Origin of the sequence: Westiellopsis prolifica IICB1, assembly GCF_004323185.1 — a bacterium.
GTDB classification, from domain to species: Bacteria; Cyanobacteriota; Cyanobacteriia; order Cyanobacteriales; family Nostocaceae; genus Pelatocladus; species Pelatocladus prolificus_A.
Genome location: NZ_NAPS01000002.1, coordinates 1,017,234 through 1,074,904 on the forward strand (window position 1 = coordinate 1,017,234; position 57,671 = coordinate 1,074,904).

General features: G+C 40.7%; 42 protein-coding genes and 1 pseudogene (1 of these 43 only partly in view). 23 read left to right on the forward strand and 20 right to left on the reverse strand.

Features of this window, described 5'->3' with window-relative positions:
• Positions 1-358: 358 nt before the first annotated feature.
• The 6 genes from pdxR to B4U84_RS18750 all read left to right on the forward strand — a co-directional run bounded on the left by pdxR (position 359) and on the right by B4U84_RS18750 (position 7,495).
• Positions 359-1,819, forward strand: a complete 1,461-nt coding sequence (gene pdxR / locus B4U84_RS18725) for a MocR-like pyridoxine biosynthesis transcription factor PdxR (RefSeq protein WP_131119992.1) — start codon at positions 359-361, stop codon at positions 1,817-1,819.
• 619 nt (positions 1,820-2,438) lie between these two features.
• Positions 2,439-3,452 carry a tryptophan--tRNA ligase gene (gene trpS / locus B4U84_RS18730; protein ID WP_044448184.1) on the forward strand — a complete coding sequence of 338 codons (1,014 nt, stop codon included), beginning with the start codon at positions 2,439-2,441 and terminating at the stop codon, positions 3,450-3,452.
• Between the two features lie 49 nt (positions 3,453-3,501).
• The gene (locus B4U84_RS18735) at positions 3,502-4,443 is read left to right on the forward strand and encodes a methylenetetrahydrofolate reductase (RefSeq protein ID WP_131119994.1); all 942 of its coding nucleotides are present in this window, start codon (positions 3,502-3,504) and stop codon (positions 4,441-4,443) included.
• A gap of 228 nt (positions 4,444-4,671) precedes the next feature.
• On the forward strand, positions 4,672-5,913 hold the full coding sequence (locus B4U84_RS18740; RefSeq protein WP_131119996.1) for a DUF3696 domain-containing protein: 1,242 nt from the start codon (positions 4,672-4,674) through the stop codon (positions 5,911-5,913).
• A 9-nt stretch (positions 5,914-5,922) separates the two neighbouring features.
• Positions 5,923-6,675, forward strand: coding sequence for a hypothetical protein (locus tag B4U84_RS18745; RefSeq protein WP_207390966.1), 753 nt, complete (start codon positions 5,923-5,925; stop codon positions 6,673-6,675).
• 61 nt (positions 6,676-6,736) lie between these two features.
• A complete protein-coding gene (locus B4U84_RS18750) occupies positions 6,737-7,495 on the forward strand; it encodes a DUF429 domain-containing protein (protein ID WP_131120000.1) in 759 nt (252 codons plus the stop codon).
• A gap of 258 nt (positions 7,496-7,753) precedes the next feature.
• Here B4U84_RS18750 and glgP read toward each other — a convergent pair whose 3' ends face one another.
• The gene (glgP, locus tag B4U84_RS18760) at positions 7,754-10,351 is read right to left on the reverse strand and encodes an alpha-glucan family phosphorylase (RefSeq protein ID WP_131120002.1); all 2,598 of its coding nucleotides are present in this window, start codon (positions 10,349-10,351) and stop codon (positions 7,754-7,756) included.
• 272 nt (positions 10,352-10,623) lie between these two features.
• On the opposite strand from glgP, the gene B4U84_RS18765 reads away from it, so the two are divergent.
• Positions 10,624-10,866: a hypothetical protein gene (locus B4U84_RS18765; protein ID WP_017310646.1), complete on the forward strand. Its 243-nt coding sequence runs from the start codon at positions 10,624-10,626 to the stop codon at positions 10,864-10,866.
• Positions 10,867-10,902: 36 nt separating this feature from the next.
• Positions 10,903-11,250: a Dethiobiotin synthetase gene (locus tag B4U84_RS18770; RefSeq protein WP_131120005.1), complete on the forward strand. Its 348-nt coding sequence runs from the start codon at positions 10,903-10,905 to the stop codon at positions 11,248-11,250.
• A 110-nt stretch (positions 11,251-11,360) separates the two neighbouring features.
• On the opposite strand, the gene B4U84_RS18775 is transcribed toward B4U84_RS18770, so the two are convergent.
• The 5 genes from B4U84_RS18775 to B4U84_RS18800 all read right to left on the reverse strand — a co-directional run bounded on the left by B4U84_RS18775 (position 11,361) and on the right by B4U84_RS18800 (position 15,929).
• Positions 11,361-11,972, reverse strand: coding sequence for a hypothetical protein (locus B4U84_RS18775; RefSeq protein WP_131120007.1), 612 nt, complete (start codon positions 11,970-11,972; stop codon positions 11,361-11,363).
• A gap of 77 nt (positions 11,973-12,049) precedes the next feature.
• Positions 12,050-13,078, reverse strand: a complete 1,029-nt coding sequence (locus B4U84_RS18780) for a zinc-dependent alcohol dehydrogenase (protein ID WP_017310649.1) — start codon at positions 13,076-13,078, stop codon at positions 12,050-12,052.
• Positions 13,079-13,358: 280 nt separating this feature from the next.
• Complete coding sequence (locus B4U84_RS18790; RefSeq protein WP_026081901.1) at positions 13,359-13,724, reverse strand: DUF1823 family protein; 366 nt, start codon at positions 13,722-13,724, stop codon at positions 13,359-13,361.
• Positions 13,725-13,908: 184 nt separating this feature from the next.
• A complete protein-coding gene (locus B4U84_RS18795) occupies positions 13,909-14,661 on the reverse strand; it encodes a DUF1995 family protein (protein ID WP_131120008.1) in 753 nt (250 codons plus the stop codon).
• An 89-nt stretch (positions 14,662-14,750) separates the two neighbouring features.
• Positions 14,751-15,929 carry a cysteine desulfurase family protein gene (locus tag B4U84_RS18800; RefSeq protein ID WP_131120010.1) on the reverse strand — a complete coding sequence of 393 codons (1,179 nt, stop codon included), beginning with the start codon at positions 15,927-15,929 and terminating at the stop codon, positions 14,751-14,753.
• Between the two features lie 391 nt (positions 15,930-16,320).
• Between B4U84_RS18800 and B4U84_RS18805 the strand changes: the two genes are divergently transcribed.
• The 5 genes from B4U84_RS18805 (at position 16,321) to B4U84_RS18825 (ending at position 22,797) form a co-directional block, all read left to right on the forward strand.
• A complete protein-coding gene (locus tag B4U84_RS18805; protein ID WP_131120012.1) occupies positions 16,321-17,730 on the forward strand; it encodes a phospholipase D-like domain-containing protein in 1,410 nt (469 codons plus the stop codon).
• Between the two features lie 1,504 nt (positions 17,731-19,234).
• Positions 19,235-19,924 carry a LabA-like NYN domain-containing protein gene (locus B4U84_RS18810; RefSeq protein ID WP_131120014.1) on the forward strand — a complete coding sequence of 230 codons (690 nt, stop codon included), beginning with the start codon at positions 19,235-19,237 and terminating at the stop codon, positions 19,922-19,924.
• A 119-nt stretch (positions 19,925-20,043) separates the two neighbouring features.
• Positions 20,044-20,754: a response regulator gene (locus B4U84_RS18815; protein ID WP_131120016.1), complete on the forward strand. Its 711-nt coding sequence runs from the start codon at positions 20,044-20,046 to the stop codon at positions 20,752-20,754.
• Positions 20,755-20,763: 9 nt separating this feature from the next.
• Entirely contained in the window at positions 20,764-21,891 is a 1,128-nt protein-coding gene (locus B4U84_RS18820) for a sensor histidine kinase (RefSeq protein ID WP_131120018.1), read from the forward strand.
• A gap of 384 nt (positions 21,892-22,275) precedes the next feature.
• On the forward strand, positions 22,276-22,797 hold the full coding sequence (locus B4U84_RS18825) for a sterol desaturase family protein (RefSeq protein WP_131120020.1): 522 nt from the start codon (positions 22,276-22,278) through the stop codon (positions 22,795-22,797).
• A gap of 60 nt (positions 22,798-22,857) precedes the next feature.
• Here the strand turns inward: B4U84_RS18825 and B4U84_RS18830 are convergent, their stop codons facing one another.
• The 12 genes from B4U84_RS18830 to B4U84_RS18885 all read right to left on the reverse strand — a co-directional run bounded on the left by B4U84_RS18830 (position 22,858) and on the right by B4U84_RS18885 (position 41,062).
• Positions 22,858-23,337: a BON domain-containing protein gene (locus B4U84_RS18830; protein ID WP_131120022.1), complete on the reverse strand. Its 480-nt coding sequence runs from the start codon at positions 23,335-23,337 to the stop codon at positions 22,858-22,860.
• A gap of 143 nt (positions 23,338-23,480) precedes the next feature.
• The gene (locus B4U84_RS18835; protein WP_017310662.1) at positions 23,481-24,161 is read right to left on the reverse strand and encodes a general stress protein; all 681 of its coding nucleotides are present in this window, start codon (positions 24,159-24,161) and stop codon (positions 23,481-23,483) included.
• A 300-nt stretch (positions 24,162-24,461) separates the two neighbouring features.
• Positions 24,462-32,726 carry an RHS repeat domain-containing protein gene (locus tag B4U84_RS18845; RefSeq protein WP_131120024.1) on the reverse strand — a complete coding sequence of 2,755 codons (8,265 nt, stop codon included), beginning with the start codon at positions 32,724-32,726 and terminating at the stop codon, positions 24,462-24,464.
• A 276-nt stretch (positions 32,727-33,002) separates the two neighbouring features.
• Positions 33,003-35,036 (reverse strand): cholesterol oxidase substrate-binding domain-containing protein, encoded by a 2,034-nt coding sequence (locus tag B4U84_RS18850; RefSeq protein ID WP_131120026.1) that lies wholly within the window; start codon positions 35,034-35,036, stop codon positions 33,003-33,005.
• A 52-nt stretch (positions 35,037-35,088) separates the two neighbouring features.
• Complete coding sequence (locus tag B4U84_RS18855; protein WP_165490316.1) at positions 35,089-36,123, reverse strand: prenyltransferase/squalene oxidase repeat-containing protein; 1,035 nt, start codon at positions 36,121-36,123, stop codon at positions 35,089-35,091.
• Between the two features lie 113 nt (positions 36,124-36,236).
• Positions 36,237-37,103 carry a phytanoyl-CoA dioxygenase family protein gene (locus tag B4U84_RS18860; RefSeq protein ID WP_017310667.1) on the reverse strand — a complete coding sequence of 289 codons (867 nt, stop codon included), beginning with the start codon at positions 37,101-37,103 and terminating at the stop codon, positions 36,237-36,239.
• Between the two features lie 2 nt (positions 37,104-37,105).
• Entirely contained in the window at positions 37,106-37,933 is an 828-nt protein-coding gene (locus B4U84_RS18865) for a phytanoyl-CoA dioxygenase family protein (RefSeq protein WP_131120029.1), read from the reverse strand.
• A gap of 41 nt (positions 37,934-37,974) precedes the next feature.
• The gene (locus B4U84_RS18870; protein ID WP_131120031.1) at positions 37,975-38,316 is read right to left on the reverse strand and encodes a hypothetical protein; all 342 of its coding nucleotides are present in this window, start codon (positions 38,314-38,316) and stop codon (positions 37,975-37,977) included.
• 26 nt (positions 38,317-38,342) lie between these two features.
• A complete protein-coding gene (locus tag B4U84_RS18875; protein WP_077166385.1) occupies positions 38,343-39,326 on the reverse strand; it encodes a hypothetical protein in 984 nt (327 codons plus the stop codon).
• Positions 39,327-39,365: 39 nt separating this feature from the next.
• The gene (locus B4U84_RS18880; protein WP_017310671.1) at positions 39,366-40,034 is read right to left on the reverse strand and encodes a hypothetical protein; all 669 of its coding nucleotides are present in this window, start codon (positions 40,032-40,034) and stop codon (positions 39,366-39,368) included.
• 166 nt (positions 40,035-40,200) lie between these two features.
• On the reverse strand, positions 40,201-40,353 hold the full coding sequence (locus B4U84_RS30685) for a hypothetical protein (RefSeq protein WP_017310672.1): 153 nt from the start codon (positions 40,351-40,353) through the stop codon (positions 40,201-40,203).
• A 46-nt stretch (positions 40,354-40,399) separates the two neighbouring features.
• Entirely contained in the window at positions 40,400-41,062 is a 663-nt protein-coding gene (locus tag B4U84_RS18885; RefSeq protein WP_017310673.1) for a hypothetical protein, read from the reverse strand.
• A gap of 457 nt (positions 41,063-41,519) precedes the next feature.
• Between B4U84_RS18885 and B4U84_RS18890 the strand changes: the two genes are divergently transcribed.
• The 6 genes from B4U84_RS18890 (at position 41,520) to B4U84_RS18915 (ending at position 53,362) form a co-directional block, all read left to right on the forward strand.
• Complete coding sequence (locus B4U84_RS18890; RefSeq protein WP_044448147.1) at positions 41,520-42,875, forward strand: AAA-like domain-containing protein; 1,356 nt, start codon at positions 41,520-41,522, stop codon at positions 42,873-42,875.
• A 140-nt stretch (positions 42,876-43,015) separates the two neighbouring features.
• Positions 43,016-44,179, forward strand: coding sequence for an S-methyl thiohydantoin desulfurase family protein (locus tag B4U84_RS18895; RefSeq protein ID WP_131120033.1), 1,164 nt, complete (start codon positions 43,016-43,018; stop codon positions 44,177-44,179).
• Positions 44,180-44,308: 129 nt separating this feature from the next.
• Positions 44,309-45,040, forward strand: a complete 732-nt coding sequence (locus tag B4U84_RS18900; protein WP_017310676.1) for an aspartate/glutamate racemase family protein — start codon at positions 44,309-44,311, stop codon at positions 45,038-45,040.
• Between the two features lie 38 nt (positions 45,041-45,078).
• Positions 45,079-51,318, forward strand: coding sequence for an AAA family ATPase (locus tag B4U84_RS18905; protein ID WP_131120035.1), 6,240 nt, complete (start codon positions 45,079-45,081; stop codon positions 51,316-51,318).
• A gap of 193 nt (positions 51,319-51,511) precedes the next feature.
• Positions 51,512-53,005: a sensor histidine kinase gene (locus B4U84_RS18910; protein WP_131120037.1), complete on the forward strand. Its 1,494-nt coding sequence runs from the start codon at positions 51,512-51,514 to the stop codon at positions 53,003-53,005.
• Between the two features lie 144 nt (positions 53,006-53,149).
• Complete coding sequence (locus tag B4U84_RS18915; protein ID WP_131120039.1) at positions 53,150-53,362, forward strand: hypothetical protein; 213 nt, start codon at positions 53,150-53,152, stop codon at positions 53,360-53,362.
• On the opposite strand, the pseudogene B4U84_RS18920 reads toward B4U84_RS18915, so the two are convergent.
• Positions 53,357-54,185 (reverse strand): annotated as a pseudogene (locus B4U84_RS18920) (IS982 family transposase). The gene B4U84_RS18915 and the pseudogene B4U84_RS18920 sit on opposite strands and share 6 nt — an antisense overlap.
• A gap of 135 nt (positions 54,186-54,320) precedes the next feature.
• On the opposite strand from B4U84_RS18920, the gene B4U84_RS30690 reads away from it, so the two are divergent.
• Genes B4U84_RS30690 through modB form a run of 3 tightly spaced genes read left to right on the forward strand, consistent with a single transcriptional unit; the run spans position 54,321 to position 57,148 of the window.
• Complete coding sequence (locus tag B4U84_RS30690; protein WP_017310679.1) at positions 54,321-54,491, forward strand: hypothetical protein; 171 nt, start codon at positions 54,321-54,323, stop codon at positions 54,489-54,491.
• 15 nt (positions 54,492-54,506) lie between these two features.
• Positions 54,507-55,298: a molybdate ABC transporter substrate-binding protein gene (gene modA, locus B4U84_RS18925; protein WP_131120041.1), complete on the forward strand. Its 792-nt coding sequence runs from the start codon at positions 54,507-54,509 to the stop codon at positions 55,296-55,298.
• Between the two features lie 32 nt (positions 55,299-55,330).
• Positions 55,331-57,148 carry a molybdate ABC transporter permease subunit gene (modB, locus tag B4U84_RS18930; RefSeq protein ID WP_131120043.1) on the forward strand — a complete coding sequence of 606 codons (1,818 nt, stop codon included), beginning with the start codon at positions 55,331-55,333 and terminating at the stop codon, positions 57,146-57,148.
• A 44-nt stretch (positions 57,149-57,192) separates the two neighbouring features.
• Here modB and B4U84_RS18935 read toward each other — a convergent pair whose 3' ends face one another.
• Positions 57,193-57,456, reverse strand: coding sequence for a hypothetical protein (locus B4U84_RS18935; protein WP_207390967.1), 264 nt, complete (start codon positions 57,454-57,456; stop codon positions 57,193-57,195).
• A gap of 204 nt (positions 57,457-57,660) precedes the next feature.
• Between B4U84_RS18935 and B4U84_RS18940 the strand changes: the two genes are divergently transcribed.
• A protein-coding gene (locus tag B4U84_RS18940) for an MFS transporter (protein WP_131120045.1) crosses the window boundary here: on the forward strand, positions 57,661-57,671 show its start. Its footprint extends 1,180 nt past the window's final position; only the first 11 of its 1,191 coding nucleotides appear in the window; it begins with the start codon at positions 57,661-57,663; the stop codon falls past the right edge of the window.

The window sequence follows — 57,671 nt, forward strand, 5'->3', positions numbered from 1 at the left end:
GGACAGCGAGGAGATGAAGGTGGCTGGCTAGCATCAAGCGGCTTTGAAAGTCCGAAAGTCGTTGGTGCTGATGCCAATTACTACAATCATGCCCTATGGAAGATTACAACAATATAGTGCAAAACTGCTATACAGTTTCATAATTGATTGAAAGCTCTTACCTAAAGGTGAGAGCTTTTGCCACTTAAAGGATAATGTGGTTCTTGGCAACTTTTGGTGATCTCGCTTGGGGGAAGGCAGAGGGCAGAGGGTATTTACACCTACAACCCCAATTATCAATATCGCGTCTCTACACTAGATTCATACCACGATTCAGCAACGCCCCAATTTAGTATTATATGTTACACAAAACTAGAATATGGATTTAGCGATCGCACTCGACAGTAATATAGATGTGCCATTACATCAACAATTATACGAGGAAATGCGGAAAGCAATTCTCAACGGACGCCTGCTACCCAATCAACGCATTCCATCGACGCGAAAGCTCTCCAAATCCTTGGGTATTTCTCGTACTACCGTTACTACTAGCTATGAGCAACTCTTCAGTGAAGGCTATATCAAAACGATTGTTGGTTCTGGCACATATGTCTGCGCCCAACTCCCGGACGATTTATTGCATTCCATCCCGATTGAGTCAGTTCAAAATTCTGCTTCTGGTCAAAGCTCGCTGTCTAAGTATGCCACCAGTTTGATTGAAAATGATGTGTTGATAAATACAGAACCTCAAGCCCCGATTAACTTCCGCTATGGGCAACCTGCTTTTGAACTATTTCCAATGCAGTTGTGGCGAAAATTACTGTCTCGTCACTGTCGCTATGATTGTCATTGGTTAGATTATGCAACAGACGCCTTGGGATATGAACGGTTAAGGGAAGCGATCGCTCGTTATTTGTCCCAATCCCGTGCAGTCCAATGCGAACCTGAGCAGGTCATGATCACTAATGGCACTCAGCAAGCTTTATATTTGGTGATGCGCTTGTTAATCAATCCTGGGGATGCTGTTGCTTTGGAAGATCCTGGTTATCTGAGCGCACGTCGCATCTTTTTAACACAAGGTGCAAAGCTTATACCAGTACCTGTGGATGAGTCAGGTTTGATAGTTAATAAGTTAAACGATACGGGTGAATACATTAAGCTTGTTTACGTGACTCCTTCTCACCAGTTTCCCACAGGAGCAATATTGTCTCTGTCTCGGCGACTAGAGTTACTAGCTTGGGCGCATTCTCATCGAGCAATGATTATTGAGGATGATTATGACAGTGAATATCGCTATGGTGACAGACCGATTCCAGCTCTGCAAGGTTTGGATAAAAGCGATTGTGTGCTGTACATGGGTACTTTCTCCAAGGTATTGTTCCCTTCACTGCGAATTGGTTACTTAGTCTTACCCAAAAGTTTAGTACCAATATTTCGCCGTGCTAAGTGGTTGAGTGATAAACATTTACCATTGTTAGAGCAGTATGTTTTAACTGATTTTATTGAAGAAGGACATTTAGAAAGACATATTAGAAAAATGCGTCAGCACTATGATCAGTGTCGCCAAGTTTTAGTACAAGCTTTGAGCGATCGCTTTGGGGAACGAGTTACAATTTTAGGCGAGAAGGCTGGGCTGCATTTAATGGTGAAACTACAGACGCAACTTACAGATGAAGAGATTATTGAGGGTGCTGCGTCCTTGGGTGTGGGAATTATATCTGCTCAATCCCAGTATCTCACAGAGAATGTGACGGGCGAATTTATTTTTGGTTACTCGGAACTGACACAGGAACAAATTCGAGAAGGAATCAGCAGATTGGCTAAAGTTCTTGTTGCATAGTTAATTTATTTAATCGTGAGAATGATTGTTAGGAAAAAGGTAGGCGATCGCAGCCCAACCAGAAAAAGTTAGTAAACTCACAAGAAATACAGCTAGAAAAATAATATACATATTTCATCAATTTGACTTGAATTTTCAAATAGAAAATTTGATAAAATCTACATTCTTAAAGCACTTTTAAACCAATTAGTTATAGTGAAAAATAATTACAAATAAGGCTTCGTTGTAGCTCAATCCAATCTACATAGTCTTCCCTTTTATAATGAAATGATCTGTAATTATTTATAAACTATCAATGTTATATGAACTAGTTATGACTGTTTTGTGTCATCTTTATCTCACAAGCTTTTCAGGGTACTTTGTCCCCTCGTCATGATCAAAATCAGATGTTTCGTCTTTGGTACATACGTCACTTGATTCCAAACACCCTAACTCTGCTAAAGTAGCGATCGCGCAAAAGATGGGGCATGGGGCATGGGGCATGGGGAAGAGACTTGTTAAATAATTCTCCCCACACTTCCCACACTTCCCACACTTCCCACACTCCGGTGTCCCCCTTTCCCTTTTTTGCTCATTTTTAAGTATCGTTAAATAAAGTTAAAACTATATATCCTACCTTATGTCCGTTAGGCAACGTGTTCTTTCTGGAGTTCAACCAACTGGTAACTTACACTTGGGTAACTACTTAGGTGCAATTCGCAACTGGGTAGAAGGACAAAGCCAGTACGATAATTTCCTTTTTATAGCTGATTTACACGCTGTGACTCTGCCACATAACCCAGCAGAACTAGCCACAAATACTTATACCTTAGCTGCTCTATATCTGGCTTGTGGTCTTGATTTAACCTATTCCACCATCTTTGTACAATCTCACGTCCCTGCACATACTGAACTGACTTGGTTACTCAACTGCATTACACCGCTCAACTGGCTGACAGATATGATTCAGTTTAAGGAAAAAGCTGTCAAGCAGGGTGAAAATGTGGGTGTTGGTTTGTTAGACTATCCTGTGCTGATGGCATCTGATATTTTGCTCTACGAACCTGAAAAAGTACCAGTCGGGGAAGACCAAAAACAGCATTTAGAATTAACACGAGATATTGTCAATCGGTTTAATCACTTATTTGCCAAACCAGATCAACCAGTATTAAAGTTACCGGAGCCTCTGATTCGTAAAGAAGGGGCTAGGGTAATGAGTTTGACAGATGGAACAAAAAAAATGTCTAAGTCTGATCCTTCAGAATTAAGTCGGATCAATTTGTTAGATTCACCAGATGAAATTGCCAAAAAAATTAAGAAATGTAAAACTGACCCGACTCGCGGTTTAGAATTTAATCATCCAGAACGACCAGAGAGTAATAATTTGTTAACTCTGTATATGCTGCTGTCTGGTAAAACCAAAGAAGAAGTCGCTGCTGAGTGTCAAGATATGGGCTGGGGACAATTTAAGCCTTTACTGACGGAAACAGTCATAAACGCCCTCAAACCCATTCAAGAGAAATATCAGGCGGTAATGAACGACAAAGGCTATTTAGAGTCTGTTTTACGCCATGGAAAACATAAAGCAGAGGCTATTGCTAACCAAACTTTAGCAAAAGTTAAAACTGCGATGGGATACTCCACACCATTATGAGGTTTTCTGTGTAGGGTGAGTTGTGTTATAGCTGTACCCAAAGACAGAAATGCTCATTTTTATGCTGGATACTCAAAATCCAAGTTGTTTAACTTCTTTTCAGACAGCTGCAAAAGCTGGTAAATTCCTGATTACCGCCGAGGTAGCACCACCAAAAGGCGGTAATCCAGAACAAATGCTCAAAATGGCAGCGACTCTTAAGGGAAGGGTTCATGCTGTCAATATTACCGATGGTAGCCGAGCAGTTTTACGGATGTCGCCAGTGATTGCATCGGCAATTTTAATACAACATGGCATTGAACCAATTTGTCAGATTGCTTGTCGCGATCGCAACCGGATTGGTTTACAAGCTGATTTAATGGGCGCTCATGCGATCGGTATCAGAAATATCTTAGCTTTGACGGGTGATCCTGTAAAAGCAGGCGATCATCCTGATTGCAAAGGTGTATTTGACTTAGAATCTGTGCGGTTGCTGCAAGTCATAGAAAAGCTGAATCATGGCTTTGATTGCAACGACAAACCCCTAACTGATGGAGCGCTAGATTTATTTCCTGGTGCAGCAGTCGATCCGCAATGTCCGAGTTGGTCGGGTTTACAAAAACGATTTGAACGCAAATTAGCAGCAGGAGCGCAATTTTTTCAAAGTCAATTAATTACCGACTTTGAAATACTAGAAAAGTTCATGGATAAAATTGCTGCTGATTGTGGTAAACCAATTTTAGCCGGAATTTTCTTGTTGAAATCGGCAAAAAATGCCCAATTTATTAATAGGTGTGTTCCGGGTGTAAATATTCCCGAACACATTATTGATAGATTAGCAAAAGCCAAAGATCCTCTAGAAGAAGGGATGAAAATTGCTGCGGAACAAGTACAAACTGCACAGCAATTGTGTCAGGGTGTACATATGATGGCAGTTAAGCGCGAAGATTTGATTCCGCAAATTTTAGAGATGGCTGGAGTTGCGCCAGTTAATCAAATGGTATTGAGGTAAACACAGTAAACATTTCTTGCTTAGGCAGCTGGTAAACCCAGCTGCTTTATTATTTGTTCAGTATGGGCAGTTCGATTGGTCTAGGTTTATTATCAAAGCCAACGCTGGAAGATATACGATCAAGCTAAGTCATCTCAGCAGACCACTCTTTCATAATAAGCTAGGGTAGCATCACCAAGAATTATGTGAAAGAAAGTAAATAGCCATTAATGCCAAGGAGTAACTATAATGACGAATCTAAGTAACCGCTCTTTAGAGTTACTAGAAGAAGAAAATGAAATAGAGCAAAATGATATTGAACCAGAAGAAGAGTTTATTAATGAACCATTTGACCCTAATCTTATTCGGGTTGATACTCGACCAATGACTATTGATTTAGTGTTGAAAAGAATTAAATTTGATGAAATTGACTTAGCTCCTGAGTTTCAACGTCATGCTGACATTTGGACATCAACTGCTAAAAGCAGACTTATTGAATCAATCTTGATTCGTATTCCACTACCTGCATTTTACATGGATGCTACTAACGAAGATAAATGGTTAGTTATAGATGGGCTACAAAGGCTAAGTGCGTTAAAAAAGTTTGCTATTGACAAAGAACTCAGATTATGCAATTTAGAATTTCTTCGACATCTTGAAGGTAAAATTTATGATGAATTACCTTGGCTTTTTGACTATAACAGAGAAGCAGATGTTCTAACTCTTGCGTCACCACCAACATCTTCTGATATATATCAATTAAGTCTTTTTAACGATAAATTTCACTACTTGCAAGCAGAACGTGTTGGTCCCAGAACATACTTCGAGATATCTGATTTTCAAGTAAGACAGCATCAACAACTGGGGACTCAAGGAGAATACACTGCTCATTTCCTCTCTGTTTATAGAGATAAAAATATTCCCAATACTAAACTTAATCATCCCAACGCTACCTCCTTAAATCTTAAAGATCAAGTAGAAGCATGGATGGGAGAAGTCAGCCCAGGAACCCGACTGGAAATCAAATCCAATCCAGACATGGATTTAGTAAGCTTTCAATATTCCTACGGACTCAGTAACCCTTACCGTGCTACTAATGTGGGTTTTGGTATTACCTATACTTTGCCTATTATTGTGGCAGTACTCGCTTCAGAACCTGATACAGTAATTCTAGTTGAAAACCCGGAGGCTCATCTTCATCCCAGAGGACAGGCTAAAATGGGCGAATTGTTAGCACTTGCGGCTAGTTGCGGTGTTCAAGTGGTGATAGAAACTCATAGCGACCATGTTTTAAACGGAATTCGTCTTGCCGTTCATCGTCGCCATCTTGACCATAAAGAGGTGCAATTACACTATTTTCAGCGTCAAGAAATAGAAGGTCAAGTTTTTACAGAAGTTTTGTCCCCACGTATTAATCGTCATGGAAGAATTGATCAATGGCCTGATGGTTTCTTTGATCAAATGGAAAAAGATTTAATGGAGTTGATGTAAATGCACTTTTTGATTAACGAACAATCTTTTATTGGGCAAGCAAAACATAATGATGATGCTGATAAGCTAATGATAGTATTGTTCGAGATAATCAAAGAATTAGAACTTATAAAATCTTCAAAGCCAATACTTACTCATAGTAGTTTTTTTAATTGCCACATAACAATTCAAATGAAAGTAAGCGATTGGTTGCATCAGAAGTCAAAATCTTCTAGTGGAGAAGAACAAGAAACCAGTCGGATATTATTGATTAAATTAATGAATAAAGGCCCTTTTATAGATGATATTTTAGATGAAGAGTTAGATTTTCATGAATGCCATTTTAATAATCAGGATGTTTGTGGAAGCTCATTAGCAGGAGCAGCCTATCTTCAGGGAACTTTAACTAGTTTACAGGGCGCACCTGATTTTGTCTCGCAGTCTATTCAACTAAGATACAGTCAAGATGGTATAGATTATAAAGAAATAGAAATTATAAACTTAACTCATGTAAGTCACGCGAAAAAACTACGCCCGCGTTACGTACCTAGCCCTAAACACGCTCTAGGTGGTTGGGGAACTTTTATGGATTTGAGTGATGAAGTTGCTCAAGTAGTTTTAGATCAAGGTATTGTGAGTGGTAGACAAATTTATGGATACTATGATGGAAAATTTTATGAATTTCAGTTTGATAATTTTTTTGGTTTTCATGGCTACCCTGTAGATGAAAACAAAGTTCCTTACAAAGTAATTGAACATCTCAAAAACTTGCCAAATGAGTAATACAGTTAATATAAGCTTTGCGATCGCTACTTTATTCTCTCCATTGCTAAACTAAATAAAAATGAAATTTATCGGCATCGATTTAGGCTGGAAATCACAACCAAGCGGACTGTGCTGCTTAGAATGGTCAGAAAATCAACTACAAATACTCGACTTAGATCGCCAAGAAGCAATTGCAGACATCCTCAACTGGGTTGATACTTGTGTTCCACCAGGTGAAAGTGCTGTAATTGGTGTAGACGCCCCGACTCTTATCCCTAACGCCACAGGTAGTCGTCTCCCCGACAAACTTACTCATAAATACTTTGGTAAATATCATGCTGGTTGCTACCCAGCCAATCTTAATCTTCCCTTCGCCGAACGCACCGTTAACTTTGGCTTAGAACTAGAATCTCGTGGTTTCGACCACGCACCCACCATCGAACCACAAAAACCCGGTAGATATCAAATCGAAGTCTTTCCCCACCCCGCAATAGTACATTTGTTCAGCTTAGAACGTATTCTGAAATATAAAAAAGGACGCCTGAGCGATCGCCGCCTAGAACTCATCAAACTCTATAATTACATCACACAAATCTTACCCTCCTTAGAACCTTCTGCGTATACTTTGCGCCTTTTCAATTCATTTGTCCCGGAAATTCCCACCACGGGCACACAACTCAAAGCAGCCGAAGACAAACTCGATAGCCTCATCTGTGCTTACATAGCAGCATACTGGTGGTATTGGGGAGAACAACGTAACCTGGTATTAGGCGATCGCACCACAGGTTACATAGTTGTTCCTCAAAAGATAGGGGATCAGGGATCGGGGAAAGGGTAAAGGGACAAGGAGGACAAGGGGGACAAGGANGTGGGGTTGTAAAGCAGCGTGGGTGGCGACGATTGCGAACTTGGGAGAGGAAGACAGGGGGGACAGGGGGAACAAGGAGGACAAGGGGGACAAGGAGGACAAGGGGGACAAGGGAGATAAGGGGGACAAGGGGGACAAGGGGGACAAGGAGGACAAGGGGGACAAGGAAGAATTTATTCCAATGCCCCATGCCCCATGCCCCATGCCCCATGCCCGAACCCTAAATATTTACTCCGCCCACAAAATCAATCTTGGTTCATAAGGAGTAGAAAGATACTTATGTTTAGGTAATACACGTAAAGATAATCCTTGTAAACCAGAAGTAGTATACAGAATATTAGCCGTGTAAATACTTAAGCCTTGACTATCTTCTCCTTGGTATTCCATTACTAGTGGCACACCATTGACAATCTCGCCATTGGCATCTACTGTACCTTGATACAGTTCTATCTGTACGTCATCATTTGTGAGAGTTGCTAAGTCAATTTTGGCTTTAACAGCAACGGTTTGGTTAACTTCAATATCAGGGCCTACAGAGATATCAATATCTTTAATTGTGATGTTGTACCAGTGTTCACCGAGATTTAATTTCCAAGCTGCTAGTTCTTTGGCTGGGGCATAATTATCACTAGTCAGGATAGTATAGCGATCGCTCGCGGGGAAATATGCTCTTTGGGCATACTCTCCCACCATGCGCGCGGTGTTAAAGAACGGACAGTTTAACCGGATGGCGTCTTTCATTTTGGCAACCCAGTGTCTAGGCAAACCATCGGCATCGCGATTATAAAACAACGGTACAACTTCTTTTTCTAAGATGTCATACAGAGCATTTGCTTCTATTTCATCCTGATAAGTGGGATCGTCATAAATTTCCCCATGTCCAATTGCCCAACCAGTGCGGACATAATCAGCTTCATCCCACCAACCATCTAGTACACTTAAATTTGGCAATCCGTTCATTGCTGCTTTCATGCCACTAGTACCAGAAGCTTCACGGGGACGACGGGGTGTATTTAACCACACATCACAACCCGCCACCATCAATCGGGAAATATGAATATCGTAATTTGGAACAAACACCACCTGTTTTTCCAAATTATTTTCGCGGATGAAATGATTAATTTCGCGGATGAGTTCTTTGCCAGGGATATCTTTAGGATGTGCCTTACCAGCAATCACAAATTGTAACTTGCGGTCTTTATTGCCAAATAAAATCCGCTTGACGCGTTCTAAATCACGCATCCAGAGAGTAGCACGTTTGTAGGTGGCAAAGCGACGGGCAAAGCCTATCGTTAAAATATGAGGATCGAGGACTTCTTGGGCTTGGGCAATTTCAATCGCAGATGCACCGCGATCGCGTAAATGTTTGACTAAATGTTCCCGCACATACAAAATCATATCTAAGCGGCAGCGTTCGTGGTTCCGCCATAGCTCCTCATCGGGAATTGCATTCATCCGATCCCATAGAGGATGATCCACTGGTGCTGATGACCAATTCGGGCCTAAATAGCGATCGTACAACTCCTGAGTTGATTTCGCCACACAACTACGGGCATGAACGCCATTCGTAATCGCAGAAATTGGTACTTCTTCGGTTGGTACATCAGTCCACAAACCGTGAAACATCTGCCGTGAGACTGAACCGTGCAACTGCGCCACACCGTTAGAAAATGTTGCCATCTTCAACGCTAGGACTGCCATACTAAAAGGTGAGGATAAATCACCCGTACTCTCCCGTCCCAAGGCTAAAAATTGGTCTTTCCCTAAACCAAAAATTTCTGCATAGTGTCCCAGATAGTACAAAATTTTATCTGGTGGGAACAAGTCGATGCCGGCTGGCACTGGTGTATGGGTGGTAAATATATTTGTAGAAGCTACCACTTGCCTAGCTTCGATGTAACTCAGCCCTTGCTCTTGAATTAAAATGCGGATACGTTCTAGAGCAGAAAATGCTGCATGTCCCTCATTCATATGGTAGGCAGTGACGTTATACCCCAATGCTTTTAACATCCTCACGCCACCAATACCCAACATGATTTCCTGGTGGATACGCATGTCAATATCACCACCATACAGTTGATCTGTAATGTCGTGATCGTAAGGATTGTTGGGTTCAATATTGGTGTCAAGCATGTACAATGGCACCCTTCCCACTTGCACCCGCCAAACCCTAGCATAAACAGTACGTCCCGGATAATCTACTGTAATTCGCAGTTCTGAGCCATCCGGATTACGTTCTAGGTGCAAAGGCATGTTATAGAAGTCGTTAATTGGATAACGCTCTTGTTGCCAGCCATCAGCATTTAAATACTGGGCAAAATAGCCTTGCTGGTACAACAAACCCACACCGACGAGGGGAAGCCCTAAATCACTAGCAGATTTCAGATGATCCCCAGCTAGTACACCCAAGCCTCCTGAATAGATGGGTAAACAGTCCACAAGCCCAAATTCAGCAGAAAAATAGGCGTAGCATTCTCGTCCTTTGTCCTTTGTCATTTGTCCTTTGTCATCGGACGAATGACTAGAGCGTTGTTTCTCATACCAAGTGCGTTCTTTGAGATAATCTTCTATCTGCAAAGCGGCACGATCCATTTGTGCTAAAAAGCCTTCATCTTCTACTACTTCCATCAACCGCGCTTGGCTTATATTTCCTAGCATCAAAACAGGGTTATGATGGCTAGATTCCCATAAATCAGGATCTAAACGGCGAAATACATCTTTGGTTTCTACGTTCCAATCCCAAACCAAGTTGTAAGCCAGCTTGCGTAAGGGTTCGAGTCGCGCAGGCAAAGAAGGTGAGACGTTGAATGTACGAATTGGCTGCATAGGTTTAGCAGAACTCCAGGTCTAGCTATCGCTATTGTTGTCTTTATTTTCTTAATGTTGCCAATTTTTTATACTGTGTTCGCAAATGCCTCAATTTTTGTTAACTTTTGCAAAGATTTTGGTCAACAAAGAACCAAATCTGGGTGGTAGTAAATCCCAATGAATAATCTATTCAGGGTTCTATCAAACTTGATGTGTGGCGATCGCCTCACCGTTGATTAGATGCAGTCAATGCAAATACCCGCCCTAAATTATAGCCATCGTGTTGATCTATGCCGTTATTTCCAGACCAAATTGACAAGACAATAGAAGAAATTGATCGCCTCACCAACCCTTCAAGTCAGCGATATGGACGATTACTCAACTGGCAAAATCCACCCGACCCGTTTTGGCATTATGGAATCGGTTTGTCAGATATGCATATCTTCGATACAGGTCGTGGTTTATTGACCTCCCACGTAAAGACGCGCCGATGGGCTTTCTTCTTCTATCACTGTAAAAAAATGTTTAAATAGCCCTAGTGAAGACTGATGTGGTGATTCGGAAATGGTATGAACTACGAAACTGCTTGCAAATTCCTCATAGATCAAACAATCACTTCTGAAGAAAACCCGGATGCGCTACTCAACCGCTTGCAACAGGGAAAACCACCAGTTCCCGGTCAGATTACCTCTACTTTGCTGGCGTTGAAAGTGGTATTTGAAGGTCTTAAAGAAGCTACTACTATTGAACGAGAACTGGCCTACGCTTTATATGAACTAACTATCAAAACTCAAATACTGTTTGCAGCGGGACGCAAAGCAGGAGTTGACTGGCCTCCTCTGCTGAAAGAAGACTTATTGAGAATTGCGATCGCCACTGAAAGTATCTTTTCCGGTAACTGGCAAAATTTACATTAGTTGGGAATTGGGGATCGGGGATCGGGGCGGGGATCGGGGACAAGGGAATATGGCGAGTGTGGGGAGTGTGGGGAGTGTGGGGAGAATAACCAATGCCCAATGCCCAAAAACTATCTTTTTTGCAATTGCGCTTTTAACTTATTCAAGTCAGATTTGAGCAAAACAGTCATTTGACCAGTGAAAGCTTTTCCGTTCTTGGGTTGGGCAATTTCTATCCAATATGCGTAGCTCTGACCTAGACGTAATTCTCCCCGTAAGGCTTCCCGGATGGGAGTTTTGGCAAAACGAGCCGAATTAACTGTACTTTGAGTTGGATATTCATACACTACCTGAGCGCGTTTAAAATCTTGGTAAATATCTATGCCATATACGACTCGTAAAGATTCTTGCAAGCGCTCAAAACTCATGCCATTAATGGCATCATACATACTTAGCCTTTCGCTACGAATGCGACTACGGTCTTGAATAAACTCTATTTTCCCAGGAGCAAACACTGATGCTTGAAAAGTAAATCGCTGGGCTGCTGTATCACTTTTCTGTATAAAAAATCGCTCGTTAATATTGGGACGCAGAGTCGGATGTGCTTGTATCCAAGCGCCAACTTCTTCTGTCGATTGTCCTGGTAAAGCTTTGGCTTGATCAGCTAAAAATGTTCCCCCGCAGATATAGGGAACTAGAGAAAAAGGCAATATCAAAACTTTCAGCAGGGGGTTTTTTAGCATTTTTTTATACCAACCTACTTGATTAAAAAGGGTAGTTTTAGTTTTCCCCTACTGCCTTTATTTATTTCTAAGTACAACTACGGTATCATAGCAACTTTGATCACTTTGCGCGATCGCATATCACAAAATACCGTTTCTAAATCCTCTAAAGGACGCTGTTCACTAATTAATAACTCGAAGGGAATTCTGCGACTAGCGATCAGTGATAAGGCTGCTCTGACAAACTCAGGGGTATTATGAAATACTCCTTTGAGCGTAAGTTCACTGTAGTGGAGTTGTTCAGTGTTGACGGTAATTGTGGTATCTCGTGGACAACCGCCGAATAAATTCACCGTTGCACCAGGACGGGCGCAGGCGATCGCTGTCTCCCAAACACTAGGTAAACCAGTCGCTTCAATAACTACATCTGCACCCCAGCTATCCGTAAATTCTTTGACCACAGTGGGTATGTCTGGTAATTGCCGATAATTAAACGTCTGGGCTGCACCGAGTTTTTTACCAATTTCTAGCCTATCGTCATTACCACCGAATAGCAGTACTTCCACTTCCAAATCATGAGCCAATTTGGCTACAAACATCAAACCAATCGCTCCATCTCCCAAGACTACTACTCTATCTCCACTCTTAACGTTGGAACGAGCGGTTCCATGCAGTACGCAAGCCAAAGGTTCTGTCATGGCTGCCAATTCATAAGGTAAATCTTCAGGAATTGACAATAAATTATGCTGTACAATCGGGGCAGGAATTTTCAGATATTCAGCAAAAGTACCATTATTCCATGTCAAATTTGGACACAAAGAATATTCTTGACGTTGACAAAAAAAGCAATTCATGCAGGGAGCCGAATTATTAGCAACTACGCGATCGCCTATTTGCCAATCTGTAACACCTTCACCGATAGCCACGATTTGTCCAGCAGCCTCATGACCAAAAAGAGTAGGAGGTTTGAGCATCTTTGCATGACCGCCACGACGCCACACTTTTAAATCTGTACCACAAGTCGTTGCCGCTCCCACTTGGATCACCACCTCTCCTTTTCGAGGAGTAGGATCGGGAACTGTTTCTAAACGCAAATTTTCTTTACCGTACAGTAAGGCTGCTAGCACCGATTTTATCCAATAAGCTCCAGTTAATTTTATCAGTCCTAGAGGTGAACTACCTACACTTCCCTTGCGGGTAAGTGTAGGCTTCCCAATTCATTGGGGATTGCCTCAGACTTCGTAGATTTTTTACGTCCAGAAGACTTTGGTCTTACATCCCCTCGGTGGGCAGAAGCGCTAGTTCCTAACGCCCATAGTCGCAAACCCACCCTTCGGGAACGCTTCGCGAACATTTTTTATATTGATTGCAGCGTTGATGTCTCTATCGTGCGATCGCCTTCTTGTACTAGCGTTTTTGCTCCATATAACTCAATAACCAATTAGCAGCAGTCGCCCTGCGAGTTTGTCGAGGGCCAAATTCGCCAATTTTATAACCCTTAAAACCCAGCTTTTCTTTAACTATTTGTTTGTACTGTGTTGGGATAGAACGAGTTAACTTGACTGTTGCTGGACGACTCTCAATAAAATCGGGAGGTTGTGGATATTCATCTCGCCATTCGGGAGATACTTGTTGATTATCCCACTTTGCAGTCACTGGGTCGTAGCGATAACCCAAGCAGTCCCATACTAATTGATTAACCGCGGCGTCATCTATTTCTTCATTGAGAATTGCCCAAATAGTATCTGTATTGAGTGGTGGCAAATTAGACATAAGCAATTCAAAATCCAAGCAGGATAAAGTTTTGGACTGTTGTAATAAGTCCATTCTGTAGAGCATTATGTCTAACTTGTCAATGCATAAATCCCAATTTAATCTTTGTGTCTTTGCGCCTTGGTGGTGAAAAAAGAATATTTGAAACACCAAGACACTAAGACACTAAGAAATTTCCATTATCCTAATTTCTCAGTGCTTTGATAAACCTTTGCAAACCTCTGAACACGCTTGGTTTTTTTCCTGGTACTGCTGCGACAGTATCTCCTTGTGTTGTTACTGTCGAGGCTTGTCCTTTAGCAAGAATTATATCTAAGTCGTCGCCGGAGGGTTTTTGTGGTAACTCGGCGATTTTTTGGTATTGTCCGTTATTTTCTACTAAAATTTCCCATAATCCTGGATAGCAACGGAACAATGCTACATCTTCGTATACAGGGCGTAAGTAGTAACAAGATTCTATTGTGCTGAGAAAACGAATCCGGGTTTGCCTAGCAGCATAACCAATTCCTATCTTACCGGGATCTTCCAAAAAAGGATTTAACATTACTAAGGGGCGATCGCCTATAACCGCACAAATTTTTTCTAATTGCGGGACTTCTGGAGAACCAGGGGCGATAAACAGGAAAATTTCATCTTCTGGTTGAACTTTTGATTCAATAGAGGCAGCTCTACCAGTGCCAATGTCAGTAATTTGGAATGATACATCTGTCCAATCGCGACGGGCAAGACCAACACTACCCGCATCAGCAAAGAAAACTTTTAGTTTGTCGTTGTATTGGGTAAAAGTGGGTAGAAATTGCTGTGCTACCTCCATCAGTTTCAATTCGGGAAACAATAACTCAACCTGTAGTCGAGTATAGCCATCTGCGATTGCTGCTTGGGTAGCTGTACGCGCTTGAGCGATCGCATCTTCTAAAGAGTTTGGTAGTTCAGCCATTTTAAAAAATTTTAGATTTTAGATTTTAGATTTTGCCATTAATGATTTCATTACAAATGACAAATCAAATGACCATTGTACAGACGCGATTAATCTCTTGTACAGACGCGATTAATCGCGTCTCTAGCAAAAAATCGCTGCAAAACCTGCTTAAATACCATCACCACCCAATCTACATCCGCTGCGGTGGTGTCTCGTCCGAGCGTCATTCGTACACTGGCGAAAGCTGCTTGTTCTGGATAACCCATTGCTAACAAAATTGGGCTAGGGCTGAGTTTACCACTATTACAAGCAGCTCCTGCACTGACTCCAATTCCGGCGCGGTTTAATTCTCGTACTAAACTTCTACCACTAACTTTTTCACCATCGGCGTGTTCTAAACAAAAGCTGACGTGGTGGGGGAGACGATCAACTAAATCACCTGTGGGTATTAAACCGGGGACATCTGTTAATTGGGAAAATAAGCGATCGCGTAACTGCATCAATCTGGGTGTTTCTGTTGCCATTTCTTGAGTTGCTAATTCAGCAGCGACACCAAACCCAGCGATTACGGGTACTGCTTGTGTACCGGAACGCGATCGCTGTTCTTGTCCTCCACCACCCAATATGGGAACCAATTCTACACCCGGACGTACATACAACGCCCCTGCACCTTGGGGACCATAAATTTTATGACTAGAAATACTCAGTAAATCCACAGGCAAATTCTGCACATTCACAGGTAAGCGGCCTGCTAGTTGAACTGCGTCTGTGTGGAATAACACACCAGCACTACGAGCAATATTTCCCAATTCAGCGATTGGTTGGATTGTACCGACTTCACTTTGTCCGTAAATTATTGATACTAAGACAGTGTTGTCTTGCAATGCTGCTTTTAAGTCTAGAGGGTTAACTTTACCTTGATGATTTACGCAGAGGCGAGTTACTTCCCAACCCAATTGTTCTAATAACCGAGCAGGTTCAGAAATCGCGGAATGTTCAACACTAGAGATAATTATATGCTGGGGTTGGCGATACAAACGGGCAACACCCATAATTGCGAGATTATCTGCTTCTGTACCACCAGAAGTAAAAATAATTGATTCCGCAGATGCATTTATAAGTCCAGCTACCTGCATTCTAGCCTGTTCTAATACAGTTGCTGCCCGTTGTCCCCACTCATGTAAGCTAGAGGGATTACCCCACTGTTGAGTGAGGACTGTTTGCATTGTTGCGATCGCTTCTTGGCGAGTAGGTGTAGTAGCACTATAATCCAAATAAATTTGCATAAACTCTCTAGTCAATACACTGGGAAACGGGCTATTTATATTGTCAGCTAATACAGTAGGCTGATTGCAAAAGTCAACCTCTAACAGGATTTTAGATTTTGGGATTGACCCACAGATAAATCTGGGGGTAATTGGTCAACAGTAGAAGATGAAAGTTTGGTTGATAAGCTGATGTGCGCTTAGATTAAATATTCTTGCGTTAGGACTGTCCAGGGTCAACAGTCCAAAGTCCAAGCTAGTCTTTGACTCTGGACTGTTGACTTTTGACGACCGGATCGCAAAATATACAATTTAAATGCATAACAGCTTAACTTCCAAACTCTACGTTTAATAACCCTACAGTTGGGGAATTATAAATTTGTTCAGCTAAGTAAACTTTTATCAAACCACTGTGTCTTTTTTCTCTATCCAATGGCGTTTGTCTTCTATATTTTTAGTAATACTAATTTTATCTGCTTGTCAGCGAGTCCATTCTGACAGTAAAGATTTAGAACCACTACCACAAGATCCATTTGTACAAGTTTACTTCAACCATTCTCAGTCTTCTCAATATTTAGAACCTTACCGTCACCAGACTCACCAAGGAGATGATTTAGAAAAATTAATTATTGAGACAATTTCCCAAGCAAAATCAACAATTGATGTCGCAGTTCAAGAATTACGTTTACCGAAGATAGCGCAAGCAGTTGTAGATAAACAAAAATCGGGGGTGAAAGTCAGAGTCATTTTAGAAAATCGTTATAGTCGTCCTTGGAGTAGTTTTACTGTTAATGAGGTGAATAAATTAGATAAAAGAGAACAGCAACGCTATCAAGATTTTCGGTTATTTGCAGATATTAATAAAGATGGTAAACTGAGTGTAGAAGAAATTCATAAAACAGATGCTTTAGTAATTTTAAATCAAGCCAAAATACCTTTAATTGATGATCATGCTGACGGTTCTCAAGGTAGCAGTTTGATGCATCATAAATTTGTAGTTGTGGACAATCGCTTTGTGATTGTTACTTCTGCAAATTTTACCATGAGTGATATACATGGTGATTTTACTAATCCTAATAGTTTGGGTAATGCTAATAATTTATTAAAAATTGACAGCCGAGAATTAGCAGATTTATTTACCAAAGAATTTAACTTGATGTGGGGTGATGGAGTAGCAGGTAAATTAGACAGTAAGTTTGGTTTACAAAAACCTCTACAAAATTATCACCAAACAATCTTAGGCGATAATCAAATCACAGTCAAATTTTCACCAAACTCCCCCACACAACCTTGGCTACAAAGCAGTAATGGCTTGATTGGAAACACATTAAATTCAGCTAGTCAATCTATAGATATGGCATTATTTGTCTTTTCGGAACAGCGTTTGGCAAATATACTTGAGATGCGCCACAACAACAACGTCAAAATTCGCGCTTTAATTGAGTCAGGATTTGCCTATCGTCCCTACAGCGAAGTATTAGATATGATGGGCGTAGCTCTAAGTCAAAAATGTAAAAATCAACTTGATAATCGTCCTTGGAAAAATCCCATTACTACTGTAGGCGTACCGATTTTAGCAAAAGGTGATTTATTGCATCACAAATTTGCCATTATTGATCATCAAACAGTAATTACAGGTTCTCACAACTGGACAAGAGCAGCAAATAATGGGAATGATGAGACACTTTTAGTAATTAAAAATCCCATTATTGCTGCTCATTACCAGCGAGAATTTGACAGACTTTATGCAAATTCTAAATTAGGTATTCCACCAAAAATTCAGCAGAAAATGAAAGCACAATCAAAACAGTGTCATAAATAATTAGTGATGACATATAGCATTCCTAAATCATTCGCTCCAGACAAGATCCTCGACTTCTTAAAGAAGTCGGGGATCTGGACTTTGCAATTTTCACAAATCATATAGGATTGCTATATATAGGAACACCCATTTTCTGACATATTGCACCAGTCGCAATCAACCCTAAAATAAATTTCAAAGCTCAAACCTCAAATACATTTTAATGGCTTAAAACCTTAGCTCGTCGGTTAAAAACCGACTTTAGCTTTCAGCCAAAATTTTAATTTAGAGCTAGGTGCAAGCTATTTATTTTTGATTGCTCTTAATCAAGGGTTATAAAATTTTAAAATTTTTATCATTAGAATAATTTATCTTGATTTTTATAACAATGTTTACTAAATAACAATATACTATCAAAGAATTTGAGTATGATAGAAATTTCAAAAAAGAATCGCTTTAATATTGATATTTCTGCAATTTTGGAAGTGGAAGCTTACTTAATTGCTGCAATAATTCGATTTTTATAGCAATCCTATCTAGTTTGTGAAAAATGCTTTTAATAAATGAACTAAGCTGTTATGCATTTAAATTGTATATTTTGCGATCAGGTTGTCAAAAGTCAAGAGTCCAGAGTCAAAGACTAGCTTGGACTTTGGACTCTTGACCCTGGACAGTCCTAACGCAAGAATATTTAATCTAAGCGCACATCAGCTTATATAGACACAAAGTATCTACTTACTCTACACCGTAGGCATAGCCCTTCTCGTAGAGTAGCCCATGTAGCGTCTACGTGCCTAACCGTAAGGATAAGACACATAGAGGTGCTCATCGGCTTCAAGGTAGAGTAGTAAGTAGGCGGAAATAAACAAAACGATGTTAAGAAATATAAAATAGCTGAAATGCTTACTAATGATAAAGGACCCTTACGGGTACTCTACCTTGAAGCTGATAAGCGCCTCTACGCCAGTCTACCCTGGGGGAAGCTGCGCGCGTCTACATGGGCGAGATCCCCAAGACCGCGCTGGCTCACAAATGACGATCCTGACGAGTTCCAGACGAGTCATGGCTCGTCTCTACATTTGTGCCAACCTATTTAATTTAAACAATAATTTTAGTAAATGCATATTTTTTGTTGAAAATTTTTATCTCCCAAAAGTGGACTATAAGAGACTTTTAAAATTAGTATTTTCCAGGTAATGTAAGGATATAACAATATATAAACATTTGATTGTTACAGATTTAACTGCAAGCCTTGAAATTAATTTATTGTAATGTCAGCCATTTATTTTCATCAGATAGATAATGCTATGGAGCGAAGTTTCAAAGCCTAGTTAAAATAGGATTATGTGCTGATGGCTAACTTGATTCTCTCCTCAAAGAGTACTCTGCTTTCAACAAGAGCAGATATTGATGCGGAGTCTAAATATGAACAAATATGCTGTGCTGTCACAGTTACAAATGAGTAAAGTTTTTCTGTTGATAAATTCCAAGAAAAACTTTCCAGATTTAAAATCTAGAGGTATCAATGAATATTACTACTTTTAGCAAACAGACAAATCCATATAAATTACTTAAACAAAGACCACAATGGCACGGAGAGAATATGATGGACACCAGTATTGAAACTGAAGATTTAACAATACCAGATTCTTCAGTAGATACAAGCATTTTCAGTCAATCTAATCGTGGTCGTGTGGCAATTTTTATTGATGGTTCCAGCCTATTTTATACGGCTTTACAACTGGGAATTGAAATTGACTATGCCAAATTACTTTATTGTTTAACAGAAGGTGCAAAACTATTGCGCGCATTCTTCTACACAGGTGTTGATCGAAATAATGATAAACAGCAAGGTTTTCTGTTATGGATGCGTCGCAACGGTTATCGTGTAGTCACCAAAGAGTTAGTCCAATTTCCAGATGGTTCTAAAAAAGCCAATCTAGATGTAGAAATGGCGGTAGATATGATCAATTTAGTCCCCTATTACGATACTGCGGTGTTAGTGAGTGGGGATGGAGACTTAGCTTATGCTGTCAATGCGATCGCTTACAAAGGAGTACGAGTAGAAATTGTCAGCGTCCGCTCTATGACTAGTGATAGCTTAATCGATGTTGCTGACTGCTTCATTGATTTGGACACAATCAAACAACATATTCAAAAAGACCCTAATTCTGCTTATAACTACCGTCCCTTATCCAACACCACCGTACAGTAAACAATTTCCTGATCAATTCATCCTCAATATATAAACTGGTATCTTGCCAGAGCAGTAGATATTTTGTAGAGTAAACTGCTCTTAATTTGTTATGTGCTTTTTACTCGTCTTTAACTCAAATGGATATTTTAATCGTTGAGGATGAACCGGAAATTGCTCAGTTGATCCAATACTCTCTAGAAAAAGAAGGATTTGTCTGTCGTACTTGTCGCGATGGAAATACTGCTTTGCGGATGTTTCAAGAGCAAGCACCAGACTTAATCATTCTAGATCTAATGATTCCTGGCTTAGATGGACTGGAAGTTTGTGCCAGAATTCGCCAAAAACCAGGGTTAAAAGACCCGTATATATTAATGCTGACAGCCAAAGGTGAGGAAATAGACCGTGTCATTGGCTTATCTACTGGGGCTGATGATTATATGGTTAAACCCTTTAGCCCTAGAGAGTTAGTTGCTAGAGTCCGCGCTCTTTTGCGACGTAGTCTACGAGGCGGCGGTCAACATCAAATTTATCGTACGCAACATTTTACAGTAGATGTAGAGCAACGTACTATCAGTCGCCAGATAGATTCTCAGCCACCAGAAATTTTGGAGTTAACAACTCTAGAATTTAATTTGTTGAGTACTTTTGTGAGCAGTCCTGGTCGAGTTTGGAACCGCACCCAGCTAATTGACAAACTTTGGGGTGATAACTTTTATGGGGATGAACGAGTGGTAGATACTCATGTAGCGCGGTTGCGGAAAAAAATAGAACCAGATCCTGCTAACCCCACTTTTGTTAAAACTGTTGTAGGCGTAGGCTACAAATTTGAAGACTCTAATCTAATGTGAAGTTTTAACATGATTAACAAGGGTTGGCGATCGACAAAGTCCTTACCTTTGGCAACTCGCTTATTTTTCTCCCACTTGGTAGTGATGATTGTGGGGGTATTCGCCCTTGTAATCATCAGCAAGCTTTCTTCTCCACGTTTTTTTGTCCTCCACTTAGAGCAATTAGAAAAAAGAGGTTACAGATTATTTCATATCCGTACAGAATTAGTTGACGGATTTGAAGGTGCTTGGAGACACAGTACTGTCTGGTCAGTAATTGTCGGTGGTGCAGCAGCAGGAGGCTTGAGTTTCTGGGTTTCTAGGCGCATTATGCAAGGCTTAACCGAGATGGAAAAAGTCACTCAAGAGTTTGCTACAGGTAGACTGAATTCTCGACTACCAATGTCAGACATTCCAGAACTCAATAGATTGGGGACAAGTTTCAACCGTATGGCTGCAAGCTTAGAAGGAGTAGAAACGCGGCGACGGGAATTAATTGGAGATATGACTCACGAATTGCGGACACCTCTGACGGTAGTACGTGGTTACTTAGAGGAACTAGCTGATGGAAGTATAGAGCCTTCCCCAGAAATTTATCTGCGGTTAGTGAAAGAAACTAAGCGTTTAGAGCGATTAGTAAATGATTTACAAGAACTTTCTAAAGCAGAAGCTGGTTATTTACCAATTCACATCAAACCTGTAAATATACGTCCCTTATTAGAGTCATTAGTAACTAGGTTTGCTGACCAATTGCTCGAAGATGGCCCAGTTCTGCAACTGAAGTGTCCAACCGAGCTACCTCTTGTCTTGGCAGATATCGATCGCACAGAACAGGTATTAGTAAATTTAGTTGGTAATGCAGTACGCTACACAAATCAAGGCACAATTACTATCCAGGCTTGGGTTGATGACTCAAAACTCTGGATAGCAGTTATTGACACAGGTATGGGCATATCACCAGAAGATTTACCCCATATATTTGAACGCTTTTGGCGAGCGGACAAATCTCGCGATCGCCACTCTGGTGGTACTGGTATCGGTTTAACCATCTCCCGCCGCTTAGTAGAATTACAAGGCGGCTACATGGAAGTAGAAAGTGAACTCGCAGTCGGAAGCACCTTTCGTTTTTGTCTACTTTTATCTGGGGATCGGGGATAAGGGGATCGGGGATCGGGGATCGGGGATAAGGGGGACACGGGAGATAGGGGGGACACGGGAGATAGGGGAGAGAATAAACAGTAATAAATAGTAATGCTCCATTTCCCGATCCCCAATCCCCGATCCCTAATCCCCGATCCCCAATCCCCGATCCCCAATCCCCGATCCCTTAACCAAAGCTTGTACTCTTTTTAACTCAAGTTTTACTGGAAATGTTTTACTTTATCCACAAAGCTGTGCGATCGCTGTTGTAAAATACGGTAAAACTATAGATTTTTAGATGTATGCGAAACTGCAAGTTATCTACCAATTGCTGTTGAGTAGATTCAGTATTTAATTGGCTACATTTATATATCGCATATTTACGGAATACGAGGAATATAAATGCTTGAGTCTATAGCTATTGCTTGGTTATTACTATTTTTGGGTGATTTTCTTTCTACTTTTTGTTACCATGTACCAGAACATGTTTTTGGTAGCCTACATCTAAAAACCCATCACTCTGCCAAAAAGAACTTTCGCCACTACGCAATATTGACTGTTAATGCTTTAGTTCTTTTAGATGGTGTTTTAGGTGCTTTGCCATATTTATTAGTAGCTATATTTTTATGGAGTTTATCTCCGGTTGGTGTTATCTGTGGGCTGTTGTTTGGTCAGTTTCATGTATGGTGGAGACATACCAGTATCATGAATTGGCAAACTCCTAAATTTTTGACCAGTTTATGCCAAGTTTTATTTATCACAACTCCTGAAGTACACTGGCAGCATCATCAAAAAACTAGCTTAGGCTACGGCGATATTTTCACATTTTTTGACCAACCTGCAAAAACTTGGTTGCGTTGGCTGCGTTTGCTCAGGCTACATTTAAAATATTCACAAAAAAACGGCGGTTCGGAATGTCTCTAGAAAGAGTGTTCCAAACCGCTCTTAACAAAATGTGAATGCTCAAAGAAAAGTGTAGGTTGATTATTGGTTGTTGTTTGGTGCTGGTGTTGCGGGAGCAACTTTTACATTTTGTGCGTCCACAGTTTTCACACCTTTAATTTGTTGTGCTAAGGTGGGAACTTTATTTAGTTGCTCTTGAGTAGGAACTGTCCCAGCTACTTTCACAACGCCATCTTCTGCATCAACTGTTAATTGGCTAGCTGGTAAATTTGCTTCTAGCTTTCCGCGAACTTCGCTTTCTAAATCATCATCATCTCTATCTGCATCACCACCCGTCGCATTATTACGTTGCTCTCTGGCGCGAATATCTGACTCAATTTGATCTTTACGAGTTTGGCTGGTAGCGTCTTGTTGGTTTTGTTGAGCTGTTTCTTGTGCTGGTGCGTTAACGTTTTCAGTGGTATTATCAGGAGCATTTGTGCTGGTTCTAGAGGGTGGTTCGCAACCTGCTGCACCAATCACTAGAACACCGCCAAGCAAGAATGGAATGAGTTTTTTCATTTGTTTTTCTCAAGTGAAAATTTTTTTGCAATTATTTTGTCTGTGTGCAAGGTTGAAGAGCAAACTTAACAGTTATCAGTTATCAGTTATTATTTATTAGTTATTAATGACAAATTGCTCACTGATAACTGTTCACTGATGAATTAGAGAGCATTATCACGACGGTCAACAATAACTACGTTGGGATCATTATCAACAACGTTTGTACGATCATAAGTAGGAGTAGTATCGACCCCAGAAGTTGCAGGATTTACATAATCACCGTGAGTATCAGCAACATCTGGTGCATTGTAGATACCAAACTCCTCAATTCCCCGATTTCTAAGAATACTTTCAGCGCGACGGATTTCTGCTTCTGTACCTTCTACCATGACTAAATAATCACCACGAGAAACGCGCTCATTGTAAACTCTAGCTCGTTCTTCAGGAATTCCCAAACCAACTAAAGCACCTAATAACCCACCAGCTGCTGCACCAATACCAGCACCCGCAGCAGTTGTAGCTAAGGTTGTGGCTAATTCGCCTGCTAGTAGAATTGGCCCAACACCGGGAATAGCTAAAGTACCCAAACCTACGAGTAATCCCGTCAAACCTCCTAAAATACCACCTGTAACTGCTCCCGCAGCAGCTCCTTCATCGGCTTTATTACCAACACCTTTTTGTGTGTCAACACCAGCAATATCACCAGTGCGATCGCTGTCTTTAACAATTACAGAAATTTTATTCATGTTAAAGCCAGCATCTCTTAGTTCAGTGAGTGCATGTTCAGCTGCGTTACGGTTAGAAAAGACTCCAACTGCACGTTGATGTTTCCCCACGACCATTTTTTACTCCTCCATAAATTCAGTGATAAGCTTGTTTGTGCTTACTACATACTGTTTTGCCCTGTTTTGAGAACATTTCCATCGTTCTCAGGTGTAAGCAGCTGCTCTATCAAGAGAGAGGTTGTTTTGGGAAGATGAGAATTGACGCGGACTTGAACGGAGCGAAGATGATTGCATTATTGGGGCTGTCTGTAAACCAGTCTGGAGGCTCGAACGGTTTGTACTGTAATCTCAGCACAGACTCTTCAGGGCTACTGAAAGCCTACACTGTATTCGGTACTCCGAATCAGTGTGGGTAGTTTACGCTGTTTTTCCTCTCTGGAAATAGTCCGAACTAGTGGTTCCGACTCCTGAACCGATTCCTCCTGATAATCCTAAGACAAACAGGCTTTGCCTACCAGACAAACTACCAAATGCTTCAAGTGGAGCCAAGGGAACTGCATAGAAGCGACCTGCCGCTATATGGCCAATAGGGTAGGCAAACATTTCTTCTATGTACCGGAAAGGAGCACCTACCGGAATACCATACGGTTCTGCCATTGAAAGGCTTCTCCAGCGTGGGAAATAGCGTCCTACAAAAGCATGGAAACCTTCGTGAGCAGCAGTATCTCGGGCTGCCCAGCTACCAGGATTGAGATTTTGGTCAAAATTATCGATAGTGATACTATATCTAGGTTGCCACCATCTTGATCCAGGAACGCGGTCGAAATTTGTTCCACCACCTTCATCTCCCAAGAAGTTGAGCCACCTTACAAATCTAGCCCGTGCGTTAGGGCCAGCGCTTGTCGCACCGCTTCGAGCTGCTACTGCGCCAAAAGCACCGCCAATACCTCCTGTAATCGCACCAACAATTGCTCCAGTGAGAGCCGCATCACCAAGCCCTGCCCCTAATGGTTTACCGTTAATAGCATTATCCAAAAGTTGCCCGGATACTGACGCAGCTGCACCACTACCCGCTCCCGATACTACACCAGATGCAACCCCACCCACAATAGATTGACCAGCACTCGCGCCAAAAGCTGCCAATCCCGATGTAGCTGCTGAACCAACTCCAAAGCCGATTGCACCACTCACGGCTCCTGTCAGCGCACCAATGCCAACATTTTTGAAAAAGTCACCGACATTAAAGTTATCAGTATGGGTGACAGCATAGCCAATACCACCAGAAATACCACCTACAACCAAACCAATTAGCGCGCTGATGGCAAGCCCAACTAAAAGGTCATCAATACCAAATATGCGACCCGTCTTATCACTGAAAAGGATAGGATCGTTACCAGCATAAGCGAAAGGAGAAGGTTGTTGCCCAGCCGGATCGGGTCCGTAAAAACGTCCTAGACTGCTGTCATAAAGACGCGCTCGATAGTTATACAATCTCGTTTCTGAATCGTATTCCTGCCCCGTGTAAAGGTAGGCAAGGGTGCTACTCCCATATACCTCTCCCATTAAATCGCCAAAGGGCAGGTAATTGTAAGCGGCAACTACTTGCCGAGTTGCCCCATTGACCACCGCTCGCGTCGAATTTTGTCGATCCTTCAACACATAAAGAAAGTTTGTATTTCCCTGGGTCGCACCAGGGGCAAAAGCGATTAACCCAGCAGGTCCATAAATGTATAAGGTAATTCTTTCTGCATCTGTACCTGTCTTGTCTAGCTCGATGAGAGGATAATCATTCCCTCCATGCAGATATAATTTTTGCTTGTCTGACTGTTTTTTCAGTACGCGCTGACTACCACCACCATAGGTAAAAGTTACGGGGTTATTAGCATTAGCAACAGGAGTAATGCTGGTAGTCATCTGAGTTAAGGGATTGTAAGTTAAATTTTGGAGCTTCCCTGAAACGGCGATGACATTGCCATTAGCATCGGGAGTAAAATTCTCAATGTTTGTCCCTGTCTCTGTTTGAACAGAAATACTTTGAAGCTGATTGCTCCCCCCGCGATAAGCATAGGTTTTGTAAGAATATTCCCCCGCATTCGCATTGCCATGATTTAATTGCTTAATATTTCCATCATCGTCGTAGCTTGTAGATCCTTGAGGACTCAATCCTAGACTGTATGGTAAGAAAGGTTGATTGTTTTGTAAGTTTTGAGCAACTTGCAATCGTCCGGCGCGATCGTATTTATACTGATAAGCAAAGTTAGCAGTGAAATTGCCAGAATTGGACAGACCAAAAGCAGAGGAAATCTGAGCAATTTTGCCGCTGTAATATCCAATACTGTGATTGTCTGGACTGTAACCTCCCGTTGTATAACTAATCGTTTCTCTGAAAATATCGTTATCAATCTGCTGTAGCCAGCCAGGTGAGTTGTAAGCAAAGCTTCGCTCTATCGAGCGAGAGCTACTGTTATTAAGCGATTCCTTTTGCACGCTGCCATTAGCATAATAGCTATAGGAAGCATAATAATAGGGATTATCGGGCGCATTGCCTACTCCAATCACTTGATTTAGTTGATTGTAGGTATAGTAAACAACTGGCCAATTCTCTGGATTGGCTGAACCATAATCAACTGTAAGGATATTGCCTAAATTGTCGTAGGTATAAAGAATTTCATAAGTGCGATCGCTATAATCAGCTACCTGAATTCGTTTAGAGATGACTTTGCCAAAAATGTTGTACTTAAGAGTTTCTGTGACAGCGATGTTTCCTTGACTGTCGCCTTCACTTACTAAAACTTTAGTCAAGCGTCCGATAGCATTAGCATCTGTGCGATCGCCATCATAAAAATATTTTCTCAACCAAGTAGTGTTGGCAGTTGGCTGTGCTGGCTCGTTGTTTGCATAGTTTTGTAAGGCGTTTCGATCCCAAGGTTGATTATAAACACCACCTTCAACTATCCGCCCTAGAATATCGTATTTCGTGTATAAAACATATCCCTTTTCTGCGCCTTCTGCATCCTGCATAAACCGCAGCTTTCCGGCTTTATCGTAGATATATTGGAATGGTTTTGAGGCGTCTGGCGTAGTTCTTTGTGTTAAGCGATCCAGGATATTATAAGTGCTAGTTATTACCCATTTATCTTTTTGCAAGACTTCCGGCGGATTGTAGTAATTCGGCAACCGTTGGGTTGTTACTTTGCCGTTGTTGCTATAAGTATAATCAAAGCCTGTAGTGATATAGGATGAGTTAGCCGGATCTATTTCTAGCCCATCAGCAATGGGATTGCCAATTTGCTCCTTAACGCTAACCGATACTGTGCCATCTTGGTTAGTAACAGTCGTGACAAAATATTGTCCAGCTGGCAAATTCATCTGGGTTGGAAAACTACCCGACTGATTAGCGCCATATTGATACTTAACTGTGTGGCGGTCTTGCGGTTGAGTTGTATCTAAATTAGTAATAGCAAAATCCCTTCCTGGCAGTCCAATTTCAACCTTTCGAGATAAGGGAGAACTTTCAAATCGAGTCCGAGAATAGGGATATCCTTGATCGTCAGAATTACCTGTACCACCAGGCGAATAATACTCAGCGACGTATCCTGTCATTACCCCTGTTGTTGACCAAGCAATTCCCGTAACAAAATCTGGCTGATAGCGGAATAATGTATTGGAATATCGCGCTGGTTTAGTTTCAATTGCCAAACGCCCTATCTCGTCATAGACGCTTTCAGAAACAATGGTGTTATTTCCTTCCAGAGCTTGTCTCTGCCTCGTCTTGCCACTACCATCATCATAGATTATGGAAACTTGCGGTTCGCGAAAAACTACAACATTCTGAAACTTAAGTTCATTGCCTGCAATAATTCCCAGAGAACCAACAATATTTTGGGAGAGAAAATAACTAAAAATCTGCTGTCCACCCACGTAAAATAGAATGCTTTTCTCGACAACGACGAGCAACCACTCTGTTGTATTTAAGGTAGGTTGGGGTACAGAACTAACTGGGTTAGGATTGCCATTAACTAATAACTGCCATTGGGACGTAGTTGGAGACCATTGTACAGTTACTTGCTGACCAATACTTAATCCTACAGTTTGGGTCATAGTTGCTGCGGGAGTAACCTTCAGCATCACCCCATAATTGCTGTAGGAATCGCTGCCCTTAAGCGTTATCTTGCCTGGTTGACTGCCAATATAAACCAGCGCGCTATCTTTGACAGTCCAATTGCCGGGATTATCCGATTGCCAAAGGTCTTGCCACTGACCGTCTTGAAAGTCATCGTAGATTCCTCCCGCTCTAGCACTAATAGCCAAACTGCTATTGGGATCGGCTGGATTAAAAGTATCGTTATTGCCAGATCTTGAAAAATATTCAGCTGCTACAGCATCTACATTTTCAGCAGGGCCAATAGTAGCAATTTGGCGTGAAAAATCGTCATAAACCTGACGCATGGTTTCGCCATTGTTGCCTATAGTAGCAGTAACTAGCCAATCTCTCGCACGATAAACTGTAGCAGCAAAATTGCACAATAATGGCGAAAAGCGAAGATCGTCAACGAGGAAAAACTTAGTTTGTTTTTGATTATAAGCAAACAAATTAACGTCAAGAGCTACCTCTCGATTAAAATTTTGTTGAGTTAGATCGATAACTTGATAGAGGTAAAGCCATTGGCTGCTGGTATCTGCAATTTCTATCGAGATCGGCGTGCCTATAGCTTGACCATTTTGAACAAAACTAATGCTCCAAGCTGCCGCTCCACTGTTGCTGCCAAATCCGCTCTCTGTTTTTATCCAACAGGATAAAATATAACTTTGCTGCGTATAGTTAGGTGGTAAGTGAAAAGTTCTTTGCAACCCTACTCTACTACTCGGATTTGGTGGTAACTTCAAGCAATTCTGACCCGTATGGGCATCTCCTGAGAAAATGCAAGGAATTCCCTGGCTGCCAGTCTGGAGACAAGTTTGTATAGGTTGATTGATGGGATAAATTTGCCATCCTTGATTATCTTCATAGATCTCAAATCCGTAATAACTAGCTTGTTCGGCTGCAATACTAGCATTAGAAAATGTGGCAACTAAATTAATCTGATCTGTATCGTAAATAGCAGACTCATGAAGGCCTAAAACATCGCTTTGTTCCTGTATTTGACCTTGATTTGTAGTGAGAGAGTTGATTTCAGATAACTTTAACCATAAATTCAGATCGGGATTGCTAAAGTTAAAGTTAGGAGAATTAGTACCTTGTTGCAATCGATAGTTTTGGCAAGGAGACCATTTCCAGCTACTGCCTGTCGCCCAATTCTTCCAAGTAGTAACATAACTTAAGGTGACTATATCGTTGGTTCTGCTTGTGGTTTGGACAATAGCACTTAACAGGTTTTTAGCAAGCATTGCTTGCTGATACTCATTGACCTGCCATGCATAGAGGCTAGACTCGGTGATGACTGTTTGCTGTCCCTTACTGTCATAATTATAGGTCTTTGTTTGAGTAATTAAACCCGTTGATAAATCGTAGGAACTTTCTGTTGTCTGAGTAATACCCTCAAGGACAGTCACGGTTTTTTCTAGGCGAGCATAAGCACCGTAAAGATTAATTGTTTGACTAGAACCAAGTTGCGTTCGAGTCACCAATACTTTCCAATAATTTATAACTGAAGATACCTCTGTTCCATCGGCATCATAGTCTTTTTTACATAATAAAATTCCGTTGAGAATTCTGGCGTAGTTGTAAATGGTTCCGATGGGATAAAATGTTCCAGCCTGCCGAGAAACGCCATTAGAGTAGTAATATTCTGTCTTACCGTAGGGAGGAGCAGGCGTGTCTTGCTTGCAACCTGGCAGTACCGTAACTTTAGAATATTGTGCTAAGGCTGTGCTGGAATCATAAATTACAGTCGATTGGTCGTAACGGTAAAATTGCGAGTAAGGGGTATCAGATGTAAATCCATCATCAATTTGGATGTAATTTACTTGAAAATCATAAACAGCACCTGTGAAAGTTCCTTCCGCCAAGCGATACAAGGTAATGTAGCTAGCTTGGTCAAAACTTCGATCAGCTGGATATGTTACTAGGGTGTTGGGGCTTGCTAAACTGGTTCCAGGTTTGACAGTAGTATTCTGCTCAACATAAATCTTTTCGTTGTACAGAGTTGTTAAGTTAGCCACTTGTAACTGGCTATTTTTCAGTGGCACTATTTGAGTATTTTTGCCAGTTGCATCTTCGTAAGCAATATAAACCGGAGCCTGGTTCTGCACGCTTTTAGGATTGAGAGTCCCAGGTAAGGGATTAGGCAATTGCTGCCATTGCCCAGAAGGCGTGCGAAAATAGACTGTGCTATCTATATTGAGATAGTTGCCATTTCCTCTTGGATAATGCCCTTTTGCTTGTAGAGTAACAGGACTTGTCCAACCGCTCTGATTGGGATTGCTAGGATTAAATTGTAAGAGTTGGTTAATGGTATTATTACCTGACTGCTTAGACATGATGGCGACGTCGCTGCCATAGCCAAACTGGTAATCAGCGACGCTATCTGATGCATCAAAATCTTTCCCTATCCAGTTGGCAATATTATTGCTATTACCACTACCGCCGACGTATCGTAACAGGTGTTGGCTATTACCAATCAAGCTATTCTCTACGATTGAAGCCAGAACAGGTAATAGTGGTTTTTGTCCTGAAAAAGGCGAAGTGTATTGCTTCACTAAGGGAGAGCTGGCGTTGAGAATGTTAAAGTTCTCGTTCCATTGAAAAATCCGGATTTCAGAGGTTAAACTGGCTGGATTTGACGAGACACTTTTGGCATAAGTAGCTACTGCATAGGTATCTCCTAAACTCCAGAAAAATAGAAAATTGTTGGAAGGCTGTGGATCTTGATAAACATCAAAGCTATTATTCCACGTAAAGCCCGACTTCCACACGCCTATATCGTCGCGGTAGAGTAATTGGAAAGACCCAGTTTTTGTAATTTGGTTATAGGAGCATACAATATAAAAATTATTTTTACCTATCAGCGCAACTTGAGCTGGTTTGGCAACTGCAATATTGGGAAGAGTAGGATTAGTCCAAGCTTTTTGTTTCCAGTCCCAATTATATCCATAAAATGGGCGATCGCTGAAGTTAGGATTATAGACAATTACAAACTCATCACCTGTTGTTAAGACTGTTTTGGTGGAGTTTGAAGTTAGCGTTATATTTTGCTGAGTATAACTCCATTCTCCAAAATTAATTAAATCTTTACGAAAAAGATAAATTTCTTCTCTGGCTGGGGCTATATTTTGAAAAGCTAAAACAAACCAATCTTGTCTAGGAATAACTGTTAAAGTATCTAAATCAAATTTAGCACTAAAATAAACAGAATTTGATTGCACCCAGCGACCAACCCAGCTATAGATTGATAACTGCAAGCTACCGCTGCTTGGTTCATACCAAGTTATTACTGCATAGTCTGCCCCATACCAAACTCTTGGTACACTACCAGTTAGGGGACTGTTAATTTTCAAATTTTTAGTAGAATTAATTAGCTGCGCTTTTTGATAACTATAGGTTGCTTTGCCTCCTTCAGGATAAGTAATGGTTTTCAGCGCTCCCGGATGAGGATCGGATTTGCTATAGTATTCAAATTTTACTCCCGGTAGCGATTGGGAATTGATATTAAGGAACTTAATCGATACTAAGTATCTTTTCCATAGATATCGATAAATATCAGAACTTGTAGAGGTGTTAGATAGATTATTCAGTTGGTATTCAAACTTAACAGAGAAAAGAAGTTCGCCAGCTTGATTATTGACTTGAATTTTATCTAAATATTTAGTTTCATATCGGTCTTGATAAGCATTAGGCCCCAGTTCACTATGTGGTGGTTGATATTCTATAGCTCCATTTGGACCAAGATTATTTGGTCCGTACTTATTACCATAAAAAAAACTTACCGTTCGGCCAAATTCATCAGTTATAGTTTTGAGGTACGAGGCTCTAGTATATTGGAGGCCATTATTGCCCACACTTTGATTGTCGCTATCGTAGTTAAAAACGACGGTATTACCCCAAGTATCTTGAGTTTCGCAAAGGTTCCAGGCTACAGCAAATTGCTGCTGACCTAGTGTTAAAGCGCTACTGCCAACCCAATTACCCCATTTTATTCCCCATTGAACAGTATTGCGATCGCTATTCTTGTCTCCGTAAATACTGGTTATGCCATTTTCTTGGGTAATTACCCAGCGCTCGTTGCTGGGATAGTACAAAATTCGCCAAAATTGATAGTTTTGGGTTTCGTAAGTATATGCTCCGTCATTAGCAGTTCCAGTTCTAACTAATGGATTTACAGAACCGCCTGCTATTAAATAAAAACGATTGTCATAGGGTGAACCAGTGTTGTTAGTATCTGCTACAATTCGGTCAAATCCCAAAGACCAACCTAATCCTAAAATTCCTGTAGGAGATTCTAAATTCCAAGTATCTATGGAGTTTTGAACGTTACTTTCATACACAGCAGATACATTAACATCTAAACCATTGCGTCCAGTCAATGAAATTAGTTTTAAAGGTAAATTAACATCTCCTCTAAATAAGTTAACGCTATCTTGGATTTTTCCTAAAGCATCAGAGTCAAATTGAAAATTTCTAATGGCAGGAATGTTAGCAGATTGACCATTACTCTTACTAGAAGTGGCTGTTTGCAATGTCATTGTTGTATCTCCATAAATCAGATGATGCACTTGCTTTTAATTTTTCGGTAGCAGAGTATTTTTGAATTTTTATGAGAGTAAACTCATCAATTGCTCTGCCAATCAAATCACTAATGTATTTCCTCTAGGGTAATTTTGAGACGGTTTTCTTACGTCGAATGGCTTCCAAAGCAACTTTGAATTTTAAATTGAGAACTGTATTGTTGGCGTTTGTGTCTCATCTTCTAATTTCCACAATTAGAATTCGGAGAAATTGAAGTGGCTCAAAATCGTTTTCTATACCTCAGAGGGATCGACAAATAGATTCTTCAGAAGTGGACTCAGGAACAGATTATATCGGTCGTATTTCGCTAAAGTATTGACCTCGTATTGCCAATTGTCGTCGCTGTCTCGACCAACAGTGAATGTTTCACGAATCCGCTCGAAAAACTTCGGATCAGTCCAGGGTCCATTATTTGGCGTGTATGCCCAACCTTTTGACCACTCAGGTACAATCCGCGCTTTATTACCTGTGAAATGCCCTATAAACCATGCCTCTAGCTCAGAGAAGAACTGATTGGATAATTTTGTTCCGGGTAGGGTAAGCACATCCAGCCAAAGAGCTACATCCCAACCGTTCTGCTTGGTCAATTTGTCGGTAGCTAGTGAAGAAATTATTGGTCGGTCAGGGGAATCTCCTGCTACAGAAGGCACGTTATCAGGACTGTCCAGATTAGTCACACGAACCTCCAGTGGGGCATTGATCGGGAACTCGTTCTTGTCCTGATAATCACTCAGCATCTTCTGAAACTGTTGTGCAAAGTCAGCAATCGCATCCTGTACGTCTGCTTTTCGCATCAGGACTGCATAACCATTGGCAGTCACCCGTAGCGTTGTGTCCTTAATGTAAAACAAAGTGTTCTTTGATGCTCCCCAAATATCCCGTGATACTGGGTAAATTGTTTGCCCCAACAGATTCTGACCGTCTAAACCAAGTTGGGTAGCCTTCTCCATAGTCTCTCCAAAAGTCGGCGTCAAACCTGGAATACCACTCAGAATACCCTTGATCATCTCGGTGATTTTAGTTTCCAAATTGTCCGAGAACGGGTAGTTATTTGGGTTTTCCACGAGGCGAGAACCTGCTGGCTGATTGTTTGTCACAGTCCACACCTTGAGCCACGGATGTTCACTAAACGGATACCAAATTACTTCGATGCGACCGCTCTGTTCTAGAAAATGGGCGACACTTTTTGGCGGAGGTGAGCCTCCATTAGAACGTGCGAACATGACCGATGCTGGAATATCAGTAAAGCTTTGACAACGCATATTGTAGTTATCGATCACCTGCAATGTCACTTCAACGATCATCGCTCGGCCTAACTGGCTTAGGAACGCTTTGGTATCTTTTTCACCACGTTTAAAGGTACGTAGCTGATAACGATCAGGATTAGTCCCATCTGGGTCAGTGACCACTGCTACAACTTCCAGAATATGGTTACTCATTGAGCCATAGCTGCAAGGGAAGTCATCATTCGGGGGAGTACGGACGGCGGTTCCGTGACCATTGATAGCAAGTACACCTCCTACCGTGAGATGTTCTGGTGCTGGCGTATGTGGGAAACTGAAGCCTGGAGCGCTCCCTTTGCCACCTGGCTGTTTCTCTAGGAAACTGAGGAGATCACCCATCGTAGCACCTGCTCCCACATTAACCCGAGCAGGTAGTCCATCTGATGCTGGGATCATCTTCATCTTGTTGAGAGCCTTCGTCGTATCGACAAGGAGTAATTTTGATTCGGTAGGAAGATCAGACGGTAATGAAAGCGGGGACCAGTTGTGCATGATGCCCCGAGGACGCACCATATATCCATTGTCCTTCGCCCAATTGCAGATTTCGACAACATCGTCTGCTATCTGAGGAGCGCAGGTCCAGACAATAGATAAATCGATAGTTCCAGACCAGTTCTTGAAAGGGACGCGGTTGATCGGAATTTGAGATGGAAAACCCGGCGGCGACACGGTCGATCCGTCTATCACTTCCACAAAATTAACAGAATAGTTCTGTGTGGTACCTGTCACTTTGTAGATTGCCGTCTTTTCATTTAGTTTAAAAGTGACGTGGTCATGAGACATCTCCGTTTTACCAAGAACAGCGGAAACAACTGGCCAAACTTCTACCCCTTCTGGAAAGGTTGTAGCAGCCAGGTCGATAGTCCGTGACTGCAATATCGGGTAGTTGTCTGTAGAGTCGGATATCCCTGAATCCCAGGCAGTCTGAAACGACATGACAAACCAGGCATCGTTGCGACATTCAATTTTTTGAACTTCTAACATAAGACGTTGCTTTCCTTGTTCTTGATTTTTGATTTGCACTCTTTTAGTTCAACTAAAAAGACATTGAAGAAGTTCGTTCTACCCTACTCCAAGCCAGTGCAGCTTTCAAAATAAAAGCGGTAGTGATCGTCTGACTGCCGTAAAACAAGATAGCTCGCACCCTACCCGCAGCGCGACCCAATTCCATCCGAATAAACTTGCAGCTAGCCCAAGATTTATCCTCCTGTTGGCAGTGCTTGAGGTAGCTACACCCTTTAAGAACACGCTCAATGTCGGCTGTAGCGATCGCCTTAGATACACCTTCGGTAGACGCATCTTGTTGAGCGAGTTCTAGACTCAATAAAGCTAATGCGGTACTTAATGGATCGCTGTTATCTTCTATCCCCCAACCACCATCTACTTGTTGACATTCATACAAAAAATTAATGGCACGAGCAATTCCGGGCGAACCAGGGCGTACTAAAGTCAGTAAACGCAGGCAGACATAAGTACCATAGTAAGAGCCGTGATACCAAGAACTTTGCCAACTGCCATCTTCTCTCTGCTGACTTTCTAAGTAAGCAACTCCGTCTTGAATTACCTGCTCAAATAGCTCCGGATCATAAAGTACCAGCGTATAGAGCAAATTTGCCATCACATCCGGATCCCGACCAGTTCCCCAAGCTTGCTGTACCCACCAAAACTGAAGATTTTGCTCTGGGGTACGGTCAGTCGCAGGTACAATCCAAGTTTCAAAAGAGCCATCGGCATGAGTATTATTCTGTAGCAATACAGACAGAGGCACTTTGCAGTATTTCTCTACTTCTGATCGCCGTCCAGAGCGCAATAAAACTTGCATAATTTGAGCTAAGTCGTCAGCATCCGGTGGTAGCTCTGGTAAATTAGGAAAATAGCTCCAGCCACCAACACCGGAATTGCGTCGGCAGTTCAACAAGTAATTAACTTCGTGGTCTATTACTGGCTGAAGTTGTTCGCCAAGTAGTTTCGTAGCATCGCATAAAACATCAGCAATTAAGGCTCGCTGAAAAACATCACCGTACTGCTCCTCAACAGCAGCAATGAAACCTTGTTCGCGAGGAAATGACATAATATGGGCCGCTTCAGCAAACCCCAGTTGCCATTGCTTTATAAGAAAGCGCAACCCATCCTGCACTATTGGCTCCCAAAGGTTCTGATTTGGGGACAGTTGATCAATCATCTTTAAACAGTATAAACAAGAGGATTTTTATAACTCGCTGCTAAATCGCCGTGCTTCAAACCGGGCAAACAACGAGTTAGGTGTTGCTGGCGAATGATGTCTTTAGGGCATCCTTGAAGATAGTTTTTCTCGTTTAATTCTGAACCTTGCTGCATCCAAACGTGCGCGCCATCTTGATAGTAAACAATTACTAAAGCTTCTCTGATGCGATCGCTTGTATTAACTCCAGAACTATGCAAAGTCCAACCAGCATGAAAAGTAGCATCGCCGGCTGCCATCGCCCCATGATTGTCTAGCTCAAACCCTCGTTTTATCAAAGACTGCTCGGAGAATCCTTGCAGGATATTATTATCTTCAGTTACAAAATAACCGTCTTTATGGGAACCGCTAGCAAAAGTTAAAGGAGCCATCTCTACAGAAATATCTGATAGAGCTATCCACATAGAAATTACCTGGGGCGTATCTAGGGGAAAAAAATCGCAATCTTGATGCCAGGGCGTACTAGTTCCTCCTGGTTCTTTAAAATAAGATTCATCCCGCAAAAGTCTAACCGCACTGACTGCCATCAAATCGGCAGCAATTTTAGCAAAGCGACGAGCTAGTACAAACTGACGCACTACTTCATCTCTTTCCCACAAATTATGGACAAATCTCCATCCATTCTTGCGCCCCGCAGCAATCTGCTCTAATATTTCTTCCTCTCGGTCATAATTCATGACTGCGTCTACTATATGAGGGCGATAAGCTATCATTTCTGCGGGAGAAACAACTCCTTTTAGTAAGATGTGTCCGTTTTGCTGGAATTGATTAACCTGCTCAACTGAAACGTCATGTGCTGATGATAAATCGGGCAGACAAGCCAAGGACATCTCTAAATTACCTCATTACTTAGTTGGCTAGCTAAATTCTCTGGGGTTAGAGGTTCAAATTCGCGGTCAATAAAGCCTAGACTTCTTAGTCCTTCTGGCTTAACACCCAAAATAATTCTGGTATAGAATTCGTCGTCTACTTCAAATATTTCCAATTTTGATGAATCGTTTTGAAAATCGCAATGATAATAGCGCAAAATGCTATTTTTGGGAATCATTAATCCAGCTACTACAACTCTTTCGTTAGCAGTTTGATTAGGAGGAGAACAGTGAAATATTCGTGTATCGTAAACTAAAGCTTGACCTGCTTGAATAGGAATTTTAGTTAAATATTTTTCCCAAATTACCGACAAGATGTTTTCATAAGGAAAATCATTGAACAATCCTCTAGGTTTTGTATTTAGTTGATGACTACCCTTGACTAAATGGATACATCCATTTAAATAATTGACATCAACTAAAGGACACCAAATTCCTAATGAATTAAATTTTGTTTCGTCTACAAATGACCAATCCTGATGCATCTGGACTTCACTATCTGTTCTTAATGCTTGTTTGACAATAAAACTCCAAAAACATAAGCGATACTGCTTAAATAGCTTTATTGTTTTGTCATTTAAAATTTGTTTAATCTCGCGATTAATTAATTGACGATAGTTAATATCTTTACTCATAATGCTAGGTGCAAATCCGCCTTCTAATGTATTAGGCAGACTGTAATATAAGCTAGTCAAAGTTTGGATTTCCTGAGCGTCTAAAAATTCGATCACAGTATATCCATCTTTTTCTAAATCTTGTTGGAGCTTTTCTTTGCTCAATAATTGATTCATTTTTAGTAATTCGATTTAATAGTTTTATACAAAATCAAAATTTATCCTTTGCTATTTAATGAGACAGAATCAGCTAGTGTTTTTACCTTAAAGAAACTGATAGCTAGCCAAGTTTTGAAAATTAGCCAGGGAACAGCTAAATATACCCAGTTGCCAATCAAAAATTTGCCTTTGCGAAAAGATTGGTGAAACAGGACTAACTGTCCACGCGCTTCTGGATGCTGTTGACAAAACTCTTCAACTGCTTGAGATTCGATGGGAATACGCTCAATTGTATGAAAAGATGACCAGACAACAAGCTGAGATAGTATCCGACACTTGCCACACCTACTAGCATAAAACAGCACTGGTTTTTCCTTAATTAAGTGGTTGGAAGTATCCATGAAGCTCAATCCCCTAAATGCATAAATTAGATTTTGGCAGTGGCTTTTAGATAAAGGTTGAGACGTAGTGCGTCGTTGCGATCGCATCCCATACCCAAGTAGGAAACGCTGCTACAATTTTGTGCGAGTGCTTCCCTCACAGGTATGTTGGTCAGGTCGTACATTTGCGTGTAACAATTAACCAACTCAACCCATTTAGAAGTGGAATAAGCTAAACAGTGGCCGCAAACATCTATTTTGGCATCGTGGCTTTCGCCTGTAGTGATCGCAAACCCCAAGCTAGGAACAATCCCTGATAGCTGGAGCGTGCTGTCTTTAATAATGAAAGTCAAAAAAGATGCCAAAGCAGGGTTTTGGAAAATCTCTAAACCCATTTGGTCAAGGCGAGTGGGACGTAAGAAACGCCAGTATAGTTTAGCGCGAGCATTATTCAAGTTAGAGCCTTCGATGCCAATACTTTGCAAGTAAGCATAGTTGCGTAGCGCGGCAATAGCAGAACTAGCTTCCCTGGAATTTGGCAAAATATCAGTCAGCCATTGCTGCGCCCAATCCCAGGCTTCTTGAAAATTACCGTTTCGCCTAGCATCTACATACATAGCACAGCCTGGAGTATCAATGCCTGCACCTAGCCAAAGTACGCCGCTCGTAAATCGAGAAAACCCCACTACATCCTTTGGTAAATACCATCTTAAAGTGCGATCGCACAGAATCGCCAGCTGCTGCGACGCAGTTAATTGCAACACTTGTGCTAAAGCTTGCTGGCTGGCTTCAAACCGCTCTTTCGGATCAGCTAGAACAAAACCTGGATCACTTAACAGGCGACTGTATAAGTGTTTGGAAGTGGCAGTCAGACAAACCTGTAGAGGAGAACCATCGCTATTTAGACCCGATTTTCCCCCTCGTACCCCTTGACCGTCTGGGGGAATCGCTAGCAGCGTTTGGCTCAAAGCCTCTACAGCCTCTAGCTTGACTCGGCTGAGGCTGGCTAGTACCTCTAATAGATTCTGCAAATAAGATGAAACCTCAAGCCTAGTCTGTAGCATAGTAGTTTAGTTTCTTATAATGTTGATCTGGCTAAGAGTTCCTGGATTGCCGTTTGACCCAGTAGCACCATTATTCCCTGAAGCACCAGTTTGACCTGAAGGACTTCCGCCAGGACTACCAGTACCACCAGTACCACCAGTACCGCCTTTACCGCCAGGAGAGGAAATAGATGAGGAATAAACATTTCCCCCTGACGTTGAAGCAGTGTAGGTAACATTAATGAAACTGCCATTACCACCATTGCCACCATCGCCGCCTTTGCCGCCATCGCCGCCTTTGCCACCATCACCGCCATTAGAGCCACCACAGGGACTTCCCGCAGGACAAGTAGAAGAGCTACCACCTTTGCCGCCTTGGCCACCATTACCGCCATTACCACCAGCACCGCCTTTGCCACCAGTACCGCCAGCACTAAAAACAGTAATATTGCCTACCAATTCTTGAATAGTAATTGTTGCAGGCTGGGCATCTAAGCCATTACTTCCAGGGCCGCCATTGCTTCCAGACACGCCAGAGCCTCCACTACCACCAGGTGTTGAGGTTTCCGTACAAACAGATCTCCAATCGCAATTCGCATTTCTGCCGTCAGTACCGTCTTTGCCAGCACTTCCAGCCTGTCCGGCTTCTCCGTTAGTACCATCAGCTCCAATAACTAAAATATCGTACTGTGCCATTTCTATCTCCTCAATATTTCCTAATAAACTGTGGGTGAGTCTTGATGATTTTGATTTTCGCGCCCAAATAGCAATTCTTGCTTAATCTAGATAATTTCTCATTGCTCAAGCCTAAATGAAGCAAGGTTAGCTAGGGCGCTATTTTGCTGACTACAAAACAGCTAAACTAGCTGACTTTTACTAATTTTGTAAAAGTTACGTTAACTTGAGTATCCTTAGCGATAATTTGACCGCCTTGAATATCGACTTCATCAGTGAAAGTTTGCTGAGGCTGATTAAGATTCAAAGGTTGGGAGGGTGTTACATTGATTTTGGCCATATATTTTTCCTTTGTGCTTGAATTTGCGAGTTTGTGGGTTTAAATGTCAATTTGAAATCTTGTGCAGTTGCTGAACTGTCATGTTCGTTGGCGCATATATTTTGATAGTGCTGCCTTCCATAATCTCTAACTCGCCAAAAATTAGCACTGCTGGTCGGCTTCCTTGAATAATCAACGAACCTCCTGACTCTATGACTACTTTCTTGATGGCGCAGACCGCTACTTCAAATGGTGCATGGAGCTTTTCAAGAACTTCTTTGTAGCTATCAACTAATTTGGAATTGCCAAAAAGGTAAGCATAGCCTGCTCTTTCGATATCTTCTTGTTCGGCAAGAGAAAGGCTAGATATATCAGAAACAGCTTTTGACATCCAAGGTTTAGATGGCAATTCTTTTGTAAAGGAAAAAACTCCTTGCTCAAATAGTGAATTTGGGATGCCAATCCAGGCTTTGAATTGATCAAGATTTTTAGTGCTGCGAAGGCAAGGTTGGAATAGCGCAGACATGTCTAATGTCGTTGATATAACTACTTGAGAACCAGATTTGATGATTAGGGACTCGCTATGAACCTCAAAATTTCGATTTAAATTGTATTCAGCTAAAAGAGATTCAAATCTTTCCTGGCGATAGAGCCATTGAGGATTAAATAAATGCAAACACTTTTCAAACTGTTCTTTTTGAAAGTCAATATCTGCTATTGCAGTCTTCATAGTTTTTCCTCAGAAATTTGATTAGGCTATACCAATTGCATTTACTTGGGTACAACAATTGAATCCAATTTGCTCTTTTAATTCCTCAATCACAATGGCAGTTTAGGCTTTTAACTAACGAACTTAAGAATTTTCTGCCATTTATTCCCAAAGCAATAACCAGTAGGGGTTTTGGCTAATTTAAACTTAAATGAAGCTCGCCGCTTATCTTCCTTAAATTTTGAGAAAATACTTTCAGTAGACTGGCTCAAATAAGCAGTCAGAAACCCCACCGCTAAAGCGGGGGGCGCAGAAATTGTCCTTATCTGACCAGACTCAGTACCCAAAAAGTACTACGTTAGAGGCAACTGAAGCTAAAAAACAATTAAATTTCAGAAAAAATGTCCTGTATTTGGGAAAATACCGAAAAGTAGCTGTAGTTATTTTTGATTTTGCTTCTCAGCCTCGATAATAAAAGATGTATTTACAGAAAACCCGACGCAGACGGGGTGTACTCCTGACACTCCAAGGATTAAAGAAACTTCAAACAGCTAAGTCTAAAGCAGAGATTGAGGAAAACTCTGGTAATCGTTATACTCTTGAAGCATTGAACGAACGCACAGGGTTGTCAGTGGATACACTGATGAAGATATTTGCTTGTGAATTAGGAGTGGATAAGCAAACCTTGAAGTACTGTTTTCAAGCGTTTAATCTGGTTTTGGAACAGAGTGATTATTGCTTTCCTGAACCACAACAGCAGGATGAAGCATTAGGTACTAACTTGCTCATAGTAGAAACAGCACCAGAGATACCACAAGGTCAAGTACCCCTAGATTCTGCATTTTATTTAGAACGTCCTCCTATTGAAACCGATTGTTACAAAGCAATTTTGCAACCAGGAGCTTTAATCCGAATCAAAGCTCCTAGACGGATGGGGAAAACTTCATTAATGTCAAGGATTCTTCAGTCTGCAACTAATTATGGTTATCGCACTGTATCTTTAAACTTCCAGCTAGGCGATAAAGCGATTTTTCAAGACTTAGATAAATTCCTGCGTTGGTTTTGTGCAAGTATCAGTCTGGGTTTACAGGTGCAAAACCAACTCACAGACTATTGGGATGAGCTATTTGGCAGCAAAATTAGCTCTAAAATTTACTTTGAGCAGTATCTTTTAGCCAAAACAACCAGCCCTATTGTCCTGGGTTTAGACGATGTAGATATGTTGTTCCAATATCCAGACTTGGCTGATGATTTTTTTGGATTGTTACGTGCTTGGCATGAGGAAGCCAAAAATCGAGAGATTTGGAAAAAACTGCGATTAGTTGTGGCACATGCAACAGAAGTGTATATTCCCTTGAATGTGAATAAATCACCTTTTAATGTGGGGTTACCAATTGAGTTACAAAGCCTAAACAAGGAACAAGTACAGGCTTTAGGAGAGCGTTATCGTTTGAACTGTTCAGAGCAAGCATTAGAACAATTGTTTGCTTTGGTTGGCGGACAACCCTATCTTGTCAGACTGGCTTTTTATTATTCATGGCAACTTGGTATCACTTTAGAGCAATTGTTGTCAACTGCCCTTAGCTCAAATGGAATTTACTGTGAACACCTGCAACAACAATTGTGGAACCTCCAACAAAATCCAGAATTAATAGCCGCCTTTGCACGGGTTGTCAAAGCATCTACACCTGTAGAATTATGTCTAGAGCAAGCGTTCAAATTGCAAAGCATGGGATTAGTAAATTTATGCGGTAATCAAGCTACCCCTAGCTGTAAGTTGTATGCCGAATATTTAGGCGATCACCTAAATAACCACCGAGTAATCGTTTCTTAATCACCGCACTGTACACTACTATTTTTCAGAGATCATAAAACTTTTCTGTCTACAGAAAATGCTTAAAGTCCTAAAATTCGATGGTGCAAATTCAGTTGAATTAGTAAACTACATTAATATTAACAAAGAGCATTGAAAATATGATAACGCAAAAAACATTCTTCAATAAACAGGATCTTCAAGACATTCTCTGTGGGGCAGTTTTGCTTGCTAGTGGAGGCGGCGGTGCTATAAAAAATGGTCAACAATTAATCGAGTCCATATTAAAAATTTCCGATCAAGTTGAGTACATCGAACCTGCTAATGTAGATAAATTTAAATATATGCCAGTCCTAGCCGGTCTAGGTTCTCCAGATGCTTTTGAGAAACAAGGTTTTAGCAGATCACCTCAAATGGTTTTTGAAGTGCTGGAGCAAGTTAAACAAAGAAGCTACCCCCAAGAAAATCAGCAATACCGTTTTTCTTATACTGTTCCTGTAGAGACCGGCGCTGTAGCTCACTTTACCGCTATGCTGGTGGCAGTACAGAAAGGTATTGCCGTCGTTGATGGCGATGGTGGTGGCAGGGCTTTTCCTAGTTTAGCAATGGCTAGCTTTGCTGAAGCAATCAATAACAAGACTGTTGTTCCTGTATCACCAGTAATAATTGCGACCGAACAAGAACTTGAAGCTGGTGGTACAGAAGTGGAACTTAATCAAAACGATCCTGCGATTGTAGATGACTTGGGAAGAGCGATTATAGATACAGCAGAGTTTAAAGATGTAGCTGCCATAGCTTGCTTTGCTATGGATGGTGAAACTATGCAAAAGGTGATCGTACCTAATACGCTGACTAGAGCGAGAAAGGTTGGTCGTCTGATCCGAGATGCTGTCCAAAACCAAAAGAACCCCGTCGCAGATGTATTGTCTTACTTGGATGGCTACCAACTTTTTCAGGGAAAAATAACTGACATTAAAAAACATACCCAAGGCGGATTTGACTTTGGGACGGTTGTAATTGAAAGTGCAACAGGCAAAAAAGCTTATATTTTGAATCAAAATGAGAACTTAGTTGCTTGGTCTGACCAAGAGGATCGTCCATTAGCGATCGCTCCAGATCTAATTTGCTACATGGGAACTGATGGACAAACTTTAAGTAATGCTGATATCAGCTTAGGGCAAGACGTGACTTTGATTGGAGTGAAAGCTCCAGAGCAATTAAGAAAACCCTACTTCATCAATGTCTTTGGCAAGGCTTTGAAAAACCTTGGATACTATGGTTCTTACGTGCCAATTGAGTATCTACAAATCAATACCTGCGACTGAATCAGAAGATTAAACCGCGTTCGTATAACGTGTCTCGAAGGAACTTAGAAGTTTGATTTTTGAGTTTACAAAACTTTAAAAACATCCCGCAAATATGCAATACTACGTTCGACAAAGGAAAAAGAAAAAATGTCGATTGCAATCAAAATTATAGTTCCAGCTAATAACACATCATTTAATGACAGAATTAAAGATGCAGTGGTAGCAGTCCAAGCACCCGATGTAACAATAGACGTTGAAAGTATCGCAGGTGGGACAAAAACCATCCAGAGTCGCTACGATCTGTCAATTAATACTCCCTATGTGATTGCTCTGGCAGAAAAGACACAGCAAGACGGGTATAACGGTATATTTGTGACAGATTTTGATATGTGTGGCGTAGAAGCTGTGAGAGAAATTGTGAATATTCCGGTCGTTGGCGGTTTCAGACCAAGTGCTTACACAGCTATGATGCTCGCACAAAGGTTTTCAATTATTACTGTTTTGAACAATGTAGTTGCCATGCAAAGAGAGCATTGTCGAGCATTTGGAATTACAGAAAATCTAGCGTCAATTCGCTCTGTAGATATACCGGTAGCAAACTTAGAGGATAGGGATCTGGCGATCGCTAAAGTATATGAGGAAAGTATAAAAGCTATTGAAGAAGACCAAGCAGAGTGCTGTATTCTAGGATGTACGGGCTTTGTTGGTGTGGCTGAGGCAGTTACACAACTTCTGCAAGAAGTAGGCAAACCCGCACCAGTAATAGATCCAAACCGAGCAGCAGTCAGCTACTTAGAGTTGCTGATCAGAAACAAACTATCTCAGAGTAGGTTGACATATTATGTGCCGCCTGACTACACACCGCCCAAACTCAAGTGATGCTGAGTTGAAAGCTTTCTAGTTAAAAGGGCAGACAGATGTTCTTGGCTATCCCTGGATACCAAATCACAGCAGAAATTTCCCTTAATGGGAAGACAGTTGTTTACCGAGGACAACGACTCAAGGATCGAAAACCTGTGATTTTGAAGAGTCTCACAGCTAAGTACCCAATGTCAAACGTGATGGCTCGACTCAGGCACGAATATGAAATCCTCGTAAATTTGGATTCACCAGGCATAGTCAAGGCTTATGGATTGGAGAGTTACAATCAAATTCCTGTTTTAATCTTGGAAGATTTTGGCGGCATGTCTCTAAGAGAATTCATGCTCACCAATCAAATAGATTTAATCTCATTTCTGCGGATTGCCATTAACCTAGTGCAAACTCTAGAACAATTGCACCAACATCACATCATTCACAAGAACATTCAACCCACTAATATTATTTTCAATCCTGACACCGGAGAAGTCAAAATCGCTGACTTTGCCCTCGCCTCCCTACTAGAGTGGGAAAATCAAACAATCAGCAATCCAAATTTACTCGAAGGTTCTTTTGCCTATATGTCTCCGGAACAAACCGGACGGATGAGTCGTGCAATTGACTATCGCACAGACCTTTATTCTTTAGGAGTTACCTTTTATGAAATACTGACACAACAGTTGCCTTGGCAAAGTTCAGATGTGATGGAATTAGTCCACTGCCATATTGCTCAAACACCTGTAAATCCCCAGCAGATGAATTTAGACATTCCGCTAACGGTGTCTAACATTATCATGAAGCTATTAGCAAAAAATCCTGAAGATAGATACCAAAGTGCTTTTGGACTCAAAGATGACCTAGAAAATTGCCTCACTCAACTGCAAAATACCAGTCAAATAATAGACTTCCCCCTTGGCAAGCAAGATAAACTGAGACAATTTCAAATCCCACCCAAGCTTTATGGCAGGGAAGCCGAATTAGCTACTTTAATAACCACTTTTGAACGGGTTAGCCAAGGCACAACGGAGACGCTTTTAGTCACTGGTTACTCAGGTATCGGCAAATCTTCCCTAGTTCATGAAATTCATAAACTTATCACCTACCATCAAGCATATTTTATTACTGGCAAGTTTGACCAGTTGAAGCAGAATATTCCTTATGCTGCCCTGATTCAAGCTTTTCAGGAATTGATACGGCAATTGCTGGGCGAAAGCGAAGCGCTGTTACAAATCTGGAAAGAAAAACTCTTAGATTCCTTCGGCTCCAATGGTCAAGTGATCATTGATGTTATTCCCGAAGTTGAACTTATTGTTGGCAAACAACCACCAGTAACTTTTCTAGAGCCAACTGAATCTCAAAATCGTTTTAATTTAGTTTTTCAAAAATTTCTTCATGTTTTTACTCAAAAAGAACATCCATTGGTTCTCTTTTTAGATGATTTACAGTGGGCAGATTTGGCTTCGCTAAAGTTGCTTCAACTGCTGATAAGTGAACCGAATAGTCAATATTTATTGCTGATTGGGTCATATCGAGATAACGAAGTAGATGAAACGCATCTATTAATGCAGGCTGTAGATGATATGCAGACCTGCTGTGAAAAGATAAATACTATTACTTTGCAACCTTTGAAGCTCGTTGATATCAAGCAGTTAATTGCTGATACACTCCAATGTTCTCTAGAACAGTCACAGCCTTTAGCACAGCTACTCCTGAATAAAACAAATGGCAATCCTTTCTTCTTGAATCAGCTGCTTAAATCTCTATATCATCAAAACTTATTGACATTTGATTTAAATACTAATATTTGGCAGTGGGACATCAAGCAAATTCAAGGTGTAGGCATCACTGAAAATGTGATTGAATTAATGATTGAAAATATCGAAAAACTGCCAGAAAGTACCCAGAATGTCTTAAAATTAGCAGCTTGTATCGGCAATAGATTCAATTTAGAAATTCTCTCCCTTGTCAATGAAAAATCTCCCTCTGCCACAGCAAATGAACTTTGGACAGCATTTCAGGTTGGTCTGATTTTGCCTCTAAACGATGCCTACAAAATTCCGCTTGTTTTGTCCCAAGATACTATAACTATTAGTGAGCAAATTTCATCTCAATTACCGATTAATAATGCTCCACTAGATATCGCTTACCAATTCCGACATGATCGGATGCAGCAAGCAGCTTATGCCCGCATCCCAGAACCCCAGAAAAAAGAAATTCACCTCAAAATTGGCAGATTACTTTTACAAAATACTCAACCTGAAGTTGTAGAAAAAAATATTTTTGATATTGTCAACCAGTTAAATATTGGTGCTGAATTAATTACTAATCGCCAATCAAGAGATGAATTAGCTAAATTAAATTTGATTGCTGGCAAAAAAGCAAAAGCATCTGCTGCTTACGAATCAGCTATTAAATATTTAAATGTCGGTAGAGAATTACTAGCGAGCAATAGTTGGCAAAATCACTATGAGTTAACACTAGCTATTTACGAAGAAGCCGCAGAATTAGAATATTTAAACACCAACTTTGAGCAAGCACAAATTCTTATCAAGATTGTGCTTAAACAAGCTAAAAATATCCTCGATAAGGTGAAAGTATATCAGCTACAAATTCAGCTTTATACTGCCCAAAATGAGATGATAAAAGCCATAAATACAACACTACCTGTACTAGAAATGCTAGGAGTGTCTCTCTCATTATCTGGTGAAGATGGTGAATTAGCTGAGTTACCTGAGACTACGGAATTAGAAAAAATTCCCGAAATGACTGACCCGTATAAACTAGCAGCATTACATCTGTTAATGAGCATCACTACCCCTGCTTTACAAGTAATGCCCAAGAGTTTGATAGTCATTATTTCTACTCAGATAGAACTGTGTCTGCTCGCAGGTAATTCTACGTTATCTTCTCTAGCATATGCTTGGTATGGTCTACTTCAGTGCGGAGTATTGGGAGATATTAACTCTGGATATCACTCTGGGCAATTAGCTCTAAAGCTCCTAAAGCAATTTAATGCCAAAGAACTCCAATCTAAAATATACAACATATATAATGTTTCTATCAGACATTGGAAAGAGCATATTAAAGAAACAATAAATTCATTACAAGAAGGATTTGAAAGTGCAATTGAAACTGGAGATTTAGTATTTGCTAGCTATTGTGGTACTAGCTATTTATTACATAAACTTTTGAGTGGTGAAAAGTTAGAATCATTAGAAAAAGAACAAGCATCGTATATTAATTTATTATTAAAACTAAAGCAAGATATTTCTATTCAATATGCCCTGATTTGGAGGCAGCTGACATTAAATTTACAAGGATTGACAGCAAATAAACTTCTGTTAATTGGTGAAAGCTTTGATGAGTTGGCAATGCTACCACGTTTACACGCAACTCAAAATAGTCAGTTGCTTTTCGCTGTTTATGTCGCTAAAACAATTCTCCTATATTTATTTAAAAACCAGGCTCAAGCAGTGAAATATGCTTCTCGTGCGACAAAATATGCAAAGGCTGCGGCTGGTATGATAACTATTGGTATACATAACTTCTATTATTCTTTATCGCTTCTGAGTCAGTATCACGATGCTAATTATTCTGAGCGGCAACAAATATTGTACCAGATAGATAAAAATCAAGAAAAAATGAAATATTGGGCGCACCATGCACCAATGAATTATCTGCATAAATACAAACTTGTAGAAGCAGAAAAAGCGCGTGTATTAGGGCAAGCTGTTGCGGCGATGGAGCTTTATGACCAAGCAATTGAACAAGCAAAACAGCAAAGATACCTTCAAGATGAAGCTTTGGGTTATGAACTAGCAGCAGAATTTTATATCTCTTTAGGAAGAGAAAAAATAGCTCAAACTTATATGACTGAGGCATACCATAGTTATATTTTCTGGGGTGCAACTGCTAAAGCTGAAAACTTGGAGTTAAGATATCCCCAATTTATTTCTAAAGTATCTGTATCGCCTCCAGATACAATAAATACTAATAGTAATGATGCAATTTTGCTCGACTTAAAAACGATTATTAAAGCATCACAAGCTTTAGCTGCCGAAATGATTTTGGATAGATTATTAGCTAAACTTATGAAGATTGTGAGCGAAAATGCTGGCGCTCAAACTTGTTTTTTAATTTTAGATAAAGAAGGAGAATTAATAGTTGAAGCCAAGATGATTGTTGGTGAAGGTAATGTAGCTTTACGCCAATCAATGCTGATTGAAATTAGTCAAGAGTTGCCTATATCCTTGATAAATTATGTGAAAAGAACTAGAGAAGATGTAGTTTTAGCTAATGCAGCTTGTGAGGGAAGATTTACAACAGATCCTTATATTATCAAAAACCAGTCTAAATCAATCTTGTGTATTCCAATTATCCATCAAGCTAAATTTGTTGGTTTGCTTTACTTAGAAAATAATTTGACTACTGATACCTTTACTCCTGAGCGATTAGCAGTTTTGAAACTCCTATCCTTCCAAGCAGCTATTTCGATTCAAAACGCTCAACTCTACGAGGATATGACTACTTTAAATATGAATTTAAAACAAGAAATTAGCGATCGCCTCTCGGCAGAAGCGGCGTTGCGTGAGAGTGAAACAAGACTGGCTCAATTTCTAGAAGCTTTACCAGTGGGCGTGTTTGTAGTTGATGCGGAGGGAAAACCCTACTATGCTAATCAGACAGCACAGCAAATCCTTGGCAAAGGAATCGTACCTGAAACTAAGGTTGAGGAATTACCTGAGACTTATCAAGCATATTTAGCGGGGACTGAGCAGACCTATCCTACAGAAAAACAACCTCTTGTGCGGGCTTTGAGAGGTGAAAGAACAACTATTGACGATCAAGAAATTCGCCACATCGATAAGACTATCCCGCTTGAGGTATGGGCAACCCCTATTTTTAATGATAAAAATCAAGTCGCTTATGCGATCGCTGCTTTTCAAGACATCACACAGCGCAAGCAAGCAGAAGCAGAGCGAACTCAGTTCACCCAAGAACTTGCCTTAAAAAATATAGCTTTGCAGCAAGCAACAGACAAATTAGCTGAGTCTAACCGCAACTTAGAAATAAAAGTGCAGGAGCGAACCAAGGAGTTAAGCCAAACTTTAGAAATCCTCAAAGCCACTCAAGCTGAATTAGTGATTGAGAACGCTTTATTAAGAAGTGCAGAACAAACTCTTACTTATGAATATCAAGTTGGAGGAAGTTTACCAATAGATGCACCTACTTATGTGGTACGTCAAGCAGATAGGTATCTATACAAGGCTTTGAAGCAAGGAGAGTTTTGTTATATTTTCAATGCTCGGCAGATGGGCAAGTCTAGCTTGCGAGTGCAAATTATGAAAAAGTTACAAGCTGAGGGCTTCGCTTGTGCTGCGATCGATATTTCAGAAATTGGTAGTCAGCAAATGACTGTAGAACAGTGGTACGCAGGTTTTATTTATATATTAGCCAGCAGTTTAAATCTTTTAAATCAAGTTAATATTCGTACTTGGTGGCGTAAGCATGAATTTTTATCACCAGTCCAACGCCTTAGTCAGTTTATAGACGAAATAGCATTAGAAAATATTTGGCAAAATAATATTGTTGTTTTTATAGATGAGATTGATAGTGTGATCAATCTTAATTTTGACATAGATGACTTCTTTGTATTAATACGGAATTTTTATAACAAACGCGCTGATATCCCAAAATATAAACGTCTCACTTTTGTTTTCCTGGGAGTCGCAAATCCTTCTCAATTAATTCAGGATAAAAAACGAACACCTTTTAACATCGGTCAAGCGATTCAACTCAGTGGCTTTCAACTGCATGAAACCCAACCATTACTACAGGGACTAGCTGAACGAGTAGGTAATGCTCAGAATGTCCTTAAGGAAGTGTTGGCTTGGACGGGTGGACAACCTTTTCTCACCCAAAAACTCTGTAAACTCATTCGTAATTCATCAGTGAGTATTCCTCAAGGAAGTGAAGCCGACTACATAGAGAACTTAGTGCAAACACAGGTGATTGAGAATTGGGAAACTCATGACGAACCTGAGCATTTAAAAACTATACGCGATCGCCTCCTGAATCTGGAATCCTGTATTGTTCAGATATTAAAGCTATATCAGGTAATTTTGCATCAAGGCGAGGTGGTCGCGGTTGATAGTCCAGAAGAAAAGGAATTACTATTATCAGGTTTGATAGTCAAACAGCAGGGTAAATTAAGAACCCATAACCGAATTTACGAATTGGTATTTAATGACGATTGGATTGAGCAACTGCTGTACCAATATGAAACGAAAGCTGACTAATCACCAACTATTAACAATTCGCTTTTGACCATTGACCAATCATCAACGGAAATTGCGCCTGTATTGTTCGGTTATACGACTTTCGTTATGGTGCAAATATAGATAACCTCGTAAGTAACAGTGAAAAAGTAGTGAAAGTCAAAACTCTGCCTGAAACGCTGGATGTCGCTGTTGAACTAAGGGGTGAATACTTGTGTACAAATGGATTTTGCCTAGTCTGAGCGAAGTATTAGCCGATAGTAAATCAACTATGGGTTTTTGTTCATCTGCTAAAGCTCAACAACAGTGGCGCTTTTGCGTGGCGGCTACACAACAGTTACTATTAAATGCCTTAGAAACGATTGATACGGATGTCACACAAGGATTGGTTTTAGCTGCGCCTGCACCTTTGTTTGATCATCCTAAGTTGACTGAAAGCTTGCAGTCAATAACTTTTACAGCAGAACCGTTTAATCGTTTGGCACTAATGCCATTTCAGATGTCTGATCAAGAAGTGGCGATCGCAGCAGATACAACTATTTATAATGAATCTATTTTACCTCTGCTAAGAACAGATCCCTTAGCAAATGAACAATTTTGTCTAATTTTTACAAAAAAATTTAGATTAATTTTAGTCTTAACAGAAGAAAACGGTCAAAAATCATTTTCATTTTCTTTCGATTCGGAAGTCGTGCAGCAGGCATGGCGGGCGTTAAGTGCTAGGGTAATGTTGAGCAATCCTGATTTATTTGCTGAACTAGAAGAAACGGTACAACATTACTACCCTGCTGCCCCAGATTATCGCATCGTCATGCAGTTTAGCCAATTGTTGCTCACAGAATTACCAGAACAAGAAAATAAAAGCTGGGAAACCACAACTAAAGAAGCAGTCGAAGGAAATGGTGAACGATCTCAAAAAACTGAGATTCATTCTCATCAACCTTCATCAGCAAAACCTGATGTAGAAATGCTGCAAGCTTTTGCTCATGAAGTCCGTACTCCTTTGACAACTATTCGTACTATCACTAGACTATTGCTCAAACAGCGGGATTTACCTGCCAACGCCATTAAGCGATTGAAAATAATTGATCGCGAATGTACTGAGCAAATTGACAGGATGGAATTGCTGTTTAGAGCAGCAGAACTAGAAACATCGGCTACAGATAAAGGGACAAGCACTCAATTGACTGCAATGAGTTTAGACCAGGTGTTGCAGGCGAGTATTCCTCGTTGGCAAGAAGCAGCAACTAGGCGTAACTTGAAGCTAGATGTAGTATTACCTCAGCATTTGCCGACGGTCGTAAGTAATCCTACCATGCTTGATCGAGTTCTCACAGGTTTGATGGAAAATTTTACCCGTAACTTACCTGCTGGTAGCCATATTCAAGTACAAGTCATTCCTGCTGGCGACCAACTAAAGTTGCAATTATTGCCTCTACCTCAAATGGGAGACAACGATGCATCAACTGTATCAACCTGTACACCACCCATTCGCAAAGCTCTTGGTCAATTACTGATGTTCCAACCAGAAACAGGTACAATCAGCTTGAACCTTAATGCAACTAAGCATTTGTTTCAAGCTATTGGTGGAAAACTGATTGTGCGTGAACGTCCCCGTTATGGAGAAATTTTAACAGTTTTCTTACCCCTAGAAGGAGCGGAAAATCAAGAGCATTCAAAATTCAAAATTCAACGTTCAAAAGTATAAGAATAAAACTCAATAAGCTGATGTGCGCTTAGATTAAATATTCTTGCGTTAGGAGTGTCCAGGGTCAACAGTCCAAAGTCCAAGCTAGTCTTTGACTGTGGACTGTTGACTTTTGACAACCTGATCGCAAAATATACAATTTAAATGCATAACAACTTACTGCAATTTGTATATGTTGGCGATCGCTTATATTTAACCCAAGTTGCGGGTTATCAAAATCCGGGTGCTTCTGATCCAGAAATTAGTGCGATCGCCAATGACAAATTGGCGGTTGCGCGTAGCGCAACCACGATTTCGAGCAATCATTACAAGCAGTGTAATGAAGCGGTTTCAGGTATTAATAATTGCTTACTATAGAAATGCTTGTTTCAGGGTAAATGCAAAAATAAATGCTTCCAACTTAAGTATAAACCCTTGCCAAGTACATACGTGGATTGATTTTGGAAACACACAAGTGATGCTACTAAACACTGTTTCAATGTAATGCCTAATATGTTGCTTGATATACTGATTCCACGGTTCATCTTGACGCTTGGAATTTTTTTTCCTCATGACTTTCAAGGATATTTTGCTAGTTTCTTCGAGGTCATCTTCGGCAGTATAATCAGTGTATGCAGCATCAGTATATACTTCGCTGCCTGGTGGTAAATTTAACGGTAAGGCGTTCAATGCTCGCACATCAGAAGCACTACCAGGCATAAAAACAAATTCCACTGGAATACCAGTTTTGGTCGTTAATAACTGAACTCTAACTCCATAAAAATAACGTTTTTTCGATGCAATATAGCCTCTGTACTCTTCAGATTTAATTAACTTGACATTAAAGATCCGAATATTATCACAGATGGGTACAGGAAAAGAGTCTAAAAGATATTCAGTACAATCACTCATTTCTTTCAGTATCATTCCCACTTGATGAAACATATCATTCATCAACATTGATATACTGTGTAATCGTCGGTTGAAGCGTGACTTTTCTAACATATATATGTGGTATCAAGTTGTGGTCTTTCATATAACCGCAAGCTTGACTATGATTACCGTTAAAGAACATCGCGGCGATTATTACCGTTGTAATAATTTCTGCATCACTCATCTTTCGACGGCAGTCTTCGTCATGCCCAATCGCCTTTAATAAGTCGTCAATGATAGCATAGACAGCAATTGTTTCATTTAGCATATACCCCTCCCATATTTGTCTCTGGAGGGGATTTTATTGCTTTAAGTGCTTTTAGCGATCGCCTGTTTGAATAACTAGCAACTTGGGTTATTTATTAAAAATATCTCTCTACGTCTGCAACTATAAACTGACGACATGTCTGCGTGGCTTAGGGTGCTAACTGCGATCGCGGAATTTCTGCCAATATTTTTGGTTTTTCCTGTGATGCTCAATTGGTATCAAAAACTACCAATTAGGTTGGTAATGCCTGATAATGTTGGTAATATTATACCAACTGTTAATTCCAACCAGAAAACTTTGCACTAAAACCGTGATTTGTAAATGAAACGAAAACAATTTTTAACATTCGTCGGCATCGCACTAACTAGCTTGATTTTAGCAGTTGGTTTAGCATTGAGTTCTTCTTCTGTAGTAGCACAGTCAAACACTGAGTTACTTGTGTCTGCTGCTGCGAGTTTAAAAGATGTGATGGAAGAAATTAAGACTAACTACCAACAAACCAAACCTAATATCAACATTAAATATAACTTTGGAGCTTCCGGTGCTTTGCTGCAACAGATTCAGCAGGGAGCGCCTGTAGATGTGTTTATCTCTGCTGGCAAAAAGCAGATAGACACCTTAGAACAATCAGGGCAAATAGTTGCAGGTACCCGTGGAATTTTAGCAAAAAACCGTTTGGTTTTGATCGTGCCAAATAATAGCACAGGTGTTAGCAGCTTTAACAACCTCAAAGATGCCAATATCAAGAAAATTGCTATTGGCGAACCAAGAAGTGTTCCTGCTGGACAATATGCAGAAGAAGCCCTAAAAAAATTGGGTATTTACGAATCAATCAAACCCAAGTTTGTTTATGCTAACAATGTGCGTCAAGTTTTAGCAGCAGTAGAAAGTGGTAATGCTGACGCGGGCTTAGTTTACCAGACTGATGCCAAAATCTCCAATAAAGTCAAAGTCGTCGTGGCTGCTGATGAAAAATACCACTCTCCGATTGTCTATCCATTAGCAGTTTTAAAAAGAACTAAAAATCTAGAGCCAGCAAAAGACTTTCTTCAGTTTCTATCCGGTGAACAAGCTAAAACTGTACTACAAAAATACGGTTTTATCTTGCCTTAATTTCTTGTTCCTGCACTCTGCCTTTTAGAACTATGCCACAAGATTTATCTCCCCTTTGGATATCGCTGAAAACATCTTTACTTGCTACTTTTATTACTTTTTTTCTTGGCATTGGTACTGCATACTGGATGTTCGGATATCGGGGCAAAGGTAAATCATTAATTGAAGGTATTTTAATTGCACCTTTGATTTTACCTCCGACAGTAGTCGGTTTCATCCTACTAGTATTTTTTGGTAAAAATGGGCCGGTGGGAAAACTCATGGAGAGTTGGCAATTAGACTTCAGCATAGTTTTTACTTGGTATGGTGCAGCGATCGCAGCTACAGTAGTTTCTCTACCATTAATGTATAAAACTGCCTTGGGAGCCTTTGAACAAATTGATCAGAATCTCTTGCGGGTAGCCAGAACTCTCGGTGCAACTGAATCAACTATCTTTTGGCGCATCAGTTTACCCTTAGCATTTCCTGGTATCTTAGCGGCAACAACCCTAGCTTTTGCCCGTGCTTTAGGTGAATTCGGTGCAACCTTAATGCTAGCTGGGAATATTCCCGGACAAACACAAACGATCCCCATGGCGATTTATTTTGCTGTGGAAGCTGGAGCGATAGAGGAAGCTTGGTTCTGGTCGATCGCCATTATGGTGATTTCTCTGTCTGGAATAGTTGCTGTTAACTATTGGCAAGAAAATAGAACAGGAGAGAGGAGAAGGGAATATGGGGGACAAGGGGGATATGGGGGACAAGGGAGTGAATTATTTGGGTTAGTTACACAATCTTCAAGTAGTGGACTGATTGTAGATATCGAAAAAATACTTCCTGATTTTTATTTAAAAGTTTCCTTTAATGCTGATCGCCAAGCTTTAGGATTGTTGGGAGGTTCCGGTGCTGGTAAAAGTATGATTTTGCGTTGTATCGCTGGCATTGAGACACCTACTAAAGGCAAGATTATTTTGAATGGTAGGGTGTTGTTTGATTCGGAACAAGGTATTAATGTTCCTAGTCGAGAACGCCGTATTGGTTTTGTGGTTCAAAATTATGCTCTGTTTCCTAATATGACGGTGGCACAAAATATTGCTTTTGGTTTACCTCAGAAGATGTCTGCAAATGCCACTAAGCAACAGGTAGAATCACAATTGATAGATGTGCAATTGTCGGGTTTTGGCGATCGCTATCCGAGTCAACTTTCTGGAGGACAACAGCAACGGGTAGCGATCGCACGGGCTTTATCCAGCCAACCAGAAGCATTACTATTAGATGAGCCATTTTCCGCCCTTGATACGTTTCTGCGTAGTCAACTGGAGCAACAGATGATAGAAACCCTGGCTGATTACCAAGGAATTACCTTGTTTGTGACACATAGTATGGAAGAAGCCTATCGGGTTTGCCCAAATTTGTTAGTGATGGAGGATGGTAAAATCATTCAGCATGGAACAAAATATGATGTGTTTGAGCGACCTGCTACAGTTACAGCTGCCCAGTTAACAGGGTGCAAAAATTTCTCTAATGCTGTAGCTGTTGATTCTGGGCAAATAAAAGCTGTGGACTGGGGTTGTAATCTACAGGTAATTGAAACTATCCCCGATAAATTATCTCATATCGGCATCCGCGCCCATCACATCACCTTTACCAATGACTCTAATCAAAATAATACTTTCAGATGTTGGCTAGTAAGGGCAACTGAAACACCGCACCGGATGACGTTGTTCTTAAAGTTACATTCCTCTGGTACTGCTTATCATGATTACCATCTGCAAGCAGAAGTATTTAAAGAAAAATGGGCAACACTCAAAGACAGACCTATGCCGTGGTATGTGCGTTTAGATCCCTTACGATTGATGTTATTGGATTGACTAATAAACAAAGTTGCGGGTTATCAAATACAAACGCGCCTACCTCATAGAGGTGGGAAGGATGTCAATTGAAACTCATCTGGGTTGAGCGACACCATGATATTTTCAGACTCTACCCGAATGAGCCAGCGATCGCTCATCTTGTCGTTGATCACTACTTCTCGAGCGCAAACAATACCCCTTTTTCCGGCGACGTACTCCGGGTATAGAATCAAAACAACGTTTCCTACTTGAATCTTCTTTGGGTTTTGCAATCGCGTTTTTAGCTTGATATTATATAGACTGATAATAACTTGACCAATAGGCATCAAACCTTAAATTCATAGAAAAAACTGTATAACCTGTATCATTTTGCTGATTTTCTTTGATATAAGAGCAAATATACTCGGTAATACCATTTCACGTTAATCGCGATACACATAAATAATGTAGACGCGATATATCGCGTCTCTACAAAAAAATATGTTTCACTTTTAAAGGAAATTGCTATAAGATGACTAACATCAGGATTTATGGCATCTAA

Excerpts from the sequence above, each read along its gene's own strand:
- pdxR (WP_131119992.1), top strand. The coding sequence starts at position 359 with ATGGATTTAGCGATCGCACTCGACAGTAATATAGATGTGCCATTACAT.
- trpS (WP_044448184.1), top strand. The coding sequence starts at position 2,439 with ATGTCCGTTAGGCAACGTGTTCTTTCTGGAGTTCAACCAACTGGTAAC.
- B4U84_RS18735 (WP_131119994.1), top strand. The coding sequence starts at position 3,502 with ATGCTCATTTTTATGCTGGATACTCAAAATCCAAGTTGTTTAACTTCT.
- B4U84_RS18740 (WP_131119996.1), top strand. The coding sequence starts at position 4,672 with ATGACGAATCTAAGTAACCGCTCTTTAGAGTTACTAGAAGAAGAAAAT.
- B4U84_RS18750 (WP_131120000.1), top strand. The coding sequence starts at position 6,737 with ATGAAATTTATCGGCATCGATTTAGGCTGGAAATCACAACCAAGCGGA.
- glgP (WP_131120002.1), bottom strand. The coding sequence starts at position 10,351 with ATGCAGCCAATTCGTACATTCAACGTCTCACCTTCTTTGCCTGCGCGA.
- B4U84_RS18765 (WP_017310646.1), top strand. The coding sequence starts at position 10,624 with ATGCCGTTATTTCCAGACCAAATTGACAAGACAATAGAAGAAATTGAT.
- B4U84_RS18770 (WP_131120005.1), top strand. The coding sequence starts at position 10,903 with ATGAACTACGAAACTGCTTGCAAATTCCTCATAGATCAAACAATCACT.
- B4U84_RS18775 (WP_131120007.1), bottom strand. The coding sequence starts at position 11,972 with ATGCTAAAAAACCCCCTGCTGAAAGTTTTGATATTGCCTTTTTCTCTA.
- B4U84_RS18790 (WP_026081901.1), bottom strand. The coding sequence starts at position 13,724 with ATGTCTAATTTGCCACCACTCAATACAGATACTATTTGGGCAATTCTC.
- B4U84_RS18795 (WP_131120008.1), bottom strand. The coding sequence starts at position 14,661 with ATGGCTGAACTACCAAACTCTTTAGAAGATGCGATCGCTCAAGCGCGT.
- B4U84_RS18800 (WP_131120010.1), bottom strand. The coding sequence starts at position 15,929 with ATGCAAATTTATTTGGATTATAGTGCTACTACACCTACTCGCCAAGAA.
- B4U84_RS18810 (WP_131120014.1), top strand. The coding sequence starts at position 19,235 with ATGAATATTACTACTTTTAGCAAACAGACAAATCCATATAAATTACTT.
- B4U84_RS18815 (WP_131120016.1), top strand. The coding sequence starts at position 20,044 with ATGGATATTTTAATCGTTGAGGATGAACCGGAAATTGCTCAGTTGATC.
- B4U84_RS18820 (WP_131120018.1), top strand. The coding sequence starts at position 20,764 with ATGATTAACAAGGGTTGGCGATCGACAAAGTCCTTACCTTTGGCAACT.
- B4U84_RS18825 (WP_131120020.1), top strand. The coding sequence starts at position 22,276 with ATGCTTGAGTCTATAGCTATTGCTTGGTTATTACTATTTTTGGGTGAT.
- B4U84_RS18830 (WP_131120022.1), bottom strand. The coding sequence starts at position 23,337 with ATGAAAAAACTCATTCCATTCTTGCTTGGCGGTGTTCTAGTGATTGGT.
- B4U84_RS18835 (WP_017310662.1), bottom strand. The coding sequence starts at position 24,161 with ATGGTCGTGGGGAAACATCAACGTGCAGTTGGAGTCTTTTCTAACCGT.
- B4U84_RS18845 (WP_131120024.1), bottom strand. The coding sequence starts at position 32,726 with ATGACATTGCAAACAGCCACTTCTAGTAAGAGTAATGGTCAATCTGCT.
- B4U84_RS18850 (WP_131120026.1), bottom strand. The coding sequence starts at position 35,036 with ATGTTAGAAGTTCAAAAAATTGAATGTCGCAACGATGCCTGGTTTGTC.
- B4U84_RS18855 (WP_165490316.1), bottom strand. The coding sequence starts at position 36,123 with ATGTCATTTCCTCGCGAACAAGGTTTCATTGCTGCTGTTGAGGAGCAG.
- B4U84_RS18860 (WP_017310667.1), bottom strand. The coding sequence starts at position 37,103 with ATGTCCTTGGCTTGTCTGCCCGATTTATCATCAGCACATGACGTTTCA.
- B4U84_RS18865 (WP_131120029.1), bottom strand. The coding sequence starts at position 37,933 with ATGAATCAATTATTGAGCAAAGAAAAGCTCCAACAAGATTTAGAAAAA.
- B4U84_RS18870 (WP_131120031.1), bottom strand. The coding sequence starts at position 38,316 with ATGGATACTTCCAACCACTTAATTAAGGAAAAACCAGTGCTGTTTTAT.
- B4U84_RS18880 (WP_017310671.1), bottom strand. The coding sequence starts at position 40,034 with ATGGCACAGTACGATATTTTAGTTATTGGAGCTGATGGTACTAACGGA.
- B4U84_RS30685 (WP_017310672.1), bottom strand. The coding sequence starts at position 40,353 with ATGGCCAAAATCAATGTAACACCCTCCCAACCTTTGAATCTTAATCAG.
- B4U84_RS18885 (WP_017310673.1), bottom strand. The coding sequence starts at position 41,062 with ATGAAGACTGCAATAGCAGATATTGACTTTCAAAAAGAACAGTTTGAA.
- B4U84_RS18890 (WP_044448147.1), top strand. The coding sequence starts at position 41,520 with ATGTATTTACAGAAAACCCGACGCAGACGGGGTGTACTCCTGACACTC.
- B4U84_RS18895 (WP_131120033.1), top strand. The coding sequence starts at position 43,016 with ATGATAACGCAAAAAACATTCTTCAATAAACAGGATCTTCAAGACATT.
- B4U84_RS18900 (WP_017310676.1), top strand. The coding sequence starts at position 44,309 with ATGTCGATTGCAATCAAAATTATAGTTCCAGCTAATAACACATCATTT.
- B4U84_RS18905 (WP_131120035.1), top strand. The coding sequence starts at position 45,079 with ATGTTCTTGGCTATCCCTGGATACCAAATCACAGCAGAAATTTCCCTT.
- B4U84_RS18915 (WP_131120039.1), top strand. The coding sequence starts at position 53,150 with ATGCATAACAACTTACTGCAATTTGTATATGTTGGCGATCGCTTATAT.
- B4U84_RS30690 (WP_017310679.1), top strand. The coding sequence starts at position 54,321 with ATGTCTGCGTGGCTTAGGGTGCTAACTGCGATCGCGGAATTTCTGCCA.
- modA (WP_131120041.1), top strand. The coding sequence starts at position 54,507 with ATGAAACGAAAACAATTTTTAACATTCGTCGGCATCGCACTAACTAGC.
- modB (WP_131120043.1), top strand. The coding sequence starts at position 55,331 with ATGCCACAAGATTTATCTCCCCTTTGGATATCGCTGAAAACATCTTTA.
- B4U84_RS18935 (WP_207390967.1), bottom strand. The coding sequence starts at position 57,456 with ATGCCTATTGGTCAAGTTATTATCAGTCTATATAATATCAAGCTAAAA.